General features: G+C 61.4%; 52 protein-coding genes (2 of these 52 running past the window's edge). 37 read left to right on the top strand and 15 right to left on the bottom strand.

Annotated features, from left to right (window positions below):
• The 7 genes from AC3IUA_RS08925 to AC3IUA_RS08955 all read left to right on the top strand — a co-directional run.
• Positions 1–766, top strand: the 3' portion of a protein-coding gene (locus AC3IUA_RS08925; protein ID WP_489360116.1) for a thiolase family protein. Its footprint begins 446 nt before the window's first position; the window shows 766 of its 1,212 coding nt (coding positions 447–1,212); its start codon lies beyond the left edge, outside the window; its stop codon occupies positions 764–766.
• A 4-nt stretch (positions 767–770) separates the two neighbouring features.
• Positions 771–1,721, top strand: coding sequence for a bifunctional OB-fold nucleic acid binding domain-containing protein/MaoC family dehydratase (locus AC3IUA_RS08930; protein ID WP_489360118.1), 951 nt, complete (start codon positions 771–773; stop codon positions 1,719–1,721).
• A 242-nt stretch (positions 1,722–1,963) separates the two neighbouring features.
• On the top strand, positions 1,964–2,950 hold the full coding sequence (locus AC3IUA_RS08935; RefSeq protein ID WP_489360120.1) for a WD40/YVTN/BNR-like repeat-containing protein: 987 nt from the start codon (positions 1,964–1,966) through the stop codon (positions 2,948–2,950).
• 14 nt (positions 2,951–2,964) lie between these two features.
• Positions 2,965–5,388 carry an efflux RND transporter permease subunit gene (locus AC3IUA_RS08940; protein WP_489360121.1) on the top strand — a complete coding sequence of 808 codons (2,424 nt, stop codon included), beginning with the start codon at positions 2,965–2,967 and terminating at the stop codon, positions 5,386–5,388.
• 170 nt (positions 5,389–5,558) lie between these two features.
• Entirely contained in the window at positions 5,559–6,794 is a 1,236-nt protein-coding gene (locus AC3IUA_RS08945) for a helix-turn-helix transcriptional regulator (RefSeq protein ID WP_489360122.1), read from the top strand.
• Between the two features lie 138 nt (positions 6,795–6,932).
• Entirely contained in the window at positions 6,933–7,700 is a 768-nt protein-coding gene (locus tag AC3IUA_RS08950) for an SDR family oxidoreductase (RefSeq protein WP_489360124.1), read from the top strand.
• An 11-nt stretch (positions 7,701–7,711) separates the two neighbouring features.
• Complete coding sequence (locus AC3IUA_RS08955; RefSeq protein ID WP_489360125.1) at positions 7,712–8,545, top strand: SDR family NAD(P)-dependent oxidoreductase; 834 nt, start codon at positions 7,712–7,714, stop codon at positions 8,543–8,545.
• A 662-nt stretch (positions 8,546–9,207) separates the two neighbouring features.
• Here AC3IUA_RS08955 and dmpG read toward each other — a convergent pair.
• The 4 genes from dmpG to AC3IUA_RS08975 all read right to left on the bottom strand — a co-directional run bounded on the left by dmpG (position 9,208) and on the right by AC3IUA_RS08975 (position 12,845).
• The gene (gene dmpG / locus AC3IUA_RS08960; RefSeq protein WP_489360127.1) at positions 9,208–10,236 is read right to left on the bottom strand and encodes a 4-hydroxy-2-oxovalerate aldolase; all 1,029 of its coding nucleotides are present in this window, start codon (positions 10,234–10,236) and stop codon (positions 9,208–9,210) included.
• 10 nt (positions 10,237–10,246) lie between these two features.
• A complete protein-coding gene (locus AC3IUA_RS08965) occupies positions 10,247–11,173 on the bottom strand; it encodes an acetaldehyde dehydrogenase (acetylating) (RefSeq protein WP_489360128.1) in 927 nt (308 codons plus the stop codon).
• A gap of 31 nt (positions 11,174–11,204) precedes the next feature.
• A complete protein-coding gene (locus tag AC3IUA_RS08970; RefSeq protein ID WP_489360129.1) occupies positions 11,205–11,996 on the bottom strand; it encodes a fumarylacetoacetate hydrolase family protein in 792 nt (263 codons plus the stop codon).
• Between the two features lie 75 nt (positions 11,997–12,071).
• Positions 12,072–12,845: a glucose 1-dehydrogenase gene (locus AC3IUA_RS08975; protein WP_489360131.1), complete on the bottom strand. Its 774-nt coding sequence runs from the start codon at positions 12,843–12,845 to the stop codon at positions 12,072–12,074.
• 781 nt (positions 12,846–13,626) lie between these two features.
• Between AC3IUA_RS08975 and AC3IUA_RS08980 the strand changes: the two genes are divergently transcribed.
• From AC3IUA_RS08980 to AC3IUA_RS09000, 5 genes are all read left to right on the top strand, one after another.
• Positions 13,627–14,814: an acyl-CoA dehydrogenase family protein gene (locus AC3IUA_RS08980; protein ID WP_489360133.1), complete on the top strand. Its 1,188-nt coding sequence runs from the start codon at positions 13,627–13,629 to the stop codon at positions 14,812–14,814.
• A 79-nt stretch (positions 14,815–14,893) separates the two neighbouring features.
• A complete protein-coding gene (locus tag AC3IUA_RS08985) occupies positions 14,894–15,916 on the top strand; it encodes a 2Fe-2S iron-sulfur cluster-binding protein (protein WP_489360135.1) in 1,023 nt (340 codons plus the stop codon).
• Between the two features lie 20 nt (positions 15,917–15,936).
• Positions 15,937–17,550 carry a FadD3 family acyl-CoA ligase gene (locus AC3IUA_RS08990; RefSeq protein ID WP_489360137.1) on the top strand — a complete coding sequence of 538 codons (1,614 nt, stop codon included), beginning with the start codon at positions 15,937–15,939 and terminating at the stop codon, positions 17,548–17,550.
• A gap of 95 nt (positions 17,551–17,645) precedes the next feature.
• Positions 17,646–19,292, top strand: a complete 1,647-nt coding sequence (locus tag AC3IUA_RS08995) for a DUF1302 domain-containing protein (RefSeq protein ID WP_489360139.1) — start codon at positions 17,646–17,648, stop codon at positions 19,290–19,292.
• A 73-nt stretch (positions 19,293–19,365) separates the two neighbouring features.
• A complete protein-coding gene (locus tag AC3IUA_RS09000; RefSeq protein WP_489360140.1) occupies positions 19,366–20,598 on the top strand; it encodes an NADH:flavin oxidoreductase in 1,233 nt (410 codons plus the stop codon).
• A gap of 77 nt (positions 20,599–20,675) precedes the next feature.
• Here AC3IUA_RS09000 and AC3IUA_RS09005 read toward each other — a convergent pair whose 3' ends face one another.
• On the bottom strand, positions 20,676–21,512 hold the full coding sequence (locus tag AC3IUA_RS09005) for an alpha/beta fold hydrolase (RefSeq protein ID WP_489360142.1): 837 nt from the start codon (positions 21,510–21,512) through the stop codon (positions 20,676–20,678).
• 259 nt (positions 21,513–21,771) lie between these two features.
• Here AC3IUA_RS09005 and AC3IUA_RS09010 point away from each other — a divergent pair, with 259 nt between their 5' ends.
• From AC3IUA_RS09010 to AC3IUA_RS09020, 3 genes are read left to right on the top strand one after another with little or no spacing between them, the layout of a single operon-like run.
• Positions 21,772–22,506, top strand: coding sequence for an SDR family NAD(P)-dependent oxidoreductase (locus AC3IUA_RS09010; protein ID WP_489360144.1), 735 nt, complete (start codon positions 21,772–21,774; stop codon positions 22,504–22,506).
• Between the two features lie 14 nt (positions 22,507–22,520).
• Entirely contained in the window at positions 22,521–23,294 is a 774-nt protein-coding gene (locus tag AC3IUA_RS09015; protein WP_489360146.1) for an SDR family NAD(P)-dependent oxidoreductase, read from the top strand.
• Positions 23,294–23,929, top strand: a complete 636-nt coding sequence (locus AC3IUA_RS09020; RefSeq protein WP_489360147.1) for a nuclear transport factor 2 family protein — start codon at positions 23,294–23,296, stop codon at positions 23,927–23,929. The genes AC3IUA_RS09015 and AC3IUA_RS09020 overlap by 1 nt, the downstream gene beginning before the upstream one ends.
• 684 nt (positions 23,930–24,613) lie before the next feature.
• Here the strand turns inward: AC3IUA_RS09020 and AC3IUA_RS09025 are convergent.
• Positions 24,614–25,807, bottom strand: a complete 1,194-nt coding sequence (locus AC3IUA_RS09025) for an acyl-CoA dehydrogenase family protein (RefSeq protein WP_489360149.1) — start codon at positions 25,805–25,807, stop codon at positions 24,614–24,616.
• A complete protein-coding gene (locus tag AC3IUA_RS09030) occupies positions 25,804–26,976 on the bottom strand; it encodes an acyl-CoA dehydrogenase family protein (protein WP_489360151.1) in 1,173 nt (390 codons plus the stop codon). The genes AC3IUA_RS09025 and AC3IUA_RS09030 overlap by 4 nt, the downstream gene beginning before the upstream one ends.
• A gap of 202 nt (positions 26,977–27,178) precedes the next feature.
• Between AC3IUA_RS09030 and AC3IUA_RS09035 the strand changes: the two genes are divergently transcribed.
• From AC3IUA_RS09035 to AC3IUA_RS09110, 16 genes are all read left to right on the top strand, one after another.
• Positions 27,179–28,069, top strand: coding sequence for a VOC family protein (locus AC3IUA_RS09035; protein ID WP_489360152.1), 891 nt, complete (start codon positions 27,179–27,181; stop codon positions 28,067–28,069).
• Positions 28,070–28,081: 12 nt separating this feature from the next.
• On the top strand, positions 28,082–28,957 hold the full coding sequence (locus AC3IUA_RS09040) for a CoA transferase subunit A (protein WP_489362281.1): 876 nt from the start codon (positions 28,082–28,084) through the stop codon (positions 28,955–28,957).
• A 12-nt stretch (positions 28,958–28,969) separates the two neighbouring features.
• On the top strand, positions 28,970–29,767 hold the full coding sequence (locus AC3IUA_RS09045; protein WP_489360153.1) for a CoA-transferase subunit beta: 798 nt from the start codon (positions 28,970–28,972) through the stop codon (positions 29,765–29,767).
• A 16-nt stretch (positions 29,768–29,783) separates the two neighbouring features.
• Positions 29,784–30,692 (top strand): enoyl-CoA hydratase, encoded by a 909-nt coding sequence (locus AC3IUA_RS09050; protein WP_489360155.1) that lies wholly within the window; start codon positions 29,784–29,786, stop codon positions 30,690–30,692.
• The gene (locus tag AC3IUA_RS09055; protein WP_489360157.1) at positions 30,689–31,801 is read left to right on the top strand and encodes an NAD(P)H-dependent flavin oxidoreductase; all 1,113 of its coding nucleotides are present in this window, start codon (positions 30,689–30,691) and stop codon (positions 31,799–31,801) included. The genes AC3IUA_RS09050 and AC3IUA_RS09055 overlap by 4 nt, the downstream gene beginning before the upstream one ends.
• Positions 31,798–32,550 (top strand): enoyl-CoA hydratase family protein, encoded by a 753-nt coding sequence (locus AC3IUA_RS09060; RefSeq protein WP_489360158.1) that lies wholly within the window; start codon positions 31,798–31,800, stop codon positions 32,548–32,550. Before AC3IUA_RS09055 ends, AC3IUA_RS09060 begins: the two co-directional genes overlap by 4 nt.
• Positions 32,551–32,559: 9 nt before the next feature.
• Positions 32,560–33,717 carry an acyl-CoA dehydrogenase family protein gene (locus AC3IUA_RS09065; protein ID WP_489360160.1) on the top strand — a complete coding sequence of 386 codons (1,158 nt, stop codon included), beginning with the start codon at positions 32,560–32,562 and terminating at the stop codon, positions 33,715–33,717.
• 10 nt (positions 33,718–33,727) lie between these two features.
• Positions 33,728–34,786: an acyl-CoA dehydrogenase family protein gene (locus AC3IUA_RS09070; protein ID WP_489360162.1), complete on the top strand. Its 1,059-nt coding sequence runs from the start codon at positions 33,728–33,730 to the stop codon at positions 34,784–34,786.
• A gap of 3 nt (positions 34,787–34,789) precedes the next feature.
• Positions 34,790–35,941: an acetyl-CoA C-acetyltransferase gene (locus AC3IUA_RS09075; protein ID WP_489360163.1), complete on the top strand. Its 1,152-nt coding sequence runs from the start codon at positions 34,790–34,792 to the stop codon at positions 35,939–35,941.
• Between the two features lie 62 nt (positions 35,942–36,003).
• The gene (locus AC3IUA_RS09080) at positions 36,004–36,882 is read left to right on the top strand and encodes an SDR family oxidoreductase (protein ID WP_489360165.1); all 879 of its coding nucleotides are present in this window, start codon (positions 36,004–36,006) and stop codon (positions 36,880–36,882) included.
• 109 nt (positions 36,883–36,991) lie between these two features.
• The gene (locus AC3IUA_RS09085; RefSeq protein WP_489360167.1) at positions 36,992–37,777 is read left to right on the top strand and encodes an SDR family oxidoreductase; all 786 of its coding nucleotides are present in this window, start codon (positions 36,992–36,994) and stop codon (positions 37,775–37,777) included.
• A 10-nt stretch (positions 37,778–37,787) separates the two neighbouring features.
• Positions 37,788–38,258 (top strand): MaoC family dehydratase, encoded by a 471-nt coding sequence (locus AC3IUA_RS09090; RefSeq protein ID WP_489360169.1) that lies wholly within the window; start codon positions 37,788–37,790, stop codon positions 38,256–38,258.
• 7 nt (positions 38,259–38,265) lie between these two features.
• Positions 38,266–39,474 (top strand): acetyl-CoA C-acyltransferase, encoded by a 1,209-nt coding sequence (locus AC3IUA_RS09095; RefSeq protein ID WP_489360170.1) that lies wholly within the window; start codon positions 38,266–38,268, stop codon positions 39,472–39,474.
• 156 nt (positions 39,475–39,630) lie between these two features.
• Positions 39,631–40,839 carry a helix-turn-helix transcriptional regulator gene (locus AC3IUA_RS09100; RefSeq protein ID WP_489360172.1) on the top strand — a complete coding sequence of 403 codons (1,209 nt, stop codon included), beginning with the start codon at positions 39,631–39,633 and terminating at the stop codon, positions 40,837–40,839.
• A 112-nt stretch (positions 40,840–40,951) separates the two neighbouring features.
• Entirely contained in the window at positions 40,952–42,364 is a 1,413-nt protein-coding gene (locus tag AC3IUA_RS09105; protein ID WP_489360174.1) for a DUF1329 domain-containing protein, read from the top strand.
• Between the two features lie 182 nt (positions 42,365–42,546).
• Positions 42,547–43,587, top strand: coding sequence for a 3-ketosteroid-9-alpha-monooxygenase, oxygenase component (locus tag AC3IUA_RS09110; RefSeq protein WP_489360176.1), 1,041 nt, complete (start codon positions 42,547–42,549; stop codon positions 43,585–43,587).
• Between the two features lie 661 nt (positions 43,588–44,248).
• Here the strand turns inward: AC3IUA_RS09110 and AC3IUA_RS09115 are convergent.
• From AC3IUA_RS09115 to AC3IUA_RS09145, 7 genes are all read right to left on the bottom strand, one after another.
• On the bottom strand, positions 44,249–45,745 hold the full coding sequence (locus tag AC3IUA_RS09115) for a CoA-acylating methylmalonate-semialdehyde dehydrogenase (protein WP_489360177.1): 1,497 nt from the start codon (positions 45,743–45,745) through the stop codon (positions 44,249–44,251).
• Between the two features lie 124 nt (positions 45,746–45,869).
• Positions 45,870–47,651 carry an acyl-CoA dehydrogenase gene (locus AC3IUA_RS09120; protein ID WP_489360178.1) on the bottom strand — a complete coding sequence of 594 codons (1,782 nt, stop codon included), beginning with the start codon at positions 47,649–47,651 and terminating at the stop codon, positions 45,870–45,872.
• A 29-nt stretch (positions 47,652–47,680) separates the two neighbouring features.
• Complete coding sequence (actP, locus tag AC3IUA_RS09125; RefSeq protein WP_489360179.1) at positions 47,681–49,345, bottom strand: cation/acetate symporter ActP; 1,665 nt, start codon at positions 49,343–49,345, stop codon at positions 47,681–47,683.
• Positions 49,342–49,656: a DUF485 domain-containing protein gene (locus AC3IUA_RS09130; protein ID WP_489360181.1), complete on the bottom strand. Its 315-nt coding sequence runs from the start codon at positions 49,654–49,656 to the stop codon at positions 49,342–49,344. The genes actP and AC3IUA_RS09130 overlap by 4 nt, the downstream gene beginning before the upstream one ends.
• A 98-nt stretch (positions 49,657–49,754) precedes the next feature.
• A complete protein-coding gene (locus AC3IUA_RS09135; RefSeq protein ID WP_489360183.1) occupies positions 49,755–50,534 on the bottom strand; it encodes a crotonase/enoyl-CoA hydratase family protein in 780 nt (259 codons plus the stop codon).
• A gap of 25 nt (positions 50,535–50,559) precedes the next feature.
• Positions 50,560–52,197, bottom strand: a complete 1,638-nt coding sequence (locus AC3IUA_RS09140; protein ID WP_489360185.1) for a long-chain-fatty-acid--CoA ligase — start codon at positions 52,195–52,197, stop codon at positions 50,560–50,562.
• 374 nt (positions 52,198–52,571) lie between these two features.
• On the bottom strand, positions 52,572–53,840 hold the full coding sequence (locus AC3IUA_RS09145) for an OprD family porin (protein WP_489360186.1): 1,269 nt from the start codon (positions 53,838–53,840) through the stop codon (positions 52,572–52,574).
• Positions 53,841–54,049: 209 nt separating this feature from the next.
• On the opposite strand from AC3IUA_RS09145, the gene AC3IUA_RS09150 reads away from it, so the two are divergent.
• Positions 54,050–55,087, top strand: a complete 1,038-nt coding sequence (locus tag AC3IUA_RS09150; RefSeq protein WP_489360187.1) for an AraC family transcriptional regulator — start codon at positions 54,050–54,052, stop codon at positions 55,085–55,087.
• 22 nt (positions 55,088–55,109) lie between these two features.
• Here AC3IUA_RS09150 and AC3IUA_RS09155 read toward each other — a convergent pair whose 3' ends face one another.
• A complete protein-coding gene (locus AC3IUA_RS09155) occupies positions 55,110–55,316 on the bottom strand; it encodes a hypothetical protein (protein WP_489360189.1) in 207 nt (68 codons plus the stop codon).
• 327 nt (positions 55,317–55,643) lie between these two features.
• Here AC3IUA_RS09155 and AC3IUA_RS09160 point away from each other — a divergent pair, with 327 nt between their 5' ends.
• The 5 genes from AC3IUA_RS09160 to AC3IUA_RS09180 form a co-directional block, all read left to right on the top strand.
• The gene (locus AC3IUA_RS09160; RefSeq protein WP_489360190.1) at positions 55,644–55,853 is read left to right on the top strand and encodes a DUF2158 domain-containing protein; all 210 of its coding nucleotides are present in this window, start codon (positions 55,644–55,646) and stop codon (positions 55,851–55,853) included.
• A gap of 163 nt (positions 55,854–56,016) precedes the next feature.
• Positions 56,017–56,253, top strand: coding sequence for a hypothetical protein (locus AC3IUA_RS09165; RefSeq protein ID WP_489360192.1), 237 nt, complete (start codon positions 56,017–56,019; stop codon positions 56,251–56,253).
• Positions 56,254–56,389: 136 nt separating this feature from the next.
• Positions 56,390–56,575: a hypothetical protein gene (locus AC3IUA_RS09170; RefSeq protein ID WP_489360193.1), complete on the top strand. Its 186-nt coding sequence runs from the start codon at positions 56,390–56,392 to the stop codon at positions 56,573–56,575.
• Between the two features lie 136 nt (positions 56,576–56,711).
• The gene (locus AC3IUA_RS09175; protein WP_489360194.1) at positions 56,712–56,972 is read left to right on the top strand and encodes a hypothetical protein; all 261 of its coding nucleotides are present in this window, start codon (positions 56,712–56,714) and stop codon (positions 56,970–56,972) included.
• Positions 56,973–57,585: 613 nt separating this feature from the next.
• Positions 57,586–57,671, top strand: the 5' end (the start) of a protein-coding gene (locus AC3IUA_RS09180; protein ID WP_489360195.1) for a hypothetical protein. Its footprint extends 109 nt past the window's final position; 86 of the gene's 195 nt are visible here — the first part of the coding sequence; its start codon is at positions 57,586–57,588; its stop codon lies off the right edge, out of view.

Here is a 57,671-nt window from a genome sequence, read left to right on the forward strand (position 1 = left end):
CGAATTCGACCTGCCTTACGGGCACATGGGCCAGAACACTGGCTACGCGATGATCGCCCAACGTTATGCCGCACAGTACGACTACGACCAGCGGGCGATGGCCAAGATCGCCGTCGACCAGCGCACCAACGCCCTGGCCAATCCGCAAGCAATGTTCTACGGCCAACCGTTGACCATCGAACAGGTACTGGCCAGCAAAATGGTCGCCGACCCGCTGCACGTCCTGGAAATCGTCATGCCGGTGGCCGGTGGCGCCGCAATGATCATCACCAACAAGGAAGTGGCGGCGCGCGCCCGCAAGCGTCCGGCGTTCATAACCGGGTTTGGCGAACACCTGGCGTTCAAGTCGCCGACCTATGCCGAGGACATGCTCAACACGCCGATTGGCCCGGCTTCCCAGCGAGCCTTTGCCATGGCCGGGCTCAAGCCCAAGGACGTCGACGCCGCGCAGATCTACGACTGCTACACCATCACCACGTTGCTGACCCTGGAAGATGCCGGTTTCTGTGCCAAGGGTGAGGGCATGGCGTTCGTGCGCGAACACGACCTGACCTGGCGTGGCGATTTCCCGATGAACACCCACGGCGGGCAACTCAGTTTCGGTCAGTCGGCCTCGGCCGGTGGCATGAGCCAGGTGATCGAGGCGGTGACGCAGATCGCAGGTACTGCCGGTGAGCGCCAACTGGGGCGCTGCGACGCCGTCTACGTCTCCGGCACCGGCGGCGTGATGAGCGAGCAGGGCGCATTGATACTTCAGGGAGCATAAGCACATGTCCAATAACAAACCGATGCCGGTCGCGACGCAGATCTCCGCACCGTTCTGGGAGGGCCTGAAGGCTCGCCGCCTGTTGATCCAGCAATGCAACGCCTGTGCGCACTGGAACTTCTACCCCCGCCGGCATTGCACGGCGTGCCTGGAACATGACCTGGCCTGGCGCGAAGTTGACGGTACCGCGACGCTGTACAGCTACACCGTGACGCGCATTGCCACCTTGCCTGACTTTATCGATGAAATGCCGCAGAAGCTGGCGGTGGTCGAGTTGGCCGAAGGCGTGCGCATCAACACCAACCTGGTCGGCCTGGACGAAGACGAAATTCGCATTGGCATGCCATTGCAACCAGTGTTCGCCGAAGTCGACGCCAAGGGTAACCGCCTGCTGCGCTTTACCGGTGTAGACAAGGATGCAGCGAGCCTTGAGCCGCTGCCCGTGCAGGACAGCGAACCGGCACCTGTGGCGTCGGAACAACCGGCTGCCCGGCAGATCGACCTGAACGATGGACCGGCCTTGCAGACCCTGGTCAGCGAGCAGTTCAGCGACTGGAGCAATGTCGTGGTGGTCGACCAGGCGCTGATCGACGCCTTTGCCCTGTTGTCGGGCGATGATTACTGGATCCATACCGACCCGGAGCGGGCGCGCCTGCAAAGTCCGTTCGGCGGCACCATTGCCCACGGTGCGTTGGTGCAAGTGCTGCAATCGCGGATGAAACTGGCGCTGGGCTTCGAGATCAGCGGTTTCACCACCCAGATCAACTACGGCTCCGACCGCCTGCGCTTCCCGGCGCCAGTGCCGGCCGGCTCGCGCATTCATTCGCGGGCACGGGTGAAAAAAGTCGAGCTGTCGGCGCGCGGCACCCAGCTGACACTGGAACTCAACACCCACGTGGTCGGCCACGACCGGCCGTCGGTTATTAACGATCTGGTGATTCTCTACCTCGCCTGATTGTTGTGCCTAGCCGTCCACGGCCACGCCGTGGACGGCTCTGGCGCGCCACTCTGCACACCCCCGCGTCACTCGCTTCATGTAAGCCATTTGGACGATGTTTCAAACCGACCTACCCCCGACTATCCCTCTGAGGCAATGCCCACATCGCTTGCCTCGCATGCCCTGGCGCCTGACAAGAACAAGAGGATTGGCCCTATGACTTGCCTTATGCACGCGTGCCCTGAACAGGAGTGCTCCTCATGCGCTCGGTGATTGGCTATCTGGTCTGCCTGGTGGTCGCCCTGACCATTGGCTTCACCTTTTCCCCCAAAACTCCCTCTCAAGCGGAACTGCTGGCCACGCGCCCGGACCGTGTACAGATCAACGGCCTGCTCAATCTGGGCTCGCGCGTGGTAGCCGTGGGCGAGCGCGGCAGCATCCTGCTCAGTGATGACCAGGGCGTCAGCTGGCAGCCAGCCAGCGTCGCCACGCAGCGCAATGCCACTTTGACTGCCGTGGTGGCACTGGACGACAAGCGCTTGCTCGCCGTCGGGCATGACGGCTGGATCCTGCGTTCCATGGACGCCGGTAGCAGTTGGCAAGAAATACGCTACGACGCCGATCTGGGTGAACCGCTGCTGGGGATCTGGACCGCGGGTGGCGACAACGTCATGGCGTTCGGCAGTTTTGGCAAGTTCTATCAATCCGCCGATGCCGGGCAGACCTGGACACCCCAGGCCCTGGATATCGACAGCGCGCACCTGAACAGTATGACCGGCGGCAACGATGGTCGGCGGATGTTGGTGGGCGAGCAGGGCCTGGTGTTGCGCACGGCCGATGCCGGCGAGCACTGGCAGACCTTGCCGGTGTTCTACAGCGGTTCACTGTTCGGCATCGTGCGCCTGAGCGCGGACAACTGGGTGACCTACGGTATGCGCGGGCATGTGTTCGTCAGCCACGACTTCGGCGACAGCTGGACCCAGATCAACGTCGGTAACCAACTGCCGCTGTACGGCCATGTGGTGCTGCCCGATCACTCAGGGATAGTCATCGTCGGCGCAGGCAGCTCGGTGGTGCGCCTGGATGCACAGGGTGCACTGGTCGGTGTCGGGCGCCTGTCCGGGCTCGGTACGTTGACCTCCGCGACGATGGTTGGCTCGCGGCTGCTGGTCGGCGGCGAGCGCGGTGTATTGCAAGGTTCAGGTGGCAGCGTCGCTGCCCTAGCGGCCACTCAGGCCACCCAGTAAATGAGAGGCGGGCAATGAATCAAGGTAAACACTGGGTGACGCGCTGCGTCGAAACATGCGCCGACCACCTGATGGCCTGGCGCAAGGGGCTGCTGTTGCTGTTTGTGCTGATCACCCTGGGCCTGGGCTACAGTGCCACCCATACGCAGCTGGATCCGGGGTTCAACAAACAGATCCCGGTGACGCATCCGTACATGGTCAACTTTCTCAAGTTCAGCCGCTACTTCACCGGCGCCAACCGCCTGCTGGTCAGCGTGCATTGGAAGGGCGAGGGCGACATCTACAACAACGAGTACCTTGAGACCCTACGCAAAGTCACTGACGATGTGTTTTTCATCTCCGGGGTCAGTCGTCCCAGCGTGACGTCGCTATTTACCGCCAACGTGCGCTACATCGAAATTACCGAAGAAGGTTTCTTCGGCGACGTGGTGGTGCCACCGCGCTTCAGCGGTACCACCGAAGACCTGGCGCAGGTGCGCAGCAACACGGCGGCTTCCGGGCAGGTTGGCCGTCTGGTGGCCAATGACCTGAAGTCGGCCATGGTCCGCGCCGACCTCCAGGACACCGACCCCGCGACCGGCAAGCCAGTGTCCTATGTCGAGATCGCCAAACGCCTGGAAGACATCCGCGCCAAGTACAACAGCCCCGATATCGAGATCAATATCGTCGGTTTCGCCAAACTGGTGGGCGATGTGGTTGAAGGGCTGAACACGGTGATCGGCTTCTTTGTCGTGGCCTTCGTGATTACCGGGTTGCTGCTGTGGCTGTATTCCCGTTCCCTGCGCCTGACCGTGGTGGCGCTGGTGGTGGCGTTGCTGCCGGTGGTCTGGCTGTTGGGCCTGTTGCCGCTGCTGGGGTTGGGCATTGATCCGATGTCGATCCTGGTGCCGTTCCTGATCTTCTCCATCGGCGTTTCCCATGCAGTGCAGATGACCAATGCCTGGAAGCAGGATGTACTGGCCGGCAGCACCTCCCGGGAAGCGGCGCGCTCGGCGTTCTGCAAGATCTTCATCCCCGGTTCTCTGGCCTTGCTGATGAACGCCCTGGGGTTTGCGGTGATCATGCTGATCGACATTCCCATCGTCCACGAACTGGGGGTGACCGCCTGCATCGGCGTGATGCTGATGATCATCACCAACAAACTGATGCTGCCGATCATCATTTCCTACCTGCGCCTTGAACCTGCATTGTTGCAGCGGGCGCAATCCCGGCCGGTGGGCAGACACCGCCTGTGGTGGCGCCTGTCGGCGCTGGCCGAACCGGGGCCTGCCCTCGGGGTGTTTGCGATCAGCATCTTGCTGTTGCTGGCCGGGGCCTACAAGGCTCGCGACCTGGCGGTGGGCGATATCGGCGCGGGCGCGCCGGAGCTGCGGGCGGATTCGCGCTACAACCAGGACAACGCCAAGATCATCAGTAGCTACGCCATCGGGCTCGATGTGATGTCGGTGTTCGTCCAGGTCAAGGGCGTCGAGGAAGGTTGCCTGTCGCCCGCCGTGATGCGTGCGGTGGAAGCCTTCGATTTCCGCATGCGCACCGTCTCAGGGGTGCAGTCGATCCAGAGCGTGGCGGACATGGGCAAGCGGGTGATCGCCGGCAATAACGAAGGCAATCCGCGCTGGGCGGCGATTCCAGGTTCCTCCCGTGGCCTCAGCCAAGGCGCGAGGGCCTACATACCGGATGACGGGCTGGTGACCGACGGCTGCCAGCAGATGCAGATCCTGGTGTTCCTGGCCGACCACGAAGGCAGCACCGTGAGCCATGCGATCAATGAAGCCAAGCGGATCATTGCCGAAGTCAATTCGCCACAAGCCGAATTCCTCCTGGCCGGTGGCAACGTCGGGGTGATGGCGGCTTCCAACGAGGCAGTCAAACGCGCCGAAATCATCATGCTGGGGGCGCTGTTCGGTTCGGTGGCGTTGTTTTGCTGGCTGACCTTCCTGTCAATTCGCGCGGTGCTGTGCATTCTGGTGCCGCTGGCGATTGTCGCGATCCTGTGCAACGCACTGATGACCATGCTCGGAATCGGCCTGAAAGTCGCCACCTTGCCGGTGATGGCGCTGGGCGTGGGCGTGGGGGTCGACTACGGCATTTACCTGTACGAGCGTATCCAGCACGAAATGCTGCGGGGCGCCAACCTGCGCGAAGCCTTCTACGAGGCCATGTGCCAACGTGGCACGGCGGCGGTATTCACTGCCGTGACCATGTCGATTGGCGTCTGCACCTGGGCGTTCGCCCCGCTGAAGTTCCAGGCCGATATGGGCGTGTTGCTGTCCTTCATGTTCCTGGTCAACGTGCTGGGGGCGATTTTCCTCCTGCCGGCGCTGGCGGCCTGGTTCAATCGCGGGCGACCGTTGGTCACCGAACGGGTACGCCAGCCAGCGGCACAACATGGTCAGTTCCAGCTGAAGAACAGCCCGGCTGCGCGTGATTCTCAGTAGCAAGAAATAAACCTGCCCCGCCTATTGCGGGGTACGCAGGTGATAGGGAAACTGATTCGCGGGCCCCGGCGGGCAATTGCAGTCAAGAGGGAGAGCTTAAACTCTCCCTGGCCAAAATTATAAAAATAACAAGGGAAGGACACCGTCCTTACCCGAGCGAGGAGAAGACTATGCAAGAAGTTGTCTTGACCCCTGAAGCCCTGGCGACTCTTGGCCTGGACCTCACGCGCTTCAATGAGCTGGTGGGCGAAGTCTACGAAGGCGCGCTCGATCCGAAACTGATGGCCAACGCCCTCAAGAGCTTCCTCAAACTCTACGATGCCAACTACGTCACCCTGATCCTGCGGGTGCCGGACCAACCCGACATGGGTGTGATGATCATGGCCGGCGATATCGAAGGCGCCGGTGATGTCAACTACATGTCTTATCCACGAACCAACACGCCGTTCGTCAACCAGCCGCTGGATCGTGTGTTCACCGTCGATGACATCATGACCTCCACGGAGTGGGAACACAGCGCCTACTTCAAGGCATTCTGCGGTCCCAACGACGTGTACCACGTGATGGGCGCCGACGTTTCCACTCCGGACGGCGGCAAGGTCCGCTTTCGTATCACCCGCCCCAAACGCTCCCCCAACTTTTCCGCTAACGAGCGGGCGCTGTGCGCCATGTTCCTGCCGCACCTGCGCCGGGCCTTGCAGTTGCACAACCTGCTGGACCGTAGCGAGTCGCTGAGCGAGTTGTATTCCCAGGCTATCAGCCGCTTGTCGGTCGCTACCCTTGTGCTTGACGAGAGCGGCAGCGTGTTGCAGATCAATCCGGTGGCCCAGGAAATCCTTGCCCTGTCCGACGGCCTCAAACTGGTGGGCGGGCGCCTGGAGGCGACCTATCCCAGCGACAACCGCGAGCTGCAACGCTTGATTCGCGGCGCGTTCTCCCCGGATGCCCCGAAAAGCGCCGAGGCCATGTCGGTGACCCGTCCTTCCGGGCTGGTCAACCTCGGTGTAGTGGTTGAATCGATCCCGTCCCTGGACTGGGCCGAGGAGAAGGGCCAGCCGGCGGCGCTTGTGTACATCCGTGACGCAGCGAGCAAATCACTGGCCAGCGAAGCGGTGACCAAACAGTTGTTCAACCTGACCAAGGCCGAGACGGCGTTGGCCATGGAATTGACCAACGGCCTGTCCCTGGAGGAAGCCGCCGAAGCCTTGAACATCCGGCGCAACACCGCCCGGGCCCATTTGCGCTCAATCTTCTCCAAGACCGGCGTGAGGCGCCAGACCGAGCTGGTGCGCATCCTGCTCAACAGCGTGGTGGCCTTGGGAAAACCTAAGCTGACGTTGAAAGTGGCCGAGAAGATCAAGGTGCCGCCGCTGAAACTGGCTGTGCCTGTCTACCGCCAGGCCTGATTCTCCAAACCCTCCGCCGGGCCGGCACTGGCTGCCCGGCGCTACGCTCACCGACGCCCCCTCTTTTTTAGTCCGCATAGACGATGCCTCCAGGTAATCGCCCTGTCGATACTGGGTGACCTATCACGGAGAACCACCATGCCTATAACAGCCATCACCGGTAGCGCCTCGGGAATCGGTGCCGCCGTCAGCGCAGCCATGCGCGCAGCCGGACACCAGGTCATCGGGATCGATCGCAGCAACGCTGAAGTGATCGCCGACCTGTCCACCGCCCAAGGGCGTGACGCGGCCATCGCACAAGTGCTTGAGCAGAGTGGCGGGGTCCTCGACGGACTGATCTGCTGCGCCGGGCTCGGTGTCACTGCGCCCACCTGCGGGTTGATCCTGGCGGTCAACTACTTCGGCGTCAGTCAGTTGCTGGACGGCCTGCAAGGGGCGTTGGCCAAAAGCCAACAACCGGCAGCGCTGGTGATCGGCTCGGTGGCGGCGACTCATACGGGCCCTGACGGCCAGCCGATGATCGAAATGATGCTCGCCGGCGATGAGGCCCAGTCACTGGAGTTGGCCAACACCCTCGGCGAGCCTCACGTCGCTTATGCCGCCTCCAAATACGCCATCAGTCAACACGCCCGTAGCCTGGCTGTGAGCTGGGGCAAGCAGGGCATGCGGTTGAACGTGGTGGCGCCAGGCGCGGTGCAAACCCCGTTGCACCAGGCCTCGCTGGACGATGCACGGTTTGGCAAGTCGACCCGCGAGTTCGTCGCCCCCCTGGGTCGCTCCGGGCGACCTGATGAGATCGCCTCAGTAGTGGCGTTCCTGCAGTCGCCGCAAGCATCGTTTGTCCATGGCAGCGTTGTGTTCGTCGATGGCGGTATGGATGCCATGGTCCGCGCTCCGCGCTTCTAAAAGGAACCCGTATGAACAAGGTGGCATTCATCACCGGCGCCAGCCGGGGTATCGGCCGCGAGGCGGCACTGGCGTTCGCCCGTGCCGGTTTCGACCTGGCGATCAGCGCCCGCACCCTCAACGAGGGCGAGCAACATGAACACGCCTTGCGCGATGCCGCCGGAGCGCCGCTGGCCGGCAGCCTCAACGGCACCGCCCAAGCGTTGCGCGAGCTCGGTTGCCGGGTGCTCGTAGTGCCGATGGACCTGCTCGACAGTGCCTCGGCCCTCGGCGCCTGCGAGGCGGTGTTGGCCGAGTACGGGCGCATCGACGTGCTGATCAACAACGCGATCTATCAGGGCAGCGACCTCAATGCCGGGTTCATGGACCTGCAAGCGCAAACCCTGGAGCGGATGTTCAAGGGCTACATCCTTACGCCATTCATCCTGACCCGGGCGGTAGCCGAACATATGGTGGCGCGCGGCGGCGGAGTGGTGATCAACGTCACCTCCGGCGCTGGCGAAAGCGACCCACCGGTGGCGGCGGGCAAGGGGGGCTGGGGTTATGCCTACGGTGCGGGCAAGGCGGCAGTGTCACGGTTGTCCGGAGTACTGACCACGGAGTTGGGCGATCTCGGCGTTCGCGCCTATACCCTTAATCCAGGGGTGGTCACCACCGAAGCGCTCAAGGCCACCATCGGCGACAAAGGATTGATCGCTCTGCGCTCCGGCAGCGCACCGCCCCATGTCCCGGCGGCAGTCATGCTGTGGCTGGCCACTGCCGAACAGGCACCGGAGTTTCAACGCCGGACGATTGCCGCGCAGCCGTTTGCGTTGGAGCATGGGATTGTTGCTGATTGGCGATAGGCCGTTGACCGGATAGAACCGGGTATTTTTCTGTGGGAGCGAGCCTGCTCGCGAAGGCGGCCTGAAAGCCGACTGGGATATTTGGTTTTACCGGGTACATATCCATTGCTGCGGTTACGGCTGCTTAGGGTTCCGCCCTTACGGCGGGTCACTTTGGAAAAGCCCCAAAGTAACCAAAGGGCTCTTGCCCCACCACTCGGTGCCTCGCCTGCGTTCGGCCATCGTGGTTTTAAGGGGCGCCTAAATCAAAAGCAAAAGCGAGGCGGCCTGACAGCCGACCTGATTACTTGCCTGTCCGCGCTCCTACAGGGGATCAGGTGCATCCGCGAAAATCAGGTCGGCTGTCAGGCCGCCTCGTGTTGCTTTGGCTTTTGATCTTCTTGCCCCCTCGAGAGGCCGAGCGCAGGTTCTGCGCAGTGGGCAACCCGGCATGGATGCCGGGTTAGCCGCCCCCGGCCATGGATGGCCGATGGCGGCGGGCCCACGGAGCAGGACCGGAGCGAGGGCATGCCGAGCATTAGCGAGGCACCGAACGAAAGGGGCAAGAGCCCTTGGTTACTTGGGGCTTTTCCAAGTGACCCGCCGTAAGGGCGGAACCCTAAGTAGCCGTAACCGCAGCAATGGATATGTACACCTGAAAAAAACCATCGCCACACAAAGCCTTACCCCTGCCGCCGCTGACGGGCGAGGGTCATGGCGGTGTCTTCGATCATGTCCTCCTGGCCGCCAACCATTCCCCGCCGCCCCATCTCGACGAGAATTTCCCGTGCCGAGACTCCGTATTTCTTCTCGGCGCGCTTGGCGAACAGCAAGAACGAACCGTAGACCCCGGCGTAGCCCATGGTCAGGGCATCGCGGTCGCTACGGATCGGGAAGTCCATGATCGGCACCACTAAATCTTCGGCGACGTCCTGGATACCGAACACGCTGACGCCGGTGTCGATGCCCATACGGTCGCACACCGCCACCAGCACTTCCATCGGCGTGTTGCCGGCACCGGCGCCGAGGCCAGCGCAGGCGGCGTCGATACGGTTGGCCCCGGCGGCAATCGCGGCGATCGAGTTGGACACGCCCATCGACAGGTTGTGGTGGCCATGGAAGCCGATCTCGGTTTCCGGCTTGAGCGCCGCGCGCATCGCCGTCACACGGGCGCTGACGTCATGGGGCAACAGGTAGCCGGCCGAGTCAGTCAGGTAGATACAGTTGGCGCCGTAGCTTTCCATCAGCAAGCCTTGCTTGACCAGACCTTCAGGGCCGTTCATGTGGGCCATCATCAGGAAACCGACGGTGTCCATGCCCAGGCCACGGGCGTGGGAGATGTGCTGTTCGCTGACATCGGCCTCGGTGCAATGGGTGGCCACGCGAATGGTGTTGACCCCCAACTCATGGGCCATTTTCAAGTGGTCGACAGTGCCAATGCCCGGCAACAGCAGCGCCGAGACCTTGGCCTTTTTCATCAAGGGGATCACCGCCGACAGGTACTCCTCGTCGGTGTGGGCCGGGAAGCCGTAGTTCACCGAGCTGCCACCCAGGCCGTCACCGTGAGTGACTTCGATCAGCGGCACGCCGGCTGCGTCGAGGCCGCAGGCGATATCTTTCATCTGTTGCAGGCTGATCTGGTGGCGTTTGGGGTGCATGCCATCGCGCAGGCACATGTCGTGAACGGTGATGCTTTTGCCGCGAAGATCCATGGTCGGCTCCTTATGCGTGGGCGGTTTGGGCAGTGGCTTGCAGCACCAGTTCGCCCTTGAGGATTTCCTCGGCGAACATCTCGGCGGTGCGCGCCGCGGCGGCGGTCATGATGTCGAGGTTGCCGGCGTACTTGGGCAGGTAATCGCCCAGGCCTTCGACTTCCATGAAGATCGACACCCGATTGCCGTCAAACACCGGGCCGTTGACCAGCTTGTAACCGGGCACATAGCGTTGCACTTGCTTGATCATTGCCTCGATGGCGGCGGTGATCGCCGGCTGGTCGGGTTCGCTGGCAGTCAGGCAGTGCACGGTGTCGCGCATGATCAGCGGCGGCTCGGCGGGGTTGATGATGATGATCGCCTTGCCTTTCTTCGCGCCGCCGACCTTTTCCACCGCACTGGAGGTGGTGCGGGTGAACTCGTCGATGTTTTTCCGGGTACCGGGGCCGACCGACCTGGAGGCAGCGGTGGCGATGATTTCCGCGTAGTCCACCGGCTGCACGCTGGACACCGCCGCCACCAGCGGAATGGTGGCCTGGCCGCCGCAGGTGACCATGTTGACGTTCATCACGCCCAGGCCCAGTTGGGCCTTGAGGTTGACGGGCGGCACGCAGTATGGGCCGATGGCCGCCGGGGTCAGGTCGATCATCAACACGCCCAGGGCATTGAGCTTGCGCGAGTTCTGCGCGTGCACGTAGGCCGAGGTGGCGTCGAAGGCGATCTGGATCTGATCATCGAGGACATGGGGCAGCAGGCCATCGACACCCTCGGAGGTGGTTTTCAGGCCCAGTTCGCGAGCCCGCACCAGGCCTTCGGAGGTGGCGTCGATGCCCACCATCCACACCGGTTCGAGCACCTCGCTGCGCATCAGTTTGTACAGCAGGTCGGTGCCGATGTTGCCCGGCCCGATCAGCGCGCATTTGATCTTTTTGCTCATGGTCTTTGGCTCCAGAGGAGGGAAGGGGTGATCAAGGGACAAAGTGCAGGCTGGCTTCGCCGAGCCCGCTCATGGACAGACTGATACGGTCGCCGGCCACCACCGGGACCAGCGGCGCCAGGGCACCGGAGAGAATGATTTCGCCCCGGCGGAACGGGATGCCCAGTTCGCCCAGGGTATTGGCCAGCCAGGCCACTGCCGCGCAAGGGTGACCTTGCACCGCCGAGCCCAGGCCCGAGCCTGCCGGCTGGCCGTTTTTCAGCAGTTGCATGTGCACCGCGGCGAGGTCCAGTGAGCGCGGGTCGATGCGCTGAGTACCAAGGGCGAACACGCCACAGGATGCGTTATCGGCCACTGTGTCCTGGATGCGGATCTGCCAGTCGTCGATCCGCGAATCGACGATCTCGAAGCATGGCGCCACCGATTGAGTGGCGGCCAGCACGTCCTCGGCGCTGATGCCCGGGCCTTGCAAGTCTTCGCCAAGGATAAAGGCGATTTCGCCTTCGGCCCGGGGCTGGATCAAGTTATAGCGAGCCAGGCTGACATCGCTGCCATCCTCGACCTGCATGGCATTGGTGAGGAAACCGAAGTCCGGTTGGTGGACATCGAGCATTTCCTGAACGGCGCGGCTGGTGACCCCGATTTTTTTGCCGATCACCTGCTCGCCAAGGGCTTCGCGGCGTAGCAGGAACTGCAGGGAAATCCCGTAGGCCTGCTCCAGGGTGATCTGCGGATAGCGCCGGGTCAGGGGCGCCAGTGTCTGTCGGTTGCGCAGGGCGTTGAACAGTTCGTCACCGAGCGCGTTGATCAAATGGGCGTCCATGGCGAGGGCTCCAGATGGGTGGGAAGAAAAAAAGCCCGCCCCTGCATCAACAGGGACGGGCCCAAAGGAGTCGGTTTAGCCGGGCCAGACCGACGAGTCGGCACCGCCATCGACATCAATGATCTTGCCGGTCACCCAGGCCGAAGCGGGGCTGGCCAGGTACAGCGCGGCGGCGGCGATGTCTTGTGGGGTGCCCAGGCATTTGAGCGGGGTGTTGGTCTCCATGACCTGACGCATGGCTGCCGGCATCACGCCGTTCAGCGCTTCGGTCAGGGTGGGACCGGGGGCGACGGCGTTGACCCGGATCTGCGGCGCAAAGTCCTGGGCCAGCAAGCGAGTCAGGTGGCTGAGGGCAGCCTTGGCCGTGCCGTAGGCGCTGAAATGGCGCTGGGCATAGCGCGCCGCCACCGAGCTGATATTGATGATGTTGCCGCCACCGGCCTCGCGCATCAGCGGCACGCATAACTGGCAGAAGGCGTAGCTGGTGGCGACGTTGAAGTTCAGCACCTGGGCGAACTGCTCAGGCGTCATAGCCAGCGGATCGTTGGGCCCGCCACCGCCGACGTTGTTCACCAGATGAGTGATACGACCCATTTGCTCAACGCTGTGGCGCACCAGCGCATGGCGTTGCTCGGCATCGTTGACGTCGCAGGCGAACGCCAGGGCGCGCCGGCCCAGACCACGAACTTCTTCGGCCACGGCCTGTACCTCGTCCAGCGAGCGCGCCGAGCACACTACATCGGCGCCGGCTTCGGCATACGCCAGGGCAATCGCCCGACCGATACCCCGGCCGCTGCCGGTGACGATGGCGACGCTGCCGTCCATTTGGAAACGCTGCAAAATACTCATGGGCCCTTGCTCCGTGGGGTCGACTATGGATGCGTTTACTATCGCTGTCGTGGTTAGGCAGGGCATCGTCTCAATGGACTAGCAAGCAGGGCACAAAACCTGTGGGAGCGAGCCTGCTCGCGAAGGGGACAGTACATCCAACATCCTCATTGCCTGACACTTCGCCTTCACGCCCTGAGCCTTCCCGTCAACTCGGTTTGGCTTTGTCAGAGCCACCTTCATTGCGAGCAAGTCGGATCGCCGCACCGCAGCTCCCAATCAAGATCAAAAGATCGCAGCCTGCGGCAGCTCCTACAGGGGGACGCGTATGCCCAGGCCGGCCGGTAGGCCGCCTCGCTTTTGCTTTTGCTTGGCTTTTGATCTTGATCTACCCGCCCCTTCGGCAGGCCGAGTGGAGGTGTTCATCAGGGGGGGTGGCGCGTAGCGCCGTCAGCGCAGCTGACTGCGCCGCATTGCGGCGCTCCCTGATGGACACCGGAGCGAGGGAACTCCGAGCCTTAGCGAGGTGCCGTACGCCGGGGCGAGACCTTTGGTTACTTTGGGGCGTTTGCCAAAGTGACACGCCGTAAGGGCGGAACCATAAGTGGCCGTTACCGCAGGAATGGATATGTACACCCGCAAGAGATAGGCCGGCTGTCAGGCCGCCTTCGCGAGCAGGCTCACGCTATTGGCGGGAACCGAGTCCAGCCCTAGTCCGCTTTGACGATGAATGATTGTTCGCTCGATCCGATGATCCATCACACCTCGCGCAGTGGCGCAGTGAGATCGGGAGAATTGAGTGATGCACAGCATGCGAGAAAAGACCCAGGACGAACGTGATCTGCTTGAACGTGCACGGAGCCTGGTGCCAGCACTCAAGGCACGCACGGCGCAGGCCGACAAGGACTTGAAGGTGCCGCAGGAGAGCGTTGCCGAGTTGCAGTCCGCCGGTTTGCTGCGGGCCTTGCAGCCACGGGCGTTCGGTGGCTATGAAGTGGACCCGCGTACCTTCTTCGAAATCCAGACCATCCTCGCCGAGGGTTGCATGTCCACGGCCTGGATCTACGGCGTGATGGGGGTTCACCCTTGGCAGCTGGCACGTTATCCGATCGAAGCACAGCGTGAAGTTTGGGCGGATGACCACAGCACTTTGATCTGCTCGACTTACATGCCGGCGGCCAAGGTCACGGTAGTCGAGGGCGGTTACCGGATCAGCGGGCGCTGGGGTTTCTCCAGCGGCAGCGAGCACTGCCAATGGGTGTTTTTGGGCGGCATCCTGCCGCCCGATGGCGAACTGGCCGCCGAGCACGGCACTTTCCTGCTGCCGCGTCACGACTATCAGATCGAGCGTAACTGGGACGTGCTGGGCCTGCGTGGCACCGGTAGCCATGACATCGTAGTCGAGGATGTGTTCGTCCCTGCCCATCGTGTACAGCGCACCAATAACTGGACCCTCGAAGCGACGCCCGGGCGACTGGTCAACACCAACCCGATCTACGCGATCCCCTTCGCCCAGGTGTTCTCTCGCGCTGTCTCGACCTCGGCCATAGGCGCCCTGCAAGGCGCGATCAACGAGTTCCGCGACAACGCCGCCAGGCACATCGGCAAGCACGGCGCCCGTACCGCTGAAGATCCGGTGGCGCAAACCGCTGTTGCCGAAGCGATGATCACCGTCGACGGCCTGCGCCTGGTGCTGGAGCGCAACTACGAGCACCTGATGAGCCTGGCCCGTGCCGGCGAATACCCGGACACCGAAACCCGCCTGCTGTATCGCTACCAATCGGCCTACGTGACCAATATCTGCGCCGAACGGGCCAACGACCTGCTGCGCAGCATGGCCGCCTCTGGCTTGTACAACACCAACCCGGTGGCGCGGCTGTTCCGCGACCTGCATCAGGCGCGTGGGCACATCGCCAACAACTACATGGCCTACGGGCGCAGCTACGGCGCGGTGATGCTGGGCCTGCCCAACCCGGACCCGTACGTCTGAGGCCATGGTGCCCGTTTCGATACCCCTGGGTTTACACCTGTCCGTGATACACGGGCAGGTGGTCATGAGTACCTGACCTATGAACAATTATCTTGCCCTGCGCGTGGCGCGAGTGATCGAGGAAACCGCCGATGCGCGTTCCCTGGTGTTCGACGTGCCAGAGCATCTTGGCGAACGTTTCCGTTATCAGCCTGGTCAGTTCCTGACCTTGCGCATCCCCTTCGAAGACGGCTGGTTGCCGCGCTGCTATTCGTTGTCGAGCACACCGTTGCTGGGCGAACCGCTGCGGGTGACGGTCAAGCGCGTGCGTGACGGCCGGGCCTCGAACTGGCTCTGCGGCGAGTTGCAGGCCGGTCAAATACTGGAGGTGCTGCCGCCCGCCGGGGTGTTTGTGCCGCGCAGTCTGGACGACGACCTGCTGCTGTTCGGCGGGGGCAGCGGCGTGACGCCGGTGCTTTCAATCCTGCGGTCAGCGCTATTGGCCGGCCACGGCAGGATTCTGTTGATCTACGCCAACCGCGATGAAGCCTCAGTGATCTTTCGCGACGAACTCAAGGCCTTGGCCAGCGCGCACCCGCAACGCCTGCAGATCGTCCACTGGCTCGATTCGGTGCAGGGCATTCCGACCGTCGAGCAATTGGCTGAGCTGGCGCGTCCGTTTACCGACGCCCAGGCCTTTATTTGTGGCCCCGGGCCGTTCATGGACGCAGCGGTCAGTGCACTGAAAAGCCTGGGCCTGCCTGGCGGCCGGGTCCATGTCGAACGCTTTGTCTCGCTGCCTGGCGAAGGCGAACTGCCGCTGGCGGTCAGCAGTGAAGCGGCGATGGCTGCGCAGTTGTCGGTGCGTCTGGATGGCGAGGAACACAACCTGGCCTGCGACAGCGGCGAAACCGTGCTGGCAGCGATGGAGCGTGCCGGCCTGAATCCACCCAGCGCCTGTCGGGTGGGTGGCTGCGCCTCGTGCATGTGCACGCTGGAAAGTGGCGACATCGAGCTGCTGCACAACGATGCGCTGGACAGCGGTGAACTGGCCGAAGGCTGGATCCTTGCCTGCCAGGCCGTGCCAACCAGCACCCACTTGCGTATCCGTTTTCCCGAATGATTCAGATCACCGAGCCTACGATGAACCAGAGCTTGAAGATATCCCTACCGCTGAGCGAAGTGCCCACCACCATTGCCCGGTTGGTGTTCCAAAGCGCCGAGCGTTTTGCCGGTCGCACGGCCATCGAAGACAACGGACAGTGCATTGATTACGCCGAGCTGCCAGAACGGGTCATGTGCTTTGCCCGGGGCTTGATGGCGCTGGGCATTCAGGCCGGCGACCGGGTCGGTGTCTGGGCGCCGAACAGCGCTGACTGGATCCTCACGGCGCTGGGCATTCAATGCGCCGGTGCGGTGCTGGTGCCGATCAACACGCGCATGAAGGGCCTTGAGGCGGCCGATGTGCTGGAACGCAGCGGCTGCCGGCTGTTGTTTGTCCAGCAACACTTTCTCGACGTCGACTACCTGGCGCTGCTCGCTCCCCATCGGCCGGCCAACCTTGAACACCTGGTGATCCTTGATGGCGACACGTCCGAGCTGCCTTCGAACCTGACCCTTGCACAGTTCCTGCGCGGTGCCGCGACCATCGATGCCGAGAGTGCCAGGCGCCGCGCATTGGCAGTCGGCCCCGAGGCCATGTGCGACCTGTTGTTCACCTCCGGCACCACCGGCAAACCCAAGGGCGTGATGAGCGGCCATGGCCAGAACCTGCGGGCCTTCAGCGAATACGTCAAGGTCATCGGCCTGGTGCCGGGCGATCGCTATCTGATCGTCAACCCGTTCTTCCACGCCTTTGGCTATAAGGCCGGTTGGCTGACTTGCCTGATCGGCGGGGCGACCATCCTGCCCCATGCGGTGTTCGACGCAGAAGAAGTCTTCCAGCGCATTGCCCGAGAGCGCATCAGCGTCCTGCCCGGCGCGCCGACCCTGTACCTGTCGCTGTTGGCCCACCCGCGGCTCAAGCAGACCGACCTGTCGAGCCTGCGCATTGCGGTAACCGGCTCGGCCAGCATTCCGCCGAGCCTGATCGAGCGCATGCGTAACGAGTTGGGGTTTGCCGTGGTCACCACCGCCTACGGCCTGACCGAGTGCGGCGGGCTGGCGACCATCTGCGATCCCCGGGACTCGGCGCAGGTGATCGCGGGCACCAGCGGCCGGCCGATTGCCGGCACCGAAGTGAGCATCCGCGACCCGCACAACCAGGCGTTGGGCGCAGGGCAAACCGGCGAGATCTGCCTGCGTGGCTTCCACGTCATGCAGGGCTATTTCCAGAATCCCGAAGCCACTGCCGAAACCATCGACGCTGAAGGCTGGCTGCACACCGGCGATGTCGGGCGCCTGGATGAGGCGGGCAACCTGATCATCACCGACCGCCTGAAGGACATGTTCATCGTCGGCGGTTTCAACTGCTACCCGGCGGAAATCGAAGCGGCGCTGATCAAGCACCCGGCGATTGCCCAGGTGGCGGTGATCGGCATCGCCGATGAACGCATGGGCGAGGTCGGGTGTGCCTGCGTGGTGCTGCGTGGAGGAGAAGCACTCGACGAGGCGCAACTGATCGCCTGGAGCCGTGAGCAGATGGCCAATTACAAGGTGCCGCGCCAGGTCCGCTTCTTCAACGCCTTGCCACTCAACCCGTCTAGCAAGGTGGCGAAGAACGAACTGCGCGCGGTGGTCAACAGCGCTCAGGCATGAGGTGCGCTCATCTCACCAAACGGACGATGTACACGGCACCGGTTTTTTTCATGCTGTGGCAACACGAGCAAAAAACAACAACAAAGGAGAGGGGCATGTTTACGCGAAACATTGTTGCGCGCCATCCGGGGAGCCTGATCAGGGGTCGCTGCCTGTTGGCAACGGCCATCACCGTCGCCAGTGCCACGACCAGCGCCGCACCGACCATCCAACTGGGAGAAAACACCACGCTGGATTCGTCGTTGACGGTCAACTACACCGCGTCCATGCGTACCGCCAAGCAGGCCAGTCAATACCTCAACGACCCCAACAACGACGACGGCACGCGCAACTTCAAGCGCGGATCCTTGATCAACAACCGTCTGAGCCTGTTTGGCGAACTGCAACTCAAGCACGACAACCTCGGAGCGGTGCTGCGCGGCAGTGATTTCTATGACGATGCCTATCACCAGCGCAACGCCAACGACTCGCCGGATACGGTGAACAAGCTCGGGCACAACGATGGCTTCAGTGACAAAACCCGTCAACTGAGTGGCGGCACCGGGCGCCTGCTCGATGCGTATGTGTATGGCAACTTCGAAGTCGGCGAAACCCAGTACTTGTCGCTCAAGGCCGGGCAGCATCTGGTGGCCTGGGGCGAGAGCCTGTTCTGGCCCAACATCAGCCAGGGCCAGGCCCCGGTGGATGCCACCAAGTTCAACGTGCCGGGCACCGAGGCCAAGGACTCGTACCTGCCGGTGGGGCAGGTGTCGGGGTCGTGGTCGCTGAATGAAAACCTGGCGCTGGTGGGCTTCTACCAGTACGAGTGGGAGAAGACCCAGCTCAACCCCGTAGGCGACTACTTCGGCAGCGACACCTTCGGTCCCGGCGCCGAATTCTATCGCTTGGGCAGGGGCCAGGTGGACAGCCTGCCCAACGGCGCGGCGGTCACTTACGCCGGTGAGAAAGACGCCAGCGACAGCGGCCAATGGGGCCTGGGCGTACGCTACCGGATCACCGAGAACACCGAGGTGGGGCTGTTCCATTACCGCTACAACGAGCGCATCGGCTCGCTGTTCTTCGACTTCACCGGCAACACCCAATACTCGTCGCTCAAGGGCATTGGCCATAACGGCAATGCGATGACTTATCGCATGGGCTACTTCGAAGACGTCAAGTTGACCGGGATCAGCTTCAGCTCCAAGGTCGGCGACTCGGTGCAGTACGCCGGTGACCTGAGCTACCGCGACGGCGCCTCGGTCTACCTGAACAACGGCGCGCCAACCACCGGGCAGATCTGGCAAGGCAACCTCAACGCCTTGTACATCCTTGGGCCGAGCATCCTGGCCCAACAGACCACCTTCATGGGCGAAGTGGTGCATCAGCACATTGCCGACGTGGACAGCTTGACGATCACCGGCGGCGGAGCTGGCGTGGACGGCACGTTCGACACGTTCGAGTCGAACACCCAGACCCGTGGCTCGACCCTGCTGGGCATAGGCGCCTACATGGACTACCCGTCCATCGCCAACGGCCTGGACCTGAGCACCAAGGTGGTGTGGACGCAGAACGTCGACGGCAGCGCCTATCAGGGCCTGGGCCGTGACGAAAAACGCCTGACCGTGGGTGGCGACTTCAAGTACTTGGGCAACTTCCAGATCGGCATGACCTATGTCGCCTACCTGAGCTCGCCGGATGTCGCCCAAGGCCGACTGCTGGCTGACCGTGATTACCTGTCGCTCAACGCCAAGTACACCTTCTGATGATCATGGCTGTGTCGCGATATGGCGACGCAGCCTTCATTTGTAGCCTGATAACAATAAAGAGAGGCCTGTCATGAACCCTCGTCCGACCCCATCACCGTTCAGCCCTATTGCGATTGGCCCACTGACCCTGAAAAACCGGTTTATCAAATCCGCCACCAACGAGGGCATGAGTGCCCAGGGCGTGCCTTCCAGACAATTGGTCAAGTTGCATTCAGCCCTGGTCGCTGGCGGTACCGCCCTGACCACCGTGGCCTATTGCGCGGTGAGCAGCGATGGCCGCACGTTGCCCAACCAGTTGACCCTTACCCAATCCAGCCTGCCACACTTCAAGGCCCTGACCGACGGGGTGCACGAGGCCGGTGGCCTGGCCAGCGCGCAGATCACCCATGGCGGCTGCTTTACCTTTATCCGCGAGCGCTCGACCAAACGCCCGCTGTCAGCCAGCGGCGGCTTCAACAAGATCGGCTTGATGAGTGGCATGTTCCTCAAGCAGGCGATGAACGAAGCCGACATGCAACAAGTGGTGCGCGACTTCACACAAGGAGCGCGCCTGGCACGCCAGGCGGGTTTCGATGCAGTGGAAATCCACATGGGCCACGGCTACCTGCTCAGCCAGTTCATTTCGCCGATGTACAACAAGCGCCGCGACCAGTACGGCGGCAGCCTGGAAAATCGCCTGCGCTTTCCGCGCCGGGTGCTGCGTGCGGTGCTGGATGCGGTCGGCCAGGACATGGCGGTGATCTGCAAATACAGCGTCACTGAAGGCGTGCGCGCCGGTAACAGTGCGGAAGACGGGGCGAAGATCGCCTGCATGCTGGAAGAAGAGGGCGCACACCTGCTGGTGCTCAGCGCCGGGATGAACGCAGAGTCGATCACCACCATGTTCGGTTCCTCGTTCCCCAAGGAAAACCGCGTGCAGCAGAAGAACAAGTTGATTGCCTTTGCGATGGCCATTCAGCGCCGTAAAGAGCCAACCGTGGAATTCCGTGAGCTGTATTTGCTGGAACACGCACGCAAGGTGCGTGCGGCGGTGAAAATGCCTTTGGCTTATCTGGGGGGGGCCAAGAGCCTGGCGAGCATTGAAAAGCTGATGGCCGAGGGCTTCGATCTTGTCGCCATGGGCCGGGTGTTGCTGGCCGAAAATGACTACGTCAACAAACTCGCCAGTGGCGCCAGCCGCGACTCGATCTGCACCGCCTGCAACCGCTGCGTGGCGATGATGTACACCCCCGGCGGCACCTCCTGCGTACTGGGCCAGCCCGGTGATGCCGAGTTGAACAGCCAGCCGGCGGCGGGGCGCTAACCTGCGCTCAAAAAAAACACCACAACCCCTGTGGGAGCGGGCTTGCCTGCTCCCACAGGGGTTGTGGTGTTTGGCGATCAACCGTTCTGCAGGAAGTCGATGCAGCTGCGATTGAACAGCTCGCGGTGTTCCACCTGGACCCAATGCCCGCAACGGTTGAGCACGATGAACCGGGCGTTCGGCGCGCCGTCGATGATGCGCTGGGCGCCGCTGATCGGGTTGAAGTGATCGTTGGTGCCCCAGAAACCGAAGATCGGGCACTGGATCTCGCCCAAGCGTGTTTCCATGTTTGGCACCATCATCGTGCTGAACAGGTTCTTCGGCTGGGTCACGGCCACCGCCACGCGTTCTTGCAGCAGGCTTTCCGGCAGGATCGAATCATCGAACAACTGCAGGCGCATCATGCTGCGCATCTCGTCCATGCCGATGGGACCGGCGTTGAACAGGCTGACCATGCGCACGATGCCTTCCATCTTGAAGTAGGTCTCCCGCTCCTCGACACCGCCCGGTGCCAGCAGGATCAGGCTCTGGGGCAGTTGCGGCAGACGCAGGGCCAGGCCCAGAGCAATCGCGCCACCCAGCGAGTTACCCAGCAGCGTGCAGCGCTGCACGCCTACGGCTTCCAGGAACGCCGCCACGCAGTCGACGAAGAAATCCAGGTTGTACTGGGCGTCCTCGGGTTTGTCCGAACGGCCGAAACCCGGCAGGTCGAGGACGATGTTGCGGTAGCCGGCGGCGACGAACTGCGGGTAGTTACCCTTGAAGTTGCTGAAACCACTGGCGCCCGGCCCGCTGCCGTGCAGCCACAGCACCACGGGGCCCGCGCCTTCATCCAGATAGTGCAGGCGCAAGCCGTTGTTGGGCAGCGTTGCGTAATGGCCGACGGGCAGGGGCAGGTCTACGGGTTGGTTCATGGGGTTCTCCATTTTCTGCGGATTCGTAAAGCACAGCCGCGTCAGGCGCGACAGCGGGTTGAAGGGGAACGCTGCGCCTGACGTGGTATGCACTAACGAATGCTGGGGCCGCGCGGCATTGCCGGCATCGTCCGTTCAGACCACGCGGCGATAGTCCCATCGGACGATGTGTGCCAGGGCCCTTGCCGCTAATCATTCAGGGGACGGCCCCACTGCAAGGGCGGCGGGCCGCAGGGTATTTGCACATTCGGAGATCGCTATGAAGTTACTCAATAAAGTGGCCTTTGTGACCGGCGCAGGGCAAGGCATGGGCCAGGCCATCGTGCGTGGTTTTGTCGCCGAAGGCGCCAAGGTGGTGGCTGTCGACCTGAATCAGGCGACCTTGGCCGAAAGCCTGGCGGACCTGGGCGACAAGGTACTGGCCCTGGCCTGCAACGTCGGTGACGGCGCTTCCGTGGCCGATGCCATGGGCCAGGCCGAGCAGCACTTCGGCGGCCTCGACATCCTGGTCAACAACGCTGGCGTGGGTGCGCTGGACAGCTTCCTCGAAACCCCGGACGACAGTTGGGCGCGGGTGATCGGTGTGAACCTGGGCGGCACTTTCCTGTGCTGTCGCGAAGGCGCCAGGCTGATGATCAAGGGTGGACGCAAAGGGGCGATCATCAACCTCTCCAGCACCGCCGCGCTGACCGGCGACGGACCTGGCCATTACTGCGCCTCGAAAGCCGGGGTGATGGGCCTGACCCGCTCGATCGCCCGTGAACTGGCAGCCAGCGGAATTCGCGTCAACACCCTGGTGCCGGGGCCGACCAACACGCCGATGATGGCCGGCATCCCTGACGACTACATGCAAACGCTGCTGAAAAACGTGCCGTTGGGCCGCATGTGCGAGACGGACGAGATCGCCCGTGTCGCGGTATTCCTCGCCAGCGAAGACGCCAGTTTCATGACCGGCCAGAACATCGCGGTTAACGGCGGCATGGCCTTTATCTGATGGGAGAGTCACTGATGAGCAAACGTCTACAGGGAAAAATCGCCTTTGTGACCGGCGCCGGTTCGGGCATCGGTGAAGCCACCGCGCTGCGGTTTGCCGAGGAGGGCGCCACCGTCGTGCTATGCGGGCGACGGGTGGAGCCGTTGCAAGGTGTGCAGGAAAAAATCATAGGGTTCGGCGGGCACGCTGAAATTGCCGTGGCCGACGTCAGCGACGAGCAGGCCTACGTCAGCGCATTGGAAGCCACCGCGCAGCGCCACGGTCGGCTGGACATTCTGGTCAACAATGCGATGGCCTACACCTGGGGCGGCATCGACACCATGTCCACCGCCGACTGGCACGCCAACTTCGCCACTACCGTCGATGGCACCTTCTTTGGCACCCGCACCGCGATGCGCCTGATGAAAGAGCAGGGCGGCGGTTCGATCGTCAACATCGCCTCGATCTGCGGCCTGTTCGGCACCGCGTGGATGGCCGGTTATTCGGCGGCCAAGGCCGCGGTGATCAACTTCAGCCGGGCGGCGGCCAGTGAAGGCGCGCCAAACAACATTCGTTGCAACGTGATCATCCCCGGCGTGGTCGATACCCCGGCCACCGCCGGCATGCTCGGCGATGCCAAGGCCCGCACCAACACCGAGAAAGTCATCCCGATGAAACGGGTCGGCCTGCCGGTGGAGTTGGCCAACGCCATTCTGTTCCTGGCCAGCGACGAAGCTTCGTATGTCACGGGTGCTAGCTTGGCGGTGGACGGCGGGCGCGGTTCTGACCTGTACACGGTACTCGACTGATGAGCCAGGACACGAGCGCATTACTTGCGCGCATCGACCGCCTGGAATCGCTTGACGCGATCCGCCAACTGGCCGGCAAGTACGCCCTGGCTCTGGACATGCGGGACATGGATGCCATGGCCAACTGCTTCGCCCCGGACGTACGCGTAGGTCGCGACAAGAGCGGTCGCGCGCACCTCAAGGTGTGGCTGGACGAAACCATGCGCAAGCAGTTCCACGGTACCTCCCATCATTTGGGCCAGCACATTATCGAGTTCAGCGATGCCGATCACGCCACCGGCGTCGTCTATTCGAAGAACGAGCATGAGACCGGTCCCGAGTGGGTAATCATGCAGATGCTGTATTGGGACGATTACGAGCGCATTGACGGGCGCTGGTGCTTCCGTCGCCGCTTGCCGTGCTACTGGTACGCAACCGACCTGAACAAGCCACCGATTGGCGGCCTGAAAATGCGTTGGCCGGGGCGTGAGCCTTATGCCGGGACCTTCCACGAACTGTTCCCGTCCTGGGATGCGTTCTGGGCGCAACGGCCGGACAAGGAGGCCTTGCCGGAAATTGCCGAACCGGCGCCGTTGGAGGGGTTTCTAGCGACGCTGCGGCGTGGGGCGGGGGATCCGAAGATTCGCGTTCGGTGACAGTTGGTTTGGTTGTGCACATATCCATTGTTGCGGTAATGGTTACGCTTTTCGGATCGTGTACATATCCGTTTCTGCGGTAACGGCGGCTTGTGGTTCCGCTCTTACAGCGGGTCACTTGGAGAAGCGCCAAGTAACCAAGCGCTCTTGCCCCTTTCGTTCGGTGCCTCGCCCAGGCTCGGCATGCCCTCGCTCCGGTCCTGCTCCGTGGGCCCGCCGCCATCGGCCATCCATGGCCGGGGGCGGCTACCGCGGCATCCTTGCCGCGGTGCCCACTACGCAGAACCTCCACTCGGCCTCTCGAGGCGGCGTGTACCGCGAAAAGCCAAGCCGAGGCGGCCTGACAGCCGACCTGGTTGATGTAAGTACGCATCCCCCTGTAGGAGCTTGCTCGCGATGGACGTCAACGATGACGCGGGCTGTCTGGTTCTCCGCGTTGCCCGGACATTTTTCGCGAGCAAGCTCGCTCCTACAGGTGCCCATTGTCTCTCGCTTTTGCTTTTGCTCTGGCTTTTGATCTGCCTGCCCCTTTCCCAGAGGCCGGAGTGAGGGCATGCCGAGCCTAGGTGACAGGTACCTTGACACGTACCGCGTTTGTCAAAAGTGACCCGCTGTAAGAGCGGAACCATTAGTGGCCGTTACGAAAGAAACGGATATGTACCCCTTAAAAAACCGCGCATAACGCTATTCACGCACCCGCGCCTCCCGCGGCATCCCCAAGGCACGCTCGGCAATGATATTGCGCTGTATTTCATTGCTGCCGCCATAAATCGTATCGGAGCGGGTAAACAGAAACAGCGACTGCAAACGGCTCAACTGATAGGGCGCAGCCTCGAGTACTTCCGCCTCGTCGCCCAACACGTCCATCGCCAGCTTCCCAAGATCTGAGTGCCAGGTGGACCAGGCCAGTTTGTAGATCATGGCTTCGCGGTTAAGGCTGCCATCCTGCGGACCCGAGAGCATGCGTAGCGAGTTGTAGCGCAACACCTTGAGTCCGGACCACGCCTGCGCGATGCGCTGGCGTAGCAAAGGGTCGCGTGAGGCACCGTTGGCCCGGGCGATGCGGATGATTTCGTCGAGTTCGTTTTGAAATTGCATTTGCTGGCCCAGTGTCGAGACACCGCGCTCGAAGCCGAGCAGGGCCATGGCGATTTTCCAGCCGTCGCCCGGTCGGCCGATCAGGTTATCGGCGTGGGTCACCGCCTGATCGAAAAACACTTCGTTGAACTCGCTGGTGCCCGTCAATTGCTGGATCGGGTGCACGCGGATCTGCGCCTGGGCCATCGGCACCAGCAGGAATGACAAGCCATGATGCCCTTGACTGCCGGGTTCGGTACGCGCCAGCACGAAACACCAATCGGCTTCGTGTGCCAGTGAGGTCCAGACTTTCTGCCCGCTGATCAGCCAGTGTTCGCCCGTGGCATCGAGTCGGGCCCGGGTTTGTACGTTCGCCAGGTCGGAGCCGGCACCGGGCTCGGAGTAGCCCTGGCACCAGAACTCGCTGCCACCGAGGATGCCGGGCAGCAAGCGCTGTTGCTGGGCCGGGGTGCCGAAGGCGGCAAGGGTCGGACCGACCAGCCCTTCGCCGATGTGGCCCATGCGTCCGGGGCCGCCGGCACGGGCATATTCCTCGTGGAAAATCACCTGCTGGCAGAGGCTCAGGCCGCGCCCGCCATGGTCCTTGGCCCACCCCAGGCCAATCCAGCCCCCCGCGGCGAGTTCACGTTCCCAGGCTTTGCGTTCCTCGGGAAAGCTATGCTCGTCCCCTGGGCCGCCGCGATAGCGCAGCGGCGCAAACTCGCCACTCAGGTGCTCGGCCAACCATTGGGCGACCTCGCCACGGAAAGCCTCATCGGCATTGCTGAAACCGATTTTCATGCGTTTTCTCCGAACAGGTGTGCCGCCAGGCGCTCACGGTGCAGCGCCGGGTTGCCCAGCAGTTGCTCGCTGGCGCGGGCGCGCTTGAAGTACAGGTGCGGGTCGTATTCCCAGGTAAAACCCACGCCGCCATGCAACTGGATCGACTCGGCGGCGCAGTGAAAAAAAGCTTCGCTGGCATGGATCTTTGCCGTGGCGGCGGCCATGGCCAGTTCGCTGGCCACCGCTGCATCACCTTCGGGGGCGAGGTGTTCTTGCACTACGCAGGCGGCGTAATAGACCGCGGAGCGGGCGCACTCAACCTGCAACATCATGTCGGCGCAGCGGTGTTTGATCGCCTGGAAGCTGGCGATGGTGCGGCTGAATTGTCGGCGTTCGGCGATGTACGCCAGGGTCAGGTCGAGGACTTGTTGCGCGCCGCCAGCCTGTTCGGCGGCCAGGCCGGCAGCGGCGATCTGCAAGCTATCGCGCAGCGCCGTCCAGCCTTGGTCAGGGGCACAGAGCATTTGCGCCTCGCTGACGAATACATTCTGCAGCTCTACCCGTGCCAGGCGTCGGGTCTGATCCAGGGTGGGCAGGGCAGTGCGCTGAACACCTGGGGTATCGGCGCCGAGGGTGAACAGGCTGATGCCCGATTCCCCTTCGCTGCCGGGGCTGCGCGCGGCGACGATCAGCAAGTCCGCCTGTGTCCCGTCAATGACTTGGGTGTAAACACCATTAAGGTAGTAGCCGCCAGCACCGGCCTGGGCGATCGTTTGCACGCTGTGTGCATCCCATCCTTTGCCACTGGCGAACGCCAGCGTCGCAGTGGTTTCGCCGCCGGCAATCTCGCTGAGCCAGCGCTCTTGCAGCGCTGGATTGTGCCCCAGCAACAAGGCCGGGGTGGCCAGGCAAGCGGTGGCGAACAGCGGCGACCCCAACAGAAAACGACCGCTCTGTTCCAGCAGAATCGCCAGCTCGACAAATCCCAGGCCCATGCCACCGAAACGCTCGGGGACCATCAGGGCCGGCCAACACAACTCAAGGCCGATACGTTGCCAGACATCGGGGTCGTAACCGTCCGCGCGACTCATGGTTGCACGCACGGCCAGAGAGTCGCTGGCCGAGGCGAGAAAACGCTCGGCGCTGTCGCGAATCATCAAGTGTTCCTGGGTAAAGGCGAACTCCATGGGGGCTGTCTCTGCTAGGCGAATAGATGAGCGAGTCTAGGGTCGCGGCGGTTTTACCCGAATCATCGAAACGGACTAGAACCCCGCTGTCGCCAGCCCCTTGAACCGCTGTCTTGCTTAGTCTCAATGGACGATGAAGCAGGTCCCGGCGCTTAGCACAATGCAAGCCACGCACCGAAATCAGCCAACGAGGAACCCAGGCATGATCGACATTCGCGGTTTGAGCTATTTCGTCTCGCAGATCGAAAACCTCAGTCATTGGCAACGTTACGCCGAGGACGTGCTGGGCATGCAAGTGCGTCCGGCGCCGGGCGGTGGCCTGTACGTGAAAATGGACGAGCGTCCGTTTCGCATGCTGATCGTCGAAGGCAGCGAGGCGCGTTACCTGGCCTCTGGCTGGGAACTGGCCAACGAGCCGGCGTTCCAGGCTGCACTTGAGCACCTGACCGCCCTCGGCATCGAATGGCAGTCGGGCTCTGCCGCCGAGATCGAGCAGCGCGGTGTACAGGCGCTGGTCAAGCTCACCGACCCGTCGGGCAACTGCCATGAACTGAGCTGGGGGCATCGCTCCGATTGCCTGCCATTTGTCTCGCCCCAGGGCGTGCCGCGGTTCATCACCGGCGACATGGGCTTGGGCCACGCGGTGCTGCCGGCACCGAACTTCGACGCCACTCTGGCGTTCGCCAAGGACGTGCTGGGCTTCGAGCTGTCGGACATTTTCAACTTCCGTCCCGACCCGTCGGCGCCGCCGATCCGCATTCACTTCCTGCATTGCCACAACGCCCGCCACCACAGCCTGGCGCTGGCCGAGTACCCGGTGCCGTCAGGTTGCGTACACGTGATGGTCGAGGTCGATTCGATGACCGAGGTCGGCCGTGCCCACGACCGTCTGCGCGCCCATGAGGTGACCTTGTCGGCAACCCTCGGCCAGCACCTCAACGACCGCATGACCAGCTTCTACATGAAGACGCCGTCCGGTTTCGATCTGGAATACGGCTTTGGTGGATTGCAAGTCGACTGGGCCGAGCATTCGGCATTCGAGTTCACCCGCGTGAGCATTTGGGGGCACGACTTTTCGGTCGGCCAACAGTAAGGAATTGTCATGATGAACAAACAACTGACAGCGGCCGATGCGGTCGCCCAATTGCGCGATGGCATGACCATTGGTTTCGGTGGCTGGGGGCCACGGCGCAAGCCGATGGCGATCGTGCGCGAGATTCTGCGTTCGCCGGTCAAGGACCTGACCGTGGTCGCCTACGGCGGCCCGGAAGTGGGCATGTTGTGCGCCGCCGGCAAGGTCAAGAAGCTGGTGTTCGGCTTCGCCACCCTCGATGCCATTCCGCTGGAACCCTATTACCGCAAAGCCCGCGAGGCCGGTGAGCTGGAACTGCTGGAACTGGACGAAGGCATGTTCCAGTGGGGCCTGCGCGCCGCTGGAATGCGCCTGCCGTTCCTGCCGACCCGTTGCGGCCTCGCCACCGACGTGACCCGCCTCAACCCGGAGCTCAAGACCATCGCGTCGCCGTATGCCGATGGCGAGGTGCTGCTGGCCATGCCGGCGCTGAACCTCGACGTGGCGTTTGTTCACGTCAACGTCGCCGACCGCCTGGGCAATTGCCTGGTGACCGGGCCGGACCCGTATTTCGACCACCTGTTCGCCCGCGCCGCCAACCAGTGCTTTGTCTCCTGCGAACGCCTGGAAGAACGCCTGGAGCTGAGCGCCGATCAGGCTCGCTTCAATACCTTCGAGCGCTATCTGGTGAGCGGCGTGGTGCATGCGCCGCTCGGTGCACACCCGACTTCTTGCGCCCCCGACTACGGCTGGGACATGAAGCACCTCAAGGGTTATGTCGCCAGCAGCCAGGCGGAAAACGGCTGGCAGGACTATGTGCAGACCTACGTCGCCGGTGGCGAGCAGGCCTATCAGGCACAGAACGGCGGTGCCGATTCCATGGGCGCCTTGCCCCTTCCCGTGTTCTGAGGATTAGCGACTATGTCTGCAACCTGTGATTTCACCCTCGCTGAACTGATGATCGTTGCCGCCTCCGAGGCCTGGCGCGGCAATGGCGAAGTGATTGCCTCGGGCCTTGGCGTGATTCCGCGCCTGGGCGCGAGCCTGGCCAAACTCACCCACAGCCCTGAACTGCTGATGACCGACAGTGAAGCGTTCCTGGTCGAAGAGCCGATCCCGCTAGGCCCGCGTGGCGACTACGTGCCGCGTTACTCCGGCTACATGTCGTTCGAGCGGGTGTTCGAATGCGTCTGGGGCGGTCGTCGTCACGCGATGATCGGCCCGACCCAGATCGACCGTTGGGGCCAGACCAACCTGTCCTGCGTCGGCGACTATCAAAAGCCCAGGACGGCGATCCTCGGCGTGCGCGGTTTGCCGGGTAACAGCATCAACCACCTCAATTCGTTTTTCGTACCCAGCCATAACACCCGGGTGTTTGTCAGCGACGAGGTGGACATGGTCTCCGGCGTCGGCTTCAAGGCTGAGCGCTGGCCCGAAGGTGCGCGCCGCGACTTGATGGACATCCACTGGGTGGTCAGCGATCTGTGCGTGCTCGATTTCGGCGGTCCCGAACGTGCGGTACAGGTGCGTTCGTTGCACCCCGGCGTGAGTTTCGAGCAGGTCCAGCAAAACACCGGTTTCCCGTTGCTCAAATCGGCGCAATTGCATGAAACCGTGCACCCGACCAGCGAACAGTTGGCGCTGATCCGCCGACTCGACCCCCACGATTACCGCGCCGCGGCGATCAAGGGCAACCCGCCCGGCATCCGTACGGTCTGAGGCGAGGACAGTGAATATGCACAGCAGCGAGAGTGAATTCGTCGTCCGTGAGGACAAAGCCGTCTACGAAACAGACACACCGGTGCTGTACAGCGTGGCTGAGGGGATTGCCACGCTGACGCTGAACCGGCCGACCTTCAACAACGCGCAAAACTCGCAAATGACCTACGCCCTGGACGCCGCCTTTCGCCAGGCGGTGAACGACGACGACGTCAAGGTCATCGTCCTGCGGGGCAACGGCAAGCATTTCTCGGCGGGCCACGACATCGGCACGCCAGGGCGTGATATCGACAAGCCGTTCGAGCGCGCGCACCTGTGGTGGGACCACACCAACAAGCCCGGTGGCGAGCAACTCTACGCCCGCGAACAGGAGGTCTATCTGGGCATGTGCCGACGCTGGCGCGAGTTGCCCAAGCCGACCATCGCCATGGTCCAGGGCGCGTGCGTGGCGGGCGGGCTGATGCTGGCTTGGGTGTGCGATTTGATCGTCGCCAGCGATGACGCGTTTTTCCAGGACCCGGTGGTGCGCATGGGCATTCCGGGAGTGGAGTATTTCGCCCATCCCTATGAAATGAACCCGCGCATCGCCAAGGAATTCCTCTTCACCGGTGACCGCATGAGCGCCACCCGTGCCTGGCAAGTGGGCATGGTCAACCGCATGGTGCCCCGCGAAGAGTTGGAGCAAGCCACCTATGCCCTGGCCGCCGGTATCGCCCGCCAGCCGCGCATGGGGCTGGCCCTGACCAAGCAGGCGATCAACCACGTCGAGGACCTGCAAGGCAAGCGCACGGCGATGGATGCGGTGTTTGCCTGGCACCATTTCGCCCATGCCCATAACGAGCTGTTGTCCGGTGACAAACTGGGCGGCTTCGACGCCAAGGGCATGGCCCGGGCCAACAAGCAGGCAGAGGACAAGAGCCAATGAATAGCTGGCTGGATACGCCACTGACCGAGGCCCTCGGTTGCCGCTACCCGATTGTGCAAACCGCCATGGGCTGGGTTGCCGACGCCAACCTGGTGATCGCCACCACCCAGGCCGGGGGCTTCGGTTTCCTGGCCGGGGCGACCATCCTCGCCGATGAACTGGAAGGCGAAATCCGTAAGGTGATCGACGCCACCGGTGGCAGCAACTTCGGGCTCAACTTTCATATGTTCCAGGACAACGCCGCGCAGTGCGTCGACCTGGCGATCCAGTACCGCCTGCGCGCCGTGAGCTACGGACGTGGTCCGGACAAACAGACCATCGCGCGTTTCAAGGCGGCCAAGGTGCTGTGCATTCCCACCGTCGGCGCCCTCAAACATGCGTTGAAGGCTGTGGAACTGGGCGCCGACCTGATCACCATTCAGGGCGGCGAGGGCGGCGGTCATACCGGCGGCGTGCCCAGTTCCATTCTGTTGCCTCAAGTACTGGCCGCGGTCAAGGTGCCGGTGATCGCCGCCGGCGGTTATGCCACCGGTCGTGGCCTGGCCTCGGTGCTGGCTGCCGGGGGCGCCGGCATCGCCATGGGCACGCGGTTCCTAATGACCCGCGAATCGCCGACACCGGCCGCGACCCTGGAACGCTACCTGAAGGTCAACGATCCGCAGTTGGTGCGCGTGACCACGGCGGTGGATGGCATGCGCCACCGCATGATCGAAAACCGTTTTATCAATCATCTGGAGAAGGCCGGCCCCTTCGGTCGCCTGCGTATTGCCCTGGGCAGCGCCTGGCAGTGGAAGCAGCAGACCGGCATGAGCCTGGGGCACATGGCCTCGGTCTTTTTCCGTGCGTTGCGTGAGGATCCCTCGGCGCTGTCGCAAGTGGTGATGGCCGCCAACCAGCCGGTCCTGTTGCAGCGCTCGATGGTCGATGGCGCTCCGGATGAAGGCATCCTGCCCAGCGGCCAGGTCGCGGCGGCCATCGGCGAGTTGCTGAGCTGCCGTGAAGTGATCGAAGGCATCGCCAGCGAGGCCCGGCAATGTCTGGACGCACTCCTGGCCCGCAGCCAGACCCACCCCTCGAACCATCCCGCCAGCATTGGAGAACCCCTGTGAACCAGGCATTTACGACACAACTCAATCAGGGGATCGCTGAACTGGTGATCGCCAAACCGCCGGTCAACGCCCTCGACAGCCAGGAATGGCACGCCCTGGCGCGGCAGATCGAAGCGCTTGGGGCCAACCCCGATGTGCGGGTGATCGTGATCCGCGCCGAAGGCCGGGGCTTTTGCGCAGGCGTCGACATCAAGGAACTGGACAAGCATCCGGAGCGGATCGTAGACGTCAATGCCGGTAACTACGCGACGTTCAAGGCCGTGCACCGTAACCCGGTGCCGGTGATTGTCGCGGTCCATGGTTTTGTCCTGGGCGGTGGCATTGGCATCACCGGGGCGGCGGACATCGTCGTCGCTTCCGAATGCGCGACCTTCGCCCTGCCGGAAGTCGACCGCGGCGCCATGGGCGGTGGTGCGCATTTGCAACGCCTGTTCCCGTTGCAAAAAGTGCGCTACCTGTTCTTTACCGGCGACAGCATTGGCGCCCCCGAAGCCCTGCAATACGGCTTTATCGAGCGGATCGTCACCAAGGACCAACTGCGCGAAACCGCTCTGGGCATCGCGGCGAAAATCGCTGAGAAGAGCCCAGGCATGATCCGCATCGCCAAGGAAGCCTTGAACGGCATCGAAGACGGCAACCTGGAAGACAAATACCGCTGGGAGCAGGGCTTCACCATGCAGGCCTACAGCAGCCCGGACTCCGCGGAAACGCGCCGGGCCTTCGTCGAAAAACGCGACGCCAAGTTCTGAGGGAACGCCATGGAACTGAATTACACCCCCCAACAAACCGCCTTCCGCGCCGAAGTACGCGCCTGGCTGGCGGCCAACCTGCCGAGCGAACCGCTGGCCAGCTACGACACTCAGGAAGGCTTCGAGCAGCACCGCGCCTGGGAAGCGAAGCTGTTCGACAGCCGCTGGTCGATGGTGATGTGGCCCGCCGAACTGGGCGGTCGCGGTTGCGATTTGATCGAGTGGCTGATCTTCGAGGAAGAGTACTACGGTGCCGGGGCGCCGATGCGCGTCAACCAGAACGGTCAGTTGTTGTTGGGCCCCACGCTGATGGAATTCGGCACCCCGGAACAGAAACAGCGTTTTCTCCCGCGCATGGCCGCCAGCCTCGACATGTGGGCACAAGGCTGGTCGGAACCGAATGCCGGTTCGGACATGGCGGCGATCACCTGCAAGGCCACGCTCGACGGCGATCATTACGTGATCAACGGCCAGAAAACCTGGTCGACCCGAGCGATCTTCGCCGACTGGCTATTTGGCTTGTTTCGCAGCGAACCGGGCTCCTCGCGCCACCACGGCCTGTCGTTCGTGATGGTGCCGCTGGATGCTCCGGGAGTGAGCATCCGTCCGATCAAGGCACTCAATGGCAAGGATGCTTTTGCCGAGGTGTTTTTCGACGACGTCCGTGTGCCGGTGGCCAACCGCATCGGTGCAGAAGGGCAAGGCTGGCATGTGGCAATGGCCACCGCCGGTTTTGAACGCGGGTTGTTGCTGCGCTCGCCGGCGCGTTTCCAGTACACCGCACGCAAGTTGGTGGAACTGTACAAGGCCAACCGCGACAGCGCCGACCGCGATCCGGGCCTGCGTGACGCGGTGCTGGAAACCTGGATGGGCGCCGAGGCCTACGCCCTGTCGGCCTACCACACGGTCGGGCGTCTCAGCCGGGGCGAGCAGATCGGTGCCGAGTCGAGTATCAACAAGATCATCTGGTCGGAACTGGACCTGAAGATGCACGAGACCGCCATGCGCATTCTCGGTGCCCGCGCCGAGCTGCTGCCCCCTGTCGATGGCGATGCGGCAGGCTGGCTTGAAGGTTTCCTGTTTGCCCAGTCCGGGCCGATCTACGCCGGGACCAACGAAATCCAGCGCAACATCATTGCCGAGCGGATGCTCGGCTTGCCGAAATAAGGAACGGGCCATGGACTTCACCTTTACCGATGACCAGCTGACGTTTCGCGAAGCCATCAGTCGTTTCCTGATGACTGAAGCCGCTCCGGAAATGCTCCGGGAAATCTGGGAAACCAATGTCGGTCGCTCACCTGACCTGCGTAAAAAAATTGCCGCCCAGGGCCTGACCGCATTGTCGGTTCCCGAAGCCGAGGGTGGCCTGGGCATGGATGATGTGGCTTGGGCACTGATGACCCAGGAGCTGGGGTATTACGCGATTCCCGACTCCATGGCCGACACCGCGTATGTCGCCACGGGCTTGCTCGCCAGCCTGGCGACGGGTCACCCGGCACGCAGCAGCCTGTTGCCAGGCATCGCCGAAGGTACCTTGCACCTTGCCATCGGCCATCCGGTCAACCCGTTGGTCAGCGATGCGCAACTGGCAGAAGTGTTGATCCTCATCGATGGCGACGACATTCATGTGGTGCCGCGTTCGCAGGTGGATGTGCAGCACCAGCCGAGCATCGATGCTTCGCGACGCCTGGGTCGGGTGACCTGGAACCCGACACCGGCCACCTGTGTGGCTGGCGGCGTTCTGGGCCGTTCATTGCAGGCGCGACTGCTCGACCGTGGCGCATTGTCGGTGGCCGGTCAATTGCTCGGGCTGGCACAACGCATGCTCGATTTGTCGGTGGACTACGTTGCCCAGCGCAAGCAGTTCGGCAAGCCCATCGGCAGCTTCCAGGCGGTCAAGCATCACCTGGCTGATGTCGCCCGGCAGATCGAACAGGCCAAACCCGTGCTGTACCGCGCAGCCCACGGCTTGGCCCAAGGCGATAGCAATGCCAGCGTCTGGGTTTCCCAGGCCCGCCTGGCCTGCAGCGAGGCAAGCTGGATCGCCGCGCGCAAGGGCATTCAGGTGCACGGCGCAATGGGTTACACCTGGGAAGTCGATCTGCAGATGTTCATGAAACGTGCCTGGGCGCTCGATGCGTCCTGGGGTGATCGCGGCTTTCATAAAACCCGTGTCAGCGACTACCTGTTCGCCGACGGTGCCCGCCTGGGCCCGGGCCATACCTTCGAGGAGTGAGTCATGCCAGAGGCCTATATTGTTGATGCACTGCGCAGCCCGACCGGCAAGCGCAAAGGTGCCTTGAGCGAGGTCCACGCCATAGACCTGGGTGCTCATGTGCTCAAGGCATTGGTGGAACGCAACGCCATCCCGGGCGAAGACTATGACGACGTGATTTTCGGTTGCGTCGACACCATCGGCTCCCAGGCCGGTGATATTGCCCGTACCAGTTGGCTCGCCGCCGGGTTGCCACTGAATGTGCCCGGTACCACGATCGATCGCCAGTGCGGGTCGTCGCAACAGGCGCTGCATTTCGCGGCGCAGGCGGTGATGAGCGGCACCCAGGATGTGATCGCCGTGGGTGGGGTGCAAACCATGACCCGGATTCCGATTTCCTCGGCCATGCTCGCCGGGCAGTCGCTGGGTTTTGCCGATCCGTTTTCCGGTAGCGAAGGCTGGCGCGCACGTTTCGGTGATCAGCCGGTCAACCAGTTCTACGCCGCCCAGCGCATCGCCGATCATTGGGGTATCACCCGCGAGCAGATGGAAGCGTTTGCCCTGCAAAGCCATAGCCGCGCCCTGGCCGCCATCGAGAGCGGGCGTTTCGCTCGGGAAATCGTCGCTTGCAACGGCCTGCGTGCGGATGAAACTCCGCGCCTGACCAGCCTGGCAAAAATGGCCGAGCTGCTGCCGGTGGACCCGCAATTCCCCTCGATCACCGCGGCCGTTTCGAGCCAGACCTGCGACGCTTCGGCGGCGTTGCTGGTGGTGTCGGAGGCGGCGCTCAAACGTTACGACCTGACGCCACGGGCGCGCATCCATCACCTCACGGTGATGGGCGATGATCCGATCTGGCACCTGACCGCGCCAATCGCCGCGACACGCCGTGCCCTGGAAAAAACCGGCCTGCGCATGAGCGATATCGACCGGGTAGAGATCAACGAAGCCTTTGCTTCGGTGGTCATGGCCTGGGCCAAGGAACTGGACTACGACCCGGCGCGCACCAACGTCAACGGTGGCGCCATTGCCCTGGGTCACCCGCTCGGCGCCACGGGAGCCCGATTGATGACCACGCTGTTGAACGAGCTGGAATGCAGCGGTGGCCGTTATGGCCTGCAAACCATGTGCGAAGGCGGCGGCCAGGCCAACGTCACGATCATCGAGCGCCTCTAGGTCTTTCCCATCCGTACCGCCGTCCGTCGGGCGTGCGGTCACGCAGTAATAAGGAGTCAAGCATGGCTATTTGTTCAGGCCGCACCGTGATCATCACCGGGGCCGGCGGCGGGCTCGGTCGCGCCTATGCGCTGGCGTTCGCGGCGGCGGGCGCCAACGTGGTGATCAACGATATTCGCGCCGACGCGGCGCAAGATGTAGCGGGCGAGATCCGCGCCAACGGTGGCCAGGCCATCGCCAACAGTGACGACATCACCACCCTGGCCACCGCCGAGCGCATCGTCGAAGCCGCGCTGGCGGCGTTCGGTGAGGTGCACGTGCTGGTCAACAATGCCGGGGTCTTGCGCGACCGTATGTTCATCAGTCTCAGCGAAGAGGATTGGGACATGGTCATGCGCGTTCACCTCAAGGGCCATTATTGCCTGGCGAACCTGTTGGGGCGGCGTTGGCGTGATCTGGCCAAGGCCGGCACTCCGGTCGACGGACGCATCATCAACACCAGCTCCGGTGCCGGCCTGCAAGGTTCGGTGGGGCAGTCCAACTATTCGGCGGCCAAGGGTGGGATTGCCGCGTTGACGCTGGTGCAGGCCGCTGAGCTGGCGCGCTACGGCATCACGGCCAACGCTTTGGCCCCGGCGGCGCGCACCTCGATGACCGAAAGCGCCATGCCCGATGTGGTGAAGAAGCCCGAGGACGGCAGTTTCGACGCCTGGGCGCCGGAAAACGTTGCGCCGTTGGTGGTGTGGTTGGGCAGCGCCGAATCGGCCCACGTCAGCGGCCAGATTTTCGAGAGCCAGGGTGGGCGTATTTCCCTTGGGGACGGCTGGCGCACCGGGGTCACCCGCGACAAAGGCGCGCTATGGCGTGTCGAGGAAATAGGCGCCGCCGTCGATGCGATCCTCGCCCAAGCCCCTGCTGCGCAGCGGGTCTGGGGCAGCTGAACAGGACCGAACCGGCCGCCTGAGGCGGCCATACCCCGTTTTGACGATGTGCCGGCCCGGGCGTGGCTTTATACCTGACAGCGTACTGATACCTTCGGAGGTAAACGCTGTGAAACAAGCTCCCCCCTATGTCCCGGGCCATCAATTACTGGCTGGAAAATCCGTGCTGATTACCGCCGCCGCAGGTGCCGGTATCGGTTACTCGGCCGCCCGGCGCAGCGCCGAGGAGGGCTGTCGGGCATTGATGATCTCTGACGTTCACCCGCGCCGCCTGGAAGAGGCCGTGGAACGGCTCAAGGCCGAAACCGGTCTGCAAGCCATTTATGGCCAGTTGTGCAATGTCACGGTCGAAGCCGAAGTCCAGGCCTTGGTGGCGAATGCTGAAGAGCTGCTCGGCGGTGTCGATGTGTTGATCAACAACGCCGGCCTCGGTGGCCAGAAGCGCGTGGTCGAGATGAGCGACGAAGAGTGGCTGCGGGTGCTGGATGTGACCCTGACGGGCACGTTCCGCATGACCCGCGCGATGCTGGTGCCGATGCAGCGCCGTGGCGCTGGCGCCATCGTCAACAATGCCTCGGTCCTCGGTTGGCGCGCACAGAAGGAACAGGCGCATTACGCCGCGGCCAAGGCCGGGGTTATGGCTTTGACCCGTTGCAGTGCGCTGGAAGCAGCCGAGTACGGCGTGCGTATCAACGCCGTTGCACCCTCGATTGCCCTGCATGATTTTCTCAAGAAGGCCGCCAGTGAAGAACTGCTCGCCAGCCTCGCCGGGCGCGAGGCATTCGGCCGTGCCGCCGAAGTCTGGGAAGTCGCCAATGTGATGATGTTCCTGGCCAGCGACTACGCCTCCTACATGGTTGGCGAAGTGTTGTCCGTCAGTTCCCAACAAGCCTGAGGAGTGGGCCATGAGTTATGTTTTCAGCAGTGCCCAGGCGTTGCTCGAGGCCGAGGGCCTGGACCTGGGTAACACCGAGTGGCTGACTATCAGCCAGCAGCGCATCGATCTGTTCGCCGAAGCCACGGGTGATCACCAGTGGATTCATGTCGACCCGGTCCGCGCCGCCAGCGGCCCGTTCGGTGTCTGTATCGCCCACGGCTACCTGACCCAGTCGCTCGTCAACCTGTTCCTGCCGCAATTGCTCACCATCGACAACATGGCGATGGGGGTCAATTACGGCAGTGACCGCGTGCGCTTCCCGGCGCCGGTCAAGGTGGGATCGCGGGTGCGCGGCAGCGCCAGCATCGTGCGCGCCGAGCAGCTGGCGGACGCCGTGCAATTGGTGGTGCGCGTGACCGTGGAAGTCGAGGGTCAGTCGCGGCCCGGATGTGTGATCGACACCATTAGCCGTTACACCTTCAACCCTATTACCGAGTGAGCCTGTCATGGACCTGAATGAAGTTGTCATCGTTGCCACTGCGCGGACCGCGCTCGCCAAGTCGTTTCGTGGGTCGTTCAACGATACGGAAGCCCCGGTACTGGGCGGACATGTGGTGCGTGCGGTGGTCGAGCGCGCCGGTATCGAACCGGGTGAAGTGGACGATGTGATCATGGGCGCAGCGGTGCAGCAGGGCACCCAGGCCTACAACATCGGCCGCCTCAGCGCCTATACCGGCGGCTTGCCGGACAGCGTGCCGGGGATGGCCCTGGACCGCATGTGCGCTTCGGGCCTGATGAGCATCGGCGTAGCCGCCAAAGGCATCATGACCGGCGAGATGAACATCGCTATTGGCGGTGGCGTGGAGTCGCTGTCACTGACCCAGACCAAGCACAAAAACACCTATCGCGCCCAGTCCGAAGCCGTGCTGGAAGTGATGCCCAGCGCCTATATCCCGATGCTGGAAACCGCCGAAATTGTCTCGCGCCGTTATGGCATCAACCGCGCCGCCCAGGACGAGTATTCCCTGCAGAGCCAACTGCGCACCGCCGCCGCCCAACGTGACGGCTTGTTCGACGATGAAATCGTCGGCTTGAGCGTCGACAAGTTGTGCTTCGATGCCGGTGGCCAACCCAGCGGCCATCAGCGTGTGTGGGTCGAGCGCGACGAATGCAATCGACCGAACACACGCCTGGAAGACCTGGCTTCGCTGAAACCGGTGTGGAAGGACGGCAAATGGATCGAGCAGGGTGAATTCATTACCGCTGGCAATGCTTCGCAGTTTTCCGATGGTGCCTCGGCCAGCCTGCTGATGAGCCGCGCTGAAGCCAAGCGTCGGGGGCTGACACCGTTGGGCATCTACCGAGGCATTGCCGTGGGTGGCTGCGCGCCGGAGGAAATGGGCATTGGCCCAGTGGTGGCGGTGCCGAAATTGCTCAAGCGCTTTGGCCTGAGCGTGTCGGATATCGGCCTGTGGGAAATCAACGAAGCCTTTGCCTGCCAGGTCCTGCATTGCCGCGATGCACTGCACATCCCGGCGGAGCGTCTGAACGTCAACGGCGGCGCGATTGCCATCGGCCACCCGTTCGGCATGTCCGGCGCGCGCATGGTCGGTCACGCACTGCTGGAAGGTCGCCGTCGCGGCGCCCGTTATGTGGTGATCGCCATGTGCATTGGCGGCGGCATGGGCGCGGCGGGTTTGTTCGAGTTGCCGTAAGCCCTGGCTAGCCTTCGCGCCACGTCATTGCGTGCCTGGGCTCAATGCCACGTCTCGGGTGGCCTGGGCACGCACGGTGCGTTGAACACGATTAAACCCATTACCAATAAATTGATGCGGGCCATGCAGTCCGGGCCCGCTGCCGGGGGAGTGGCTATGCAAAGTCGCCTGACGAATACGCAGGTCCTGTCGGAGATGGGATTGGAGCTGGCCGAATACGAACGGCTCATCGGCAACATGTACGATTCGGCCATGGATATTCGCTGCATGGGTGATTCGTTGCGCCAGCTGCGGTCGCTGTTCAAGGCGAATTTCGTGACCTTGATTCTGCGCGTGCAGGATGAGCCACTTTTGTCGCCGATGATGGTCGCCGGAGACGTCGAACTGGGGGAGGGCGGCATCAACCATTACGCCTACTACTCCAAATCCACGCTGTTCGACAGTCTGCCCACCGACACGGTATTCACTGTGGATGAGTTGATGAGCGAGGCCGAGTGGGTCAGTTCTTCTTTTTATCTACTGTTCTGCCAACCCCATAACTGTCACCAGATGCTCGGCGCTGATATCCGCATGCCGGATGGCAGCACCGTGCGTTTTCGGATCAACCGGCCACGGGATCAGGCGCGGTTTTCCCGGGTCGATCGAGCCATGTGCGAGATGCTCTTGCCGCATTTGCGCCGCGCGTTGCACATGCACTCGCAGTTGGATCGCAGCGAATCCTTGGGCAGCCTGTATTCGCAGACCATCAGCCGTATGGCGGTGGCGACTATCGTCCTTGATGAAAACGGCAGTGTGGTGCAGCTCAACTCGGTGGCGCGGGAGATTCTCGACAGTCAGGACGGCCTTAAAGTCGTCGGCGGCCGGCTCGAAGCGACGTACCCGAGTGACAATCGTGAGCTGCTGCGCCTGGTACGCAACGCCTTTCAGCGGGCGAGGCAGGGCGGCGCTGGATTACAGGGCGCCGAGGCAATGTCGATTTCCCGGCCTTCGGGGAAAGTCAGCCTGGGGGTGGTGGTGGAATTGATACCGACGCAGGAACTGGTCGAGGGCAAGGGAAAACCGACGGTCGTGGTCTATGTGCGCGACGCGGTCAGCAAGTCGCTGGTGAGTAACGTGGCGACTTCGCAGCTGTACAACCTGACGCCAGCGGAAACCGCGCTGGCCCTGGAGCTGGCCAACGGACTGTCGCTGGAGGAGGCATCGCAGACGTTGAACATCCGTCGCAATACCGCCCGCGCGCACTTGCGTTCGATCTTTTCCAAAACCGGTGTACGACGCCAGACCGAACTGGTGCGGATCATGCTCAACAGTGTCGTGGCGTTGGCGGAACCGCATTCGCCAGGATTGGCGGAGCACGCGCGTTAACCTGTTCTTCGTCCGCGCCGCGCAAAAATGCGTTAGTCCGTGCGGACGATGTTTCTCCTTCCTTGGGCTGCCGATACTGGGTGACCGCTATCGGTAACCAAGGAGAATAAAAATGACCGGCAGTAACCTGGCCTCCAGTTGTCTTGTCTCGCGGGCTGCCAACGCCACTCCCACCTGGGTGCTGGGGTTGTTATTGGGATGCAGTGTAATCGGTACGGCAAACGCCGCACCGGAAGATGTGGAGCGCCTGGGCAAAGACTTGACTTGCATCGGTGCCGATAAGAGCGCCAATGCCGATGGCAGCATCCCGGCGTTCAGTGGCAAGTGGCTGGGCGTGCCACCGCACGTGGACTTCAAAGGGACCGGCAACCATCCGGTTGACCCGTATCCGGAAGAAAAACCGCTGTTTGTGATTACTGCGGCCAACCTGGCGCAATACAGCGACTACCTGTCTGATGGACAGAAAGCCTTGTTCAAGCTCTACCCTGCTACGTACAAAATGCCGATCTACCCCTCGCACCGGGATTTCCGTTTCGACGACGCGGTGTGCAATGCCACTCGCGAAAACGCCAGCATCGCGCGACTGGTGGATGATGGTGAAGGGGTGGTGGGCAAAACCGGCGGCACAGCCTTTCCAGTACCGCGCAGCGGCCTGGAACTGTTGAAGAACGCCTCGAGCTTCACCTTGCGTGCCTGGACCGAGGAATACATCTCCGACAATGCCTATGTGCTCAAGGACCGCAACATCAACTGGGGCCGCGTGCATTCGCGCAACCTGGCGCCGTCGCTGGAGCCAGGCAAGAAAGGCGAGACCGTAGGCAACTCGGCGTTCTACCTCAACGAAACCCTGCTGCCGCAGCGGGACAAGGGCGAGATCAATACCGGCACCGAGTTCTGGAACGACAAGACCGAGCCTCGCCAGGCCTGGCGTTACGACCCGGGTACCCGCCGTGTGCGGCAGTCGCCGGGTTATGGCTTCGACATGTCGTTCCCCGGCAGCGGCGGTTCGATCACCGTGGACGAGGTGCGTCTGTTCAACGGCTCGGGCCAGCGCTATGACTGGAAGATCGTCGGCAAGCGCGAGATGTTCATTCCCTACAACACCTATCGCCTGCACGCGGCCAACCTCAAGTACGCTGACCTGCTGACTCCGGGCCATATCAACCCGGATGCCATGCGCTATGAGCGCCATCGGGTCTGGGAACTGGAAGGCACCCTCAAGCCGGGTTACCGCCACCTGTATGGCAAACGCAAGTTGTATATCGACGAAGACACCTGGTTCCCGATGCTCGCCGATAACTATGACAACCGTGGCGAGCTGTGGCGGACCTCGATGCTCAACTTTTTCTACGCCTATGAAAGCCAGCGGCCACAAGCGGGCGTGGGGCTTTATCACGACCTGAATGCCGGCAGCTACCTGGCGTTCAACCTGATCAACGAACAGCGCAACGGCTACCAGTTGAACAAGCCGGGCTTCAGCCCGCGGGATTTCGGTCCGGAAGCCGCCCGTCGGTTTGGCCAATAGCCGACGCAGATTTTGGATGGCAGAGGCTGACAGGTGAACCCCTTGAGAGCGGATCTCGTTTGACCTAGTCCAAGTGAAGGATGAATCCCTTGCCGGGGCGCTTAATGATATCCGTCATGGGTTCACCCTGTTTTTTTGGGGGTGTATTGCTCCCCAAAGTTTCCAACCGAGGAACAATAACAATGACGAAACTCGCTGAAATCAGCATCGAAAACGCCCAGCGTACTCACCGTTACGCCCGTGGCTGGCACTGTCTGGGCGTGGCGGATGATTACCGCGATGGCCAGTTGCATACCTTGAATATCTTTGGCGTCCGCCTGGTGGCGTTTGCCGACAGCAAGGGTGCTATCAGCATCCTCGACGCTCATTGCCCGCACATGGGGGCCGACCTGTCCCGGGGCACCATCGAAAACGACACGGTGGTGTGCCCGTTCCACCACTGGAAATATGACACCAGCGGTAAATGCGTTGAGATTCCTTACTGCAAGCGCATTCCACCGAAGGCCAAGACCCGCAGCTGGTTGACCTGTGAGGAAAACAACCTGCTGTTCGTCTGGAACAACCCTGAAGGCCGTCCGCCGAAAGAGGGCGTGATCATTCCGCACCTGGCCGAGATGGACGACGCGGACTGGATTCACGACTGGAACATCGACACCATGCTGATCGAAACCAACCCACGGGAGTTGGTCGATAACCTGGTAGACGCCATGCACTTCGGCCCAGTGCACGGCACACCAACCAAGTACTTCGCCAATATCTTCGAAGGGCACATCGGCCACCAGATATTCCACGGTGATTCCGAGCGCCTGGGCGGCGATCTGATCGCACCGTCAGCCTACTACGGCCCGGCGACCCACTTCACTCACATCAGCTCGATGTTCGGCGATGTGCGGATACACGCCATTTTGCTCAACAGCCATGTGCCTGTGACTGCCAACAGCTTCGACCTGCGTTTCGGCTGCATGGTCAAGCGTGTGCCCGGCTGGAGCGAAGAGCAGAACATTGAAGTTGCCAAAGCGTACATCATGGGTAATCGCACCTCGTTCTATCAGGACGTGGATATCTGGAAGCATAAAATCCGTATCGACAACCCGGTGCTGGCGGAAACCGACGGTCCGGTCTACCAATTGCGCGAGTGGTATAAGCAGTTCTTTACCGATGAAGATCAGGTGCCCGCGAGCATGGCTGAACGCCGCGAAATCGTCACGGTCGACGAGCGCTGAGCAGTAACGGTTCCCTTCGAGAGGCAGGCAGCCAGTCATCGCTTGCCGCTCGTGAGGGCAGTTCAGAAGGGCACGCTGCCCTTGGTTTTATTGCAAAACGCAGGTCCGATTAAAAGGTCATGAGAGCACTGACAATGAAAACAAAAAGTCTTCTTGCCTATTACGTTCCTTTGTTAATCCTGTTGTTCCTGGTGTTGACCGTGCAGTTTTCGGAGCCGCCGGAATCGGCCAGCGTCAAGGCTTGCAAGCTTTACGCTAGCTGTGTCGTCATCAGCTCGAACGTCCCGAGCTGGCCTAATTTTCGCTAGGGTGTTCGCATTCAGACCAGCCCTCTGACAGTAGCGCTGTGGATATCGCGCCGTCCGTTAATCCCAAGGAGCTGCCGCAAGCTGCGATCTTTTTTGCTTTTAATGCTTGAACATCACATGCCGCACGGTGGTGTAGTCCTCCAGTCCTGATACGCCCCGTTTTTCCTGTTGGCTGATCTACTTCTCTCGGCTATGCGCAGCCGTTGCGGCTCCACTGCTGCTCCAGCATAAATACGCCGGTTTGTTCGACGTGTTTGCTCGCACAAACATCATCAATCAAACCGGCGTTGTTGTTTCTGTGTTTTCCGGGATTGCGTGAAGAACCTTTTATTAGCCGATGAGGCAACTCATTGCTAGCTGTTGCTAGGGAAGGCGAACTGCGCCGCCTCGAGACTTGCACGTTGTGGCCAGCGTTGGGTAATCGCCTTGCGCCGGGTGTAGAAACGCACGCCGTCCGGGCCATAGGCATGCAGGTCACCGAACAGTGAGCGCTTCCAGCCGCCGAAGCTGTGGTACGCCACTGGAACCGGCAACGGTACGTTGACGCCGACCATGCCGACTTCGATTTCGTCGCAGAACAAACGGGCCGCTTCACCGTCACGGGTGAAGATGCAGGTGCCGTTGCCGTATTCGTGATCGTTGATTAGTTGCATGGCCTCTTCCAGGCTATTGACTCGCACGATGCACAGCACCGGGCCGAAGATCTCTTCTTTATAGATGCGCATCGCTGGCGTGACGCGATCGAACAGGCAGCCGCCGAGGAAGAAGCCGCCTTCGTGACCCGCTACGCTCAAGCCGCGCCCGTCGACGACCAGCTGAGCGCCAGCCTGCACGCCGTCTTCGATGTAGCCGGTTACCTTGTCCAGGTGTGCGCCGGTAATCAGCGGGCCCATATCCAGACCGCTATTTGTACCTGCACCGATTTTCAGCGCCTTGATCTGCGGCACCAGTTTGCTGATCAGCGCATCCGCCACCTGATCACCAACACACACAGCCACCGAGATCGCCATGCAGCGCTCACCGCACGAACCGTAAGCCGCGCCCATCAAGGCACTGACCGCGTTATCCAGATCCGCATCCGGCATCAGCACCGCGTGGTTCTTCGCGCCACCCAAGGCCTGCACACGCTTACCGCGCTTGGTGGCTTCGCAATAGATGTATTCGGCAATCGGCGTCGAACCGACAAAACTCAGCGCCTTGACTTCCGGCGCTTGAATCAGCGCGTCCACCGCTTCCTTATCGCCGTGCACCACGTTCAATACGCCTTTGGGCAGCCCGGCTTCATGCAGCAGTTCGGCGATCAGCAGTGTTGAGCTCGGATCACGTTCGGAGGGTTTGAGGATGAAGCAGTTGCCGCAGACGATCGCCAGTGGGTACATCCACAATGGGACCATGGCCGGGAAGTTGAACGGGGTAATCCCGGCAACCACGCCCAGTGGCTGGAAATCTGACCAGGCATCGATACGCGGGCCGACGTTACGGCTGTACTCGCCCTTGAGGATTTCCGGCGCCGAGCAGGCGTATTCGACGTTCTCGATACCGCGCTTGAGTTCGCCAGCGGCATCTTCCAGGGTTTTGCCGTGCTCTTCGCTGATCAACCGGGCGATACGTGCTTCGTTCTGCTCGAGCAGTTGCTTGAAGCGGAACATCACCTGGGCACGCTTGGCCGGCGGCGTATTGCGCCAGGCTGGAAAGGCTAGCCTGGCGGAGTCGATGGCCTTTTGCACAGTTTCGCGGTCAGCCAGGCCGAGTACATGAATATCCTCGCCGGTGGAGGGGTTGGATACATTGCAAGTACGCCCGCCGCTGACGATGCGTTCTGCGTGAATCAAATGGGGGATGGTAGCCATTGCTGTTTTTCTCTCATTTTGATGTCCTGGGGGAGCCAGGGCTTAACCGATGAAGTTTCCCGTTTGTACGTAGACGCGGGGGGTAGGTTGGCCAATATTGATGCGCTGCAGAACCCTGGTAGTGTTAGAGATCATCGGCTGCCAGGCGGTTTACCGTTTCGCCGCCGTACAGCACGCAATCGCGCAATGCTGTGGCCCGCGTGAGGTAGTGCCCGGCAAAGTAGCGAGCGACGACGATTTTTGCGCCGTAGAAGCTCTGGTCTTCGGCGAGTCGTGACTCGCTGATCAGCAGGGCGCGCGCCAGTTGCCAGCCGCTGACCAATATCCCGCACAGTGTCAGGTAAGCGACGCCCTCGGCGTAGATCGTCTGTGCCGAGCTACGATGGTGTTCGACCACATGGTCCACCACTGCCTCGAAGGCCAATCGAGCCTGGCGCAACGGACCGTGAACGGCCAAGGCATCCGGGTTGCCACTGGCGAGCAGTTGGCTCTCGGTTTCCTCAATGCGACTGGCCAGCAACCGTGCCACTGCGCCTTGATCGCGCACCGTCTTGCGACCGATCAAATCATTGGCTTGAATGGCGGTGGTCCCTTCGTAAATCGGCAAAATCCGCGCATCCCTGAAATGCTGAGCCGCGCCGGTTTCCTCGATGAAGCCCATGCCACCATGGACTTGTATGCCCAGGCTGGTCACTTCCTGGGCCATCTCGGTGCACCATCCCTTGATGATCGGTACCAGGAACTCATAGAGCGCCTGATGCTCGCGTCGTTGCCGGGGATCTGCATGATGGGTCGCCAGGTCGCTATGAGCTGCAGTCATATAGGCGGCTGCCCGGCTGCCTTCGGTCAAAGCGCGCATGTCCAGGAGCATGCGCTTGACGTCGGGATGCTCAATGATCGCAACGGTTCTATGGCTACCGTCCAATGCCCGGCCCTGGACACGTACCCGCGCATAGGCAGTCGCTTGCTGTCGGGCACGTTCGGCAATGGCGACACCTTGCATGCCGACGGCATAACGCGCCGAGTTCATCATGATGAACATGTATTCCAGGCCTCGGTTCTCCTCGCCGATCAAGGTACCGATCGCACCGCCATGATCGCCAAACTGCAGGATTGCCGTAGGGCTGGCTCTAACCCCCAGCTTATGTTCCAGGCTCAGACACTCTATGTCGTTGCGCAGATTCAGACGGCCGTCCGCATCTTGCAGGAACCTGGGAACCACAAACAGGGAAATACCTTTGACGCCTTCCGGCGCACCGGGTACGCGTGCCAGCACCAAATGCACGATATTGCTCGCCATATCGTGCTGCCCATAGGTGATGAAAATCTTGCTGCCGAATACGCGATAGCGACCATCGCCAATGGGTTCGGCACGACTGCGCAAGAGGGACAGATCCGAGCCTGCCTGGGGTTCGGTCAGGTTCATGGTGCCGGTCCATTCTCCCGATATCAGGCGTGGCAAATAGTAATCCTGCTGTTCCTTGCTGCCGGCCATCAGCAAGGCTTCGATCGCGCCATCGGTCAACAGTGGGCACAGAGCAAAGGCCATGTTCGCTGAATTGAGCATTTCATTGCAGGCCGTGCTGACCAGTTTCGGCAGCCCTGCGCCACCCAATCGGTGGGGGTGCGCCAGCCCCTGCCAACCACTGTCGGCAAACCGGGCGAAGGCTTCCTTGAAGCCGGAAGGGGTGAGGACTTCGCCTGCGATCAACCGGCACCCTTGAACGTCGCCAGCGTGATTGAGGGGTGCAATCACCTCCATAGTGAATTTCGCCGACTCATCGAGCACCGCCTGCACCACATCGGGACTTGCGTCCTCCATGCCAGGTTGCCGGGTGATGGCGGCCAGGTCTGCCAACTCATTGATGACGAAGCGCATCTCTTTAACCGGGGCTTGATAGCTCATCGGTAACTCCTCGGAAGTCGTTCAGATAGTCAATGTTGCGCCGCTTGATTGGCGCCCCAGCCAGTTTCGGCGCGTACGCTCTGCGGTTCGAAGGCAGACCTTTCAAGGTTTGCAGCCGGGCTACGATCAAGGCACGAGACTGCCCAGGCGATACCGAAGGCCAAGGGCATCGAGAACAGCGCGGGGTAGTCGAAAGGAAAGATGGCTTCGGGATGATGCAGCACCTTGACCCAGACCCCGGGAGACAGCACGACCAAGGCAACAGAGCTGATAAGGCCGGCCAGGCCACCACAAATGGCTCCCCGGCTAGTCAATCCTTGCCAATACATGGCCAGCAGCAGTATCGGGAAGTTCGATGAGGCGGCGATGCCGAATGTCAGTGCGACGAGAAACGCCACGTTCTGACCTTTGAAGACAATCCCCAAGGCAATGGCGACTATGCCCAGACCCAGGGTTGCCCAGCGGCTGACACGCATTTCATTGCGGCTGGTGGATTTTCCCTTGCACAGGACATTGGCATACAGGTCATGGGAGAGGGCTGAAGCACCGGCCAGGGCCAGGCCGGAAACGACGGCAAGGATGGTGGCGAAGGCCACGGCAGCCAGGAACCCGAACATCAGGTCGCCACCCAGAGCCTGGGCCAGGTGCATAACTGGCATATTGCCGCCACCGAGAAGCGTGCCGCCTATGATCCCCTGTTCGAAGAATCTCGGTTGTTGTCCGACGATGCTGATCGCCGACATTCCCAGCACGCAGACCACGATGAAGAACAGCCCGATCAAACCGGTGGCCACAAAAACCGACTGGCGCGCTGCCTTGGCATCCGGGACGGTGAAGAAACGCATCATGATATGCGGCAGGCCTGCCACTCCAAACACCAGACCCAGACACATCGAGATGATGGAGAGCGGATCACTGGCGAACTTCAACGGCCCGAGTATTGCGCTACCGCTCTGGTGACCGGCAACCGCGCTGTCCACCATGCGCTCCAGGCTGAAGCCGAAGTGCTTGAATGCCAGCAGCGTCAGGAACAGGCCGCCGCCGAGCAGCAGGACAGCCTTGATGATCTGCACCCAGGTCGTGGCGACCATACCGCCGAATGTCACATAGACCACCATCAACACGCCGACGCAGATGACAGCGACCTCGTAATCGAGCCCGAACAACAGGTTGATCAACTGACCCGCGCCGACCATTTGTACGATCAGATAAAAACAGACGATGATCAGCGAACTGCAGGCTGAAAACACCCGTGTGCCCACCGGGTCGAGGCGGTAGGAGATGATGTCGGCGAGCGTGAAGCGTCCAAGGTTGCGCAGTCGCTCAGCCATCAAAAACATGATCAACGGCCAACCCAGAAATGCGCTGACGGAATAGATCATGCCGTCGAAACCTGTGCTGAAGACCATGCTTGAAACACCCAGCAGAGTTGCCGCCGACATATAATCCCCGGCAATCGCGAAGCCGTTTTGCACGCCGCCGATTCCACCCCCCGCCGTATAAAAGTCGGCCGTCGAGCGTGTGCGCCCGGCAGCCCAATAGGTGATGCCTATCGTGGTGATAACGAACGCCAGGAAGATCACAATCGCCGTAATGTTAGGAGCGCGGGCGCTCTGAAGCGAGGCCTGCGCAACCGCCACGAAGCTGACGGCGGACAGTAGGCTGAATACCGTTACCCGAGTGATGAGCTTCATGGCCGCACCCCTTCAAGCAGCGCCTGGGTCAACTTGTCGAACTGGTTATTTGCGCGCAGCACGTAGAGGCCTGTCAGCAACCATGAACCGACAATCAGGATTAATGCAGCCCAGATTCCGATGGTCAGGCTGCCGCTACTCAGGGGCACATGCGTCAGCAGTTGCGGTTGCCACGATACCGAAGCGATGAACAGGAAGTAGAGGCCCAGTACCACGGCGCTAAGGGTAAAGGCCAGTCGGCTGCGGCCCAGCACCAGGGAGCGATACTGGGGGTTTTCGCGGATCTTCTGATAAACGAGGTTCGATGACATGCTGCCGCTCCTTAATACCTGAGAGGTGATCGGGTGGAGTTTTTTGTTATGGTCCTGCCACGACGGTGGCAGGTGATGCATGACGGCCCTGAACGGGCTCAGACTCTGACTTTCTCGGTGCGCTTCTCGACGAAATCTCCGAGACGCCGCTGAACATCGTGTCCGGTCTGGACCACCGCAGCCATCAAGCCCTCGGCGAACAGACCGTCGGTTGAGGACATGTCGGCAATGCGGTTGATTGAGCTGACGATGGCGTAGTTGGACAGCGCGGCGTTCGAGGCAATACGCTGGGCCAGCTCGATGGCCTGTTCGAGCACATCCTGGCCTTGCTCGCACAGGTAATGGGCCAGACCCAACCGATGCCCCTCGCGGGCGTCGAGTGCGCGTCCAGTCAGCATCATCTCGACCATCCGGTTGGCGGAGATGATCCGTGCCACGCGCACGGTGGCGCCACCGCCGGTAAAAATACCGCGCTGGCCTTCGGGTAGAGCGAAGTAGGCGGTGGAATCTGCCACCCGCACATGGGCCGCTGCAGCGAGTTCCAGCCCGCCGCCGACAACCGCCCCCTGCATGGCCGCAATCACCGGGATGCCGCCATGCTGGATTTTGTCAAAGGCGCGGTGCCATGCCTGACATACACGCATGAAATCAATCGCCGAGCGCTCTTTGTCATGGTGTTCTTTAAGGTCCAGGCCGGCACAGAAATGCGGGCCCGCAGCAGCCAGTACGATGGCGCGTACGCTCGTTGGAACCGTGGAGAAGAAATCATCCAGGGCGGCAATCGCCTGTTCATCCAACGCGTTGCGTTTGTGTGAACGATTGAGCGTGACGATCGCGATGGTGCCGCGCAGTTCGATTTTCAGGAAGGGCTCGTTCATACAGACTCCAGATAGCAATGATGGGTCAGGCTTGTGCCTGGTTCAGGGGAGGGCTCTGTGTATCGCCGCCAGTCGATGACGGGCGCTCGTAGTGATCGCGATAGCGCTCGCGCAGGGCGAGTTTGAATAGCTTGCCGGTGGCGGTCAGAGGCATGTCCTCGATGAACAGGACGTCATCGGGTATCCACCATTTGGCGACCTTGTGTTCGAAGAAAGCCAACAACTCAGCGGCATCGACTTGCGTGTCAGGCTTGGCAACAGCGACCAGCAGAGGGCGTTCACCCCAGCGTTGGTGATCGCAGGAAATGCAGGCGGCCATGTGGATCTTGGGATGGGCCATGGCGATGTTTTCCAGGTCGATGGAGGAGATCCATTCGCCACCAGACTTGATGACATCTTTGCAGCGGTCGGTGATCAGCAGGTAGCCGTCTTCGTCGATGGTGGCCATGTCACCGGTGTCGAACCAGCCTTCGGTCAACGTCGTTGAGTCGCTCTGGTAGTAATCACGGACCACCCAGTTGCCACGCACCATAAGGTTGCCTGGCTGATGCCCGTCTCGGGGCCGGGCCATGCCGGCTTCATCGACCGTGCGCATCTCGAAGCCAAACAACTCGCGTCCCTGCTTGGCCAGCACCCGGATTCTGCTTTGATTATCCTCGCCAGCGTGTTTGGGCAGCAGACGGCAAGCCGTTCCCAGGGGCGACACCTCGGTCATGCCCCAGGAGTGAGTGACATCGACGCCTAGCTCATGGAGTGCGCCGAACATCGCTGGCGGACAGGCTGATCCTCCGATGTAGGCTCTGCGCAGGGTTCGCGGTCGCTGACCACTGGCCTGAAGGGTTTCGATGTAGCCCTGCCAGACTGAAGGCACGCCTGCCGAAAAGGTCACGCCTTCGCCGTCACAGAGTGCTTGCAGCGAGGCGCCATCCAGCCGGCTGCCCGGCAGGACCAGCTTGGAACCCGCCATTAGCGCCGTATAGGGCAGTCCCCAGGCGTTGACGTGAAACATGGGCACCAGCGGCATTACCACGTCGTGTGCGCTGATACCCATCGCGTCGGGATGAGAGGCGGCGTATGCCTGGAGCAGCGTGGAGCGGTGGGAGTACAGGACGCCCTTGGGTTGCCCGGTGGTTCCCGAGGTGTAGCACAGACCTGAAGCGGTGTTCTCATCGAACTCGGGCCAGTGCTCAAGGGCGATGGCCTGGCGAAGCAATGCCTCGTAACTCAGAGAACCTTCGGCATGCTCGATGTCGGTTAGCGCGATCCAGTGACGCACGCTTGGACATAGCCCGGTGATCTGAGCGATCAGCGCCGCGAAGCCGATGTCGTAACACACCACGACGTCCTGGGCATGATTGATGATGTAGACAATCTGTTGCACATGCAGCCTGGGGTTGACGGTATGGCAGACCGCGCCGAGCCCGGAAACACCGTAGTAGATTTCCAGATGGCGATAGCCGTTCCAGGCCAGTGTGGCCACGCGATCACCCTGACAGACTCCCAACTCCAGCAGAGCACCGGCCAGTCGTTTGCTGCGCTGCTCGCAGGTGGCATAGGTGTAGCGATGGAGACTGCCATCCGATTGCTGCGACACCACTTCATGGCTGCCGGAGTTACGCGCCGCGTGGGTGATGATCGAAGAAATGAGAAGAGGCTGGTTCATCATTCCGCCATGTAACAGCATGGTTAACTCTCCATTGTTTTTATTAGTGGGCAGTCTTTTGGACGGCTGGATAGAGTGTTTCGGTGAGTGGCAGACTTGCATTACCTGCCACTGCGTTGTGATCTGTTAAATGGTGTCTTTTGGTCAAGGTCGCTTTAACCATTGGTACAGCTCTAGCTTAGCCAGTGAGGTATCGGGCTTGAAATAACCCGATCCGCCTATTTATTTGCATATCTCGCCAAACTTGTTCGATGCAGGAATCGTTTTAGGGTATGCAGTGCGCTTGGGGCATATGGGGCATATGAAGGAGGGCGCGGGGCGTGGCCCAGGTGCAGCGTGTCTGGTGCGTTCGTTAACTGGATGAGTCCAGTTGTTTACCAGATTGGCAGGCTATAACTGACGATCAGGCGGTTCTCATCCAGGTCGCTGCCAAAGTTGCTCGAACGAACTGTCGCATTACGCCATTTCACGCCGACATTTTTCAGCGGGCCACCCTGTATGACATAGCCGATGTCGGTATCGCGTTCCCACTCCTTGCCTTCGGGACGGTTGCCGCCCAGGTCAATGTTCGAGCCGTTGATGTAGCGAGTCATGAAGGACAGGCCAGGCACGCCAATGGCCGCGAAGTTGTAGTCGTAGCGCGCCTGCCAGGACTGTTCGTCCTTGCTGGCGAAGTCGCCGATCTGTACGAAGTTCACCAGGAACGCATCGCTGCCGTTGATGTAGGCGTAGCCGGTGTCGCCGTTCATGGCTTGATAGCCCAGACCGAACGCATTACCTCCAAGGCTGTAGCTGAACATCGCGCCCAAGGCGCGGTTGTCGACGTTGCTACCGCCATCGTCCGTGGAGCGGGCGAAGCGCAGATCGGTCTTGAATGACTGGCTCGTCGTCACCGGTAACACGTAGGTCAGGTTCACCAGGTGCTGGCTGTAGAAGTTGTCGAGGTGACCGTAGCTGTAGCCGGTGGCGAGGTTGCTGGTCCATTTGTAATTCAGGCTGGCGAAATCGAAGCTGTCGCTGTCCGCATGACGCGTCGTGATGCCTTTGGCACCGGTTCGGGTGATGCCCATATCCTCATAATTCGAGGAGTCGCGCTGGTTGACCTGCGTCAACCGTCCGGCATCCACGGTCAGGCCTTCGATTTCCAGCGACGTCAGCTGACCGCCTTCGAAGGTTTGTGGCAGCAGCCGTGAATCGTTGGCCAGGAGGGTCGGTACCTTGGGCTGCAGGGTGCCGAGTTTCAGCACACTTTTGGAGGCGCGCAACTTGGCGCTCAACCCCAGTTCGCCATACTCGTCCTGGGCACCTTTGCGGGTGTCGCCATGGCGCTTGAGCAGCCCGGAGCCCGCACGATCAGGACTGGAGTCGAGTTTTACGCCGACCAGGCCGATGGCATCGAAACCGACACCGATCAAGCCTTCAGTGAAGCCAGACTCATAGCGCAACAGCAAGCCCTGCGCCCATTCCTCTTGTCTGGATTGAGGGGCGTTGGTCTGACGATAATCCCGGTTGAAGTAAAAGTTGCGCAGTTCAAGGCTGGCCTTGCTGTCCTCGATAAAATCCGCTGCGGCGGGTGCCGAGAGGCTGATGACGCCGCCGGCCAGCAGCAGCCGGGTAACGCGTGTGCGGGTGTTACGGTCCATGGAGAAGCCCCTTTTTAGTGGTCCTTGCATCGAACTATCAGATTTGCATTACCCGCCACTTGTGTTTTGATATGGCTCTGGGTTCGGGTAGGGTTCGGTGCCGATTGAGCCTTAGCTTAACCAGCTCCTTATCGGGCTTGAAATAACCCGATACGCCGATTTATTTGCATATCACGCCAGTCTGGCGCTGCGCAGAGGAGTGGGGACGCATGGATCATCCGGTGGATAACACCTTGTCTATGACCTTTGTCCAGGGACTGTTACAGGGGGCTACCAATATCTGTAGCCGAACCGACATTCAGGGTTTTGTCGCTGCAGCAGGTATCGCCCAACACTTGCTGGGAACGCCGGACGCGAGGGTGACCTACGATCAGTTTGTGCGCTTGTACCAGCAAGTGGCCGTGGGCACTGGTGACGAAATGATGGGGTTATGGTCCCGGCGTATTCGGAGTGGCACGCTCAAGTACTTGTGCTTGAGTCTTCTTGACGCCAGTTCTCTTTCCAACGCCATGTACCGTTTCACTCGATTCTGGAACTTGTTGCTTGATGACTACCAGCTCGGTTACACCGAAGACTCGGGCAGGATTGTCATTTCCCTCGAAGCACGTGACAGCACCGCCAGGTTACAGCGCTTCGGCCATGAGTTAATGATGAAGCTGGCCCATGGTGTTGCGTCATGGTTGATTGGGCAGGAAATTCCTCTGCGCAGCGTAATGTTCTCCTTTCCACGGCCCGTGTATGCCTCGGAATACATGCACATGTTCTCTGCGCCGATCAGCTTCGAGCAACCTTGTACAGCACTCTGTTTTGACGTTGAGTGGGGGGCGCGCAGATTTCGCCGCAATAAGGCCGAGCTACTGCCCTTTCTTAAGGACGCCCCGCGCTACTGGTTGTTCACCACCTTGAAAGAGCGCCTGGTGGCTCAGCAGGTGCGCCAATACTTATTGTCGAACCTGAAGAATGATGACAGTTTGCAGGGCGCTGCCATCGCGCTGCTCATGTCCACTCGCACATTGACCCGCAGGCTCAAGGAGGAAGGGACTAGCTACCAGCTGGTCAAGGACGCCTTGCGTCGAGATATCGCCGTGCAGCAGCTGATTCACACGGATCTCTCGATCACCCAAATTGCTTTGGGGTTGGGCTTTGACTCCAACGCAGTATTCCATCGCGCGTTTCGGGGGTGGACAGGCAGTACACCCGGGTCTTACCGGTGCACTGACACTGTTCCCGCAAAAGACGCTATCTGAAAGACGCCCGGATCGCGCGTAGTCAGACCAGGTAGCCGGTTACCTGCGCGGGATGGTTATCCTTCATTCCGGCAAGTAGATGCAGCGGTACGTGCTGTTTCGCATGAGTGGATGGAGCTTCGATACTTCCCACGATCTGGGAGTGTCGTTCACTTGACTCGGTCGACTCCTCAGCCAGTGCCTTAGCCATTCTCGCGTGGTTCATTGCGATTTCATTGAGAGTTGACACGTTACATCTCCCGGTGACTGACCAAGCGCATCGCTGGAGTCCTTGAATGTTGATTTAATTGCCGCCGCGTCAGAATTATGTCGCTCTGGGGCTGCTACGGGCGTGCTGTGCAATCCTTAAGCCAGTCATGGTCACGTAATCCGCGCTACGTTTGTTGATGCGACGAATGGTGGTGTGAGATCAGGTTTCCATGACACTTCGCCAGAAGTCTGTAGTGATTGAAGCAGTTATTCAGGATGCAGGCACGGATAATGGTTCGGTAGTGGCAATTGAACTCAGGTTTGCTGCAGCCCATGATAGATGCTCAATCTTCCATGGAGATAGGCGATGTCGAATTTCGAGAAGGGCGATCTGGTGGTTTTGAAAAGTGGCGGCCCTGTCATGACTGTTAGAGATGTTGATAACGACACAAGCGACGGTTACAGCGTCCAGGTGACCTGCGATTGGTTTGATAAAGCAGAGCAGCATCACACGGCAACGTTTAACGCCGAGATGATTGAAAAAGGTGGCAGCCGGCTTAAAGGCTCAGCTCTATGAGATAAACGGGACAGGTATGACACCCCCTTTGCGCGAAGTCCAAACCCCCACACGGTGGGCCGAATGGCAGCAGCTCTTCGCCCTCGGCCGCGGCCGGTTGGCGAGAATCAGAGCTGTGGGCTATTTCTGAGTTTCGACATGAGACCGGTTCAGGGACATTGCCATGCATTCGAATATTGAAAGACCTTATCCCGTGGAATACCTCCATCCAAACGGAGAAGAGGCGAAGATAGACTTCATTTGGGGCGATCCTGATAGCCTGTCGCCTGTCGGAATTATTATCTGGATCAAGGACGAAAACGGTTATACAAAGCTCGGCGAGGAAGTTGGCGAATGGCCGACTTTTGGAGATGCCATGCGCCGTGGTACTGATCTTGCGTTCAGGTGGCTAAGTCGTTAGGCCTGTTACCGATCGTCAGCTTCTTTGGCTTTGGCTGGCGCTCGTTGGCCATAGCCGCATAGTCATCGTGATAGTCAAGACTCAAGTAAGTGCGGTGGCTCGGGATGAGCATTCATCTGAAGCGGGAGTTACAGCCATGACTGTGAAGTTCGTTTGCCAGAAATGCGGTAAAGATACCGAGGTCGACGTGCATTACGACAAGGATATCGGCCGCCAGGCTTTCGAATGCACCGAGTGCGGAGCTCGACATGTGCAGGTCGAGGAAATCATGGCGCCTGGCGCGCCGGTAGAAATTCAGTTCCGCCTCGCCGATGAATCTTGAGTCGCTACAGCCTGTAAGTCAGCCACCCGCGGGCCCATTTTCGTGCGTTTTCAGGCGCCTGGTCCCCACCCATCAGGGGTAGGAATGGGAGGGATTTATCCAGCTATGCTTCGATTGCTGCGAGGAGATCGACCGGATGGCGCTAAGCCCTGTTGCAGCGGTGATCTATCAAATGAAGGAGGCAAGCATGAAAGAAAAAATAGTGTGCGCTCTATCTCAGTCGGCGCTCGAGGGTAAGAAAGTGACTCAGTTACAGATATGGTCGAAGCAGGCTACGGATGCGATCACGTCGAGCGCCGAGTTTTTCAGGGGGACTTTCCAGGGAGTTCCAGTGGTTTTTTTAGGCCGGGGCGAGTCTCTTGCCGCTGAAGATTTCGTTTTGGTTTATAAGGATTGACGGCCCGCTGTTATTTCAACGAATCCCGGCCACTACGTCGGGTTTTTTTGATTGACGAGATGACGCTCAATGGGCTTCTGGAGCGAAGCGAGGCGGTTACGCAGACCCACCTCGCAAGGCGGCAGATTTAAAGTCGCGTGACAATTTCACCGGTCTGTACGAGCGTGAACTCTTGATTGCTCACCCAAAAAACTGGCTTATGATCCAGGGTGCGGTAATAAATCGGGCCGTTGCGCCACGAAGTCGAAGTTGACTCATTTGTGTCGAAACCGAGTTGACGGGTTTCCGCCACAATCGTGTAGCGCTTTCCGGATTTGCTCTCTGCTTCGTAAAGTCCAGATTCAACTATCCGTGATTTCAACATTTTTGCGCGCACCGTTTTTGTTGAACAGACTTGAACCGTAGCACGGAGCCGTCAACACGCCAGTGAGTGGGGATTTTTTTTCAACGCCATCGCCTGCGACCTTATTGCGCAGTGGGCGATCTGCTGCGTATCGGGCGCGAAGGTGAGCGACGGTGTGCTCGGCAGCGGGTCTACGCCACGATCGCCGGCGTGGGTTGTTGGCGATTCGGGCGTAAACTAGCGGTGCTACTTCATCAAAAGGAGCTGCATATGATCTCCGACCAAATCACCAAACCAGCGTCCGAGAACAGAGCTATTTGGGATCAATACTTCTGTGCTGCGCTGATCGCGGAAAG

The organism is Pseudomonas sp. KH_050, assembly GCF_057838875.1.

Coding starts and splice junctions, on each gene's coding strand:
- AC3IUA_RS08930 (WP_489360118.1), top strand. CDS start 771: ATGTCCAATAACAAACCGATGCCGGTCGCGACGCAGATCTCCGCACCG.
- AC3IUA_RS08935 (WP_489360120.1), top strand. CDS start 1,964: ATGCGCTCGGTGATTGGCTATCTGGTCTGCCTGGTGGTCGCCCTGACC.
- AC3IUA_RS08940 (WP_489360121.1), top strand. CDS start 2,965: ATGAATCAAGGTAAACACTGGGTGACGCGCTGCGTCGAAACATGCGCC.
- AC3IUA_RS08945 (WP_489360122.1), top strand. CDS start 5,559: ATGCAAGAAGTTGTCTTGACCCCTGAAGCCCTGGCGACTCTTGGCCTG.
- AC3IUA_RS08950 (WP_489360124.1), top strand. CDS start 6,933: ATGCCTATAACAGCCATCACCGGTAGCGCCTCGGGAATCGGTGCCGCC.
- AC3IUA_RS08955 (WP_489360125.1), top strand. CDS start 7,712: ATGAACAAGGTGGCATTCATCACCGGCGCCAGCCGGGGTATCGGCCGC.
- dmpG (WP_489360127.1), bottom strand. CDS start 10,236: ATGGATCTTCGCGGCAAAAGCATCACCGTTCACGACATGTGCCTGCGC.
- AC3IUA_RS08965 (WP_489360128.1), bottom strand. CDS start 11,173: ATGAGCAAAAAGATCAAATGCGCGCTGATCGGGCCGGGCAACATCGGC.
- AC3IUA_RS08970 (WP_489360129.1), bottom strand. CDS start 11,996: ATGGACGCCCATTTGATCAACGCGCTCGGTGACGAACTGTTCAACGCC.
- AC3IUA_RS08975 (WP_489360131.1), bottom strand. CDS start 12,845: ATGAGTATTTTGCAGCGTTTCCAAATGGACGGCAGCGTCGCCATCGTC.
- AC3IUA_RS08980 (WP_489360133.1), top strand. CDS start 13,627: ATGCACAGCATGCGAGAAAAGACCCAGGACGAACGTGATCTGCTTGAA.
- AC3IUA_RS08985 (WP_489360135.1), top strand. CDS start 14,894: ATGAACAATTATCTTGCCCTGCGCGTGGCGCGAGTGATCGAGGAAACC.
- AC3IUA_RS08990 (WP_489360137.1), top strand. CDS start 15,937: ATGAACCAGAGCTTGAAGATATCCCTACCGCTGAGCGAAGTGCCCACC.
- AC3IUA_RS08995 (WP_489360139.1), top strand. CDS start 17,646: ATGTTTACGCGAAACATTGTTGCGCGCCATCCGGGGAGCCTGATCAGG.
- AC3IUA_RS09000 (WP_489360140.1), top strand. CDS start 19,366: ATGAACCCTCGTCCGACCCCATCACCGTTCAGCCCTATTGCGATTGGC.
- AC3IUA_RS09005 (WP_489360142.1), bottom strand. CDS start 21,512: ATGAACCAACCCGTAGACCTGCCCCTGCCCGTCGGCCATTACGCAACG.
- AC3IUA_RS09010 (WP_489360144.1), top strand. CDS start 21,772: ATGAAGTTACTCAATAAAGTGGCCTTTGTGACCGGCGCAGGGCAAGGC.
- AC3IUA_RS09015 (WP_489360146.1), top strand. CDS start 22,521: ATGAGCAAACGTCTACAGGGAAAAATCGCCTTTGTGACCGGCGCCGGT.
- AC3IUA_RS09020 (WP_489360147.1), top strand. CDS start 23,294: ATGAGCCAGGACACGAGCGCATTACTTGCGCGCATCGACCGCCTGGAA.
- AC3IUA_RS09025 (WP_489360149.1), bottom strand. CDS start 25,807: ATGAAAATCGGTTTCAGCAATGCCGATGAGGCTTTCCGTGGCGAGGTC.
- AC3IUA_RS09030 (WP_489360151.1), bottom strand. CDS start 26,976: ATGGAGTTCGCCTTTACCCAGGAACACTTGATGATTCGCGACAGCGCC.
- AC3IUA_RS09035 (WP_489360152.1), top strand. CDS start 27,179: ATGATCGACATTCGCGGTTTGAGCTATTTCGTCTCGCAGATCGAAAAC.
- AC3IUA_RS09040 (WP_489362281.1), top strand. CDS start 28,082: ATGAACAAACAACTGACAGCGGCCGATGCGGTCGCCCAATTGCGCGAT.
- AC3IUA_RS09045 (WP_489360153.1), top strand. CDS start 28,970: ATGTCTGCAACCTGTGATTTCACCCTCGCTGAACTGATGATCGTTGCC.
- AC3IUA_RS09050 (WP_489360155.1), top strand. CDS start 29,784: ATGCACAGCAGCGAGAGTGAATTCGTCGTCCGTGAGGACAAAGCCGTC.
- AC3IUA_RS09055 (WP_489360157.1), top strand. CDS start 30,689: ATGAATAGCTGGCTGGATACGCCACTGACCGAGGCCCTCGGTTGCCGC.
- AC3IUA_RS09065 (WP_489360160.1), top strand. CDS start 32,560: ATGGAACTGAATTACACCCCCCAACAAACCGCCTTCCGCGCCGAAGTA.
- AC3IUA_RS09070 (WP_489360162.1), top strand. CDS start 33,728: ATGGACTTCACCTTTACCGATGACCAGCTGACGTTTCGCGAAGCCATC.
- AC3IUA_RS09075 (WP_489360163.1), top strand. CDS start 34,790: ATGCCAGAGGCCTATATTGTTGATGCACTGCGCAGCCCGACCGGCAAG.
- AC3IUA_RS09080 (WP_489360165.1), top strand. CDS start 36,004: ATGGCTATTTGTTCAGGCCGCACCGTGATCATCACCGGGGCCGGCGGC.
- AC3IUA_RS09090 (WP_489360169.1), top strand. CDS start 37,788: ATGAGTTATGTTTTCAGCAGTGCCCAGGCGTTGCTCGAGGCCGAGGGC.
- AC3IUA_RS09095 (WP_489360170.1), top strand. CDS start 38,266: ATGGACCTGAATGAAGTTGTCATCGTTGCCACTGCGCGGACCGCGCTC.
- AC3IUA_RS09100 (WP_489360172.1), top strand. CDS start 39,631: ATGCAAAGTCGCCTGACGAATACGCAGGTCCTGTCGGAGATGGGATTG.
- AC3IUA_RS09105 (WP_489360174.1), top strand. CDS start 40,952: ATGACCGGCAGTAACCTGGCCTCCAGTTGTCTTGTCTCGCGGGCTGCC.
- AC3IUA_RS09110 (WP_489360176.1), top strand. CDS start 42,547: ATGACGAAACTCGCTGAAATCAGCATCGAAAACGCCCAGCGTACTCAC.
- AC3IUA_RS09115 (WP_489360177.1), bottom strand. CDS start 45,745: ATGGCTACCATCCCCCATTTGATTCACGCAGAACGCATCGTCAGCGGC.
- AC3IUA_RS09120 (WP_489360178.1), bottom strand. CDS start 47,651: ATGAGCTATCAAGCCCCGGTTAAAGAGATGCGCTTCGTCATCAATGAG.
- actP (WP_489360179.1), bottom strand. CDS start 49,345: ATGAAGCTCATCACTCGGGTAACGGTATTCAGCCTACTGTCCGCCGTC.
- AC3IUA_RS09130 (WP_489360181.1), bottom strand. CDS start 49,656: ATGTCATCGAACCTCGTTTATCAGAAGATCCGCGAAAACCCCCAGTAT.
- AC3IUA_RS09135 (WP_489360183.1), bottom strand. CDS start 50,534: ATGAACGAGCCCTTCCTGAAAATCGAACTGCGCGGCACCATCGCGATC.
- AC3IUA_RS09140 (WP_489360185.1), bottom strand. CDS start 52,197: ATGAACCAGCCTCTTCTCATTTCTTCGATCATCACCCACGCGGCGCGT.
- AC3IUA_RS09145 (WP_489360186.1), bottom strand. CDS start 53,840: ATGGACCGTAACACCCGCACACGCGTTACCCGGCTGCTGCTGGCCGGC.
- AC3IUA_RS09150 (WP_489360187.1), top strand. CDS start 54,050: ATGGATCATCCGGTGGATAACACCTTGTCTATGACCTTTGTCCAGGGA.
- AC3IUA_RS09160 (WP_489360190.1), top strand. CDS start 55,644: ATGTCGAATTTCGAGAAGGGCGATCTGGTGGTTTTGAAAAGTGGCGGC.
- AC3IUA_RS09165 (WP_489360192.1), top strand. CDS start 56,017: ATGCATTCGAATATTGAAAGACCTTATCCCGTGGAATACCTCCATCCA.
- AC3IUA_RS09170 (WP_489360193.1), top strand. CDS start 56,390: ATGACTGTGAAGTTCGTTTGCCAGAAATGCGGTAAAGATACCGAGGTC.
- AC3IUA_RS09175 (WP_489360194.1), top strand. CDS start 56,712: ATGGCGCTAAGCCCTGTTGCAGCGGTGATCTATCAAATGAAGGAGGCA.